A 54,316-nucleotide genomic window follows, 5' to 3' on the forward strand; every position below is an offset into this window, starting at 1 on the left:
TAGGCTTCGGCGATGTTGAAGGCCATGTTGGTGGCAAGCGAGGTCTTGCCCATGCCCGGGCGGCCGGCGATGATGATCAGATCGGACGGCTGCAGGCCGCCCATGCGGCGGTCGAGATCGCGCAGGCCCGTGGCGACGCCCGACAGGTGCCCGTCGCGCATATAGGCGGCGTTGGCCATGTCGACGGCGGTCTTGACCGCGTCGGTGAAGCTCTCGAAACCGCCATCGTAGCGGCCGGTCTCGGCCAGTTCGAACAGGCGCCGCTCGGCGTCCTCGATCTGCTCGGATGGCGACATGTCGACCGGCGCGTCGTAGGCGATGTTGACCATGTCTTCGCCGACGGTGATCAGGGCGCGTCGCGTGGCGAGATCATAGATGGCGCGGCCGTAGTCGGCGGCATTGACGACGGTGACCGCCTCGACGGCCAGCCGTACCACATATTGCGCAACCGTCATGTCGCCGACCCGCTCGTCGGCCGGCAGAAAGGTCTTCAGCGTGATCGGCGTCGCTATCTTGCCCATACGAATGAGCTCGGCGGCGACCTCAAAGATCTTTCTGTGCAGCGGCTCGTAAAAATGGCCGGATTTCAGGAAATCCGACACGCGGTAGAAGGCGTCGTTGTTGACGAGGATGGCGCCGAGCAGCGCCTGCTCGGCTTCGATGTTGTTCGGTGCCTCGCGATAGAGCGGTGTTTCCGCCACGCCGAATTTTCGTGCTGCCTCTGCCATAACGTCCCCGATTTCGATGCCGGTCTCTCGATATCAGAACGGGATAGGTCGGTGATGACTTATCTGCATCAGTCTTCATTCAATCAGCTTCGGTGCCCGCGATTCACAGCCAAGATTTTTCGGTGGAAAGAATCTCGATTGACTCGAATCAAGACGGCGAGCCTAGTCGTTCTCGGGCGAGAACAAAACAGGAAAATAGCTGCCAATCACTCCGGCAGTGCGTCGCCCCAGTCGAGTCGCCGCGCGGCCTTGAACACATCGCCGTCACGTTTGGTGAACAGTTTCTCGTCGGCGCTGCCGTCCTCCTCGCAAAGTTTCAGCAGGACCTTGCCCGAGCCCGATTTCGGCGGTGCGATCACACGCGCCTGCGGCGGGGCAGCAGCGTGGCGGGAGGCAGCGACATAGATGAATTTCTCGTCCTCCCATGGCACGTCGGCGTCCTTGGCCAGCCGGTGCAGGCGCGAACGCGCGACACGGCGCGAAAAATGGCACCAGTCGGGCGGCACGAGCGGGCAGGGAGCCGCATGCGGGCAAGGCGCAAGCACGTGCGCGCCCGCCTCGATCAGCTGCCGGCGCACCGCAAGGATGCGCTGCCATCCGGCCGGCGTGCCCGGCTCGACGACCAGCAGCGTGTCGTCGGTCAGGTGCCAGAGCCGGTCCATCAGTTTTGGCAGCGACACCGGTCCGATCTCGTCCAGCACATAGGCGCAGGTGACCAGCTCGGCCGGCTTGAGATCGGCGAGATCGAGGCTGACATCGCCGGCCAGCCAGGCGACCCTGGCCGTCATCGCCTCGGCGGCAAGCGCCGCGCCGACCCGGCGCACCGCCGCGCTCGCCTCGATCAGCACCGCCTGCTCGAGGTCGGGCCAGAGATCGAGCGCAGCCCAAAGCACGGTGCCGGGGCCGGCGCCGACGTCGAGCAGGGTTTTGGGTGCATGATCGGGCCTTGCCTCGCTGACCGCATCGAGACTGGCACGGACAGCGGCATAGGTCGCCGGCAGCCGCGTCGCCAGATAGGCCTTGACCGCGATCTCCTCGGCCATATGCAGGCGGCCGTCGCGCAGTTCGGCGCGATAGCGGTCCGACAGCGTTTTTGCCGCTTGTTTCAGCGTCGGCAGCGGCACTTTTTCGAGGAGGCGTTCGACGCCCTGTCGAAGCGGGATAGGCAGTTCCATAGCTCAGGCACCCCGAGGTGCGAGCAGGATCACCGAGGCGCCAACGATGCAGAGCGCGGAACCGGCAAGGTCCCAGCGGTCGGGGCGCACGCCTTCCACCAGCCACAGCCATCCGAGCGAGGCGGCGATGTAGATGCCGCCATAGGCGGCATAGGCGCGGCCCGCAGCACTGATGTCTACCAGCGCCAGCAGGAAGCCGAACAAAGCGAGCGAGACCAGGCCTGGCGCCAGCCATAGCGGCGACTTTTCCAGCCGCCACCACGCCCAGATCGAAAAGCAGCCGGCGATCTCGGCAAGGGCAGCAACGATGTAGATGAGATAGGTCATGAAAAAAGTCTCGCGGCGACGGCGAGACCTTTTTCAGCGTGTGGGCCGCCAATGGCAAGCGGCAATGGCGTGATCGCCGGCGGTCTATTCCATATCCGCCACCTTGCGGCGCCGGGCGGGCTTGGCGGCAGGGGCTTTTGGACGATGCCCCATGTCGCGCAGCTGCAACGCCTTCTCGCATTTGGCCATATAGTCACGAGACATCGGCAGCGTGTCGTTCTTCTTGGCGATCTGGATTTGGAAGACCACCAGATCCTGCCAGCGGAAAGCGGCTTCCGAGGCTGCCAGATAGAACTCCCACATGCGGCAAAACCGTTCGTCATAGATCGCCTTGGCCTTGTCGCGGTTGGCGGCAAAGCGCTCGCTCCAATGTCTCAGCGTCTCGGCATAATGTAGCCGCAGGACTTCGATGTCGGTGACGATGAGGCCCGACTTTTCGATCGCCGGCATCACTTCCGAGAGCGAGGGGACGTAGCCGCCCGGGAAAATGTATTTGCGGATGAAGGCGCTGGTTGCCCACGGCGCGCCGGAGCGGCCGATCGTGTGCAGCAGCATGACGCCGTCCGGCTTCAAGAGCGTCGCCGATTTGTCGAAGAAGGTGCGGTAGTGGTTGACGCCGACATGCTCGAACATGCCGACCGAGACGACGCGGTCGAAGCGCTCGTTGAGCTCGCGGTAATCCCTCACTTCGAAATGCACGCGGTTTTCCAGGCCTTGCGCATGGGCGCGGTCGGTGGCGACGCCATGCTGCTCGGTCGACAACGTCACGCCTTGCACGTCGACGTCGAAGGACTTGGCGAGATAGAGACCGAGCCCACCCCAGCCGGAGCCGATGTCGAGCACCGTCTGGCCGGCCTTCAGCCTGAGCTTGGCGGCAATGTGGCGCTTCTTGGCTGCCTGCGCCTCGTCGAGCGTCATGTCCGGCTGCTCGAAGTAGGCGCAGGAATACTGCATGTCCTCGTCGAGGAAGAGTCTGTAGAGGTCGCCTGACAGATCATAATGGCGCTGCACGTTGCGGCGCGCTCGCGCCGCCGTGTTGATCTGCTGCAGGCGGCGGAAGGCGTGACGCAGGCCTTCAATCGCCTTCGACCAGGTGGCATCGATGCCGCCGCTGTCCATGTTCTGGAAGGCGATGCGCATCACCCCCAGCACGCCGCCCTCGAGTATATCGAGCTCACCGTCCATATAGGCTTCCGGCACCGCCAGCATCGGATCGAAGCTGATGGCGCGCTCGGCATGCGTGGTCTTGATGTGCATGTGCACCAGATCGCCGCTGCCGTCACCGAAAGTCACGGAGAGGCCTTTCGGTCCGGTGACCTTGAGATTGCCGGTGCGCACTAGGCGGTCGAGAATGCGTTTCAGCAGAATATTCATGAACAAATGTCCCCTCTCGGTCAGACACGCTGCCTCGGCGCATGACCCGACAATCGAAATCGATTTCGGAAAGGATCATGCGCCGAACCAAAGTCCTGCAGCGTCCTTTGCGCGTCCAAACGACGCGCGGCGCTATAGTCTGCATCAAGATATAGGGGGTCGAAAAGTTCCGTTTGGCACAAAAAAGCCCGGGCGAGGCGCCCGGGCGTTGGTCCAGAAATGACTGGAAGCCGACGGAACGTTTTAAAGCGCCGCTCTGACGCCTTGTGACGTGCAATCAGCCGTTGTCTTCGCCGCCTTCGAACTCGGCATTGGGATCGAAGAAGTTGTCCGGGCGCGCATTGTCGTTGATGTCGTCGCCATAGATGGCTTCGGCTGTGGTCAGCGTCTCGCCCTTGGCCTGGCGCTCGGCTTCGTCGGCCGTGCGGGCGATGTTGAGCGTGATGGTGACCTCGACTTCCGGATGCAGGGCGATCGCCACATTGGTCAGGCCGATGGTCTTGATCGGCTGGTTGAGTAGGATCTGGTTGCGGTTCACCGAGAAACCTTCCGCCGTCAGCAACTCGGCGATGTCGCGGGTCGACACCGAGCCGTAGAGCTGGCCGGTTTCGCCGGCCGAACGCACGGCGATGAAGCTCTTGCCGTCCAGCTTCTCCGAAATCTGCATCGCCTCGGACTTGCGCTCGAGGTTGCGGGCTTCGAGCTGGGCGCGCTGGCCTTCGAATTTCTTCTTGTTGGCTTCGTTGGCGCGCAGCGCCTTGCCCTGCGGCAGCAGGAAGTTGCGGGCGAATCCATCCTTGACCTTGACGGTATCGCCCATCTGGCCGAGGCGGGAAACGCGTTCGAGAAGAATGACTTCCATGGTTTTGTTCCTTCGTTTGGGGCGCCAAGTCACTGGCATCGACGCCGAATTGTCTGGAACAGGTCAGGAAGCTGAGGGCGTCGCCGCCGATGTCGCTGTCCTGCCTGTCGCGGCAGTTAGAGGTCTTCACCTCAACCCGGGATTTGATGGCAACCTGCGGCGCCCGTCGCCGTGGGAAAAGCGGGCGGCGAACCGCCCGCTGGCTAGACCATGATCCCGAAAAGTGGAAACCGGTTTTCGGATAAGATCTTGGTCACCTAATCAGTGTCAGCGAACCACGTAGGGCAGCAGGCCGAGGAAGCGGGCGCGCTTGATCGCCTTGGCGAGTTCGCGCTGCTTCTTCTGGCTGACGGCGGTGATGCGCGACGGCACGATCTTGCCGCGCTCGGAAATATAGCGCTGCAGAAGACGCACGTCCTTGTAGTCGATCTTGGGCGCGTTGGCGCCGGAGAACGGGCAAGTCTTGCGGCGGCGGTGAAACGGGCGCCGGGTCGGGATCTGGTTGATGTCGACCATTATTCTGCTCCCCCTTCAACAGCTTCGCGCGGACGGCGCGGGCCACGGTCTGCACCATCGCCACCGAAGCTGCGCGGCGGGCGATCGCCACGGTCGCCGCGATCGCGGTCGCCGAACGAGCGCGGGCCACGGTCACGGTCGCCGAAGCCGCCGCGTTCCGAGCGCTCTTCGCGCTTCTGCATCATTGCCGACGGGCCTTCCTCATGCGCATCGACCTTGATGGTGAGGAAACGCAGCACATCCTCGGACAGGCCCATCTGGCGCTCCATCTCGTTGAGCGCGGCCGGCGGGCAGGTGATGTCCATCAGCGTATAGTATGCCTTCCGGTTCTTGTTGACCCGGTAGGTGAGGGACTTCAGTCCCCAGTTCTCGACCCGGCCGACGGACCCGCCATTCGCGGAGATGACGCTCTTGTACTGTTCGACAAGCGCATCGACCTGCTGCTGCGAGAGGTCCTGCCGGGCAAGAAACACATGTTCGTAAAGAGCCATATTGTTCTTTGCCTTTCTTCGTTTCTCTCCCGGTCCCGGCGGCAAAAGCCTCTGCAACTTCTCTGACCCGGCGATCCCTGGCGGGGCGGGGAAGAAAGGAGCATGACGAGACGGTCGAGAGCGGAGACACGGGAGGCGGAAGCGCTTCTGGCTCCACACGAAGGTTTCGAAAAACCTCCGGCCCTCCGTTCAGCCCCCAGCAAGGACCGGCAGATTGCGGGCGTCTATACAGGAATTTGGCCGCAAGACAAGGGCGAGCCGAAAAACCACCGCGCTCAGGACGACATGTCGCGCATCTTCAGCTTGTATGCGGGACCCGCTTGTTCACCGTCTCCGGGAAGAAATCGGGCGCTGCACGGCGCTTGCCGAACATCATGTCGTATTGCAGCAGACGGAAATCGCGAATCGCCGGGTCGATTTGCTTCTTGCGCGCCCAGTCGGGCGTGTCCTCGCCCGTCGGCGTCAATAACAAATTGCGGTCGACGACGCTGTAGCGCTCGCGCATCTGGCCGAGGAAGCCGGTGTAATAGGGGTGGCTGATCCCGGCCGTGGTCAGGATATGGTAGGGCAGGAAAGCCGGGCTTACCGCACCCATGTCCGCGGTCGGCCCGGTGCGGTTCGACCATACCACCAGCGGCGTCTTGTGATGCAGCAGCATCTGGTCGGGCGGCTCCTTGCGCGGCGCGACGTTATCCCTAAGGAAGCCGGTCTCGACATAGACCGGACCGAGCGGCGGCAGATGGTCGCCGAAGAAGGCGATGACCGTCGGTCGCCGCCGGTTCTTCGCCCATTCGATGAGGCGCTCGAGGCTCTTGTCGGCGTCGGATGCGCCTTCCGTGAAGCTCAGCAGCGAATCCTTTGCCCACTGGCTGGTCGGAGCCTGCACCTTGTGGGTCGGATTGTAATAGCGATTCGGTTCGTAGGGTCCGTGGTTTTGCAGGCTGACGGCGAAGTAGAAGAACGGATCGTCCGTGGCGTCGGCTTCGCGGATGATCTCGTCGGTCATCGCCGCGTCCGACGTCAGCGGCCCGCGCTTTTCGAGATATGGCATGTTTTCTTCGGACTTGAAGTCATCGAAGCCGAAATCGGCATAGACCGGCGTTCGGTTCCAGAACCAGCTTGTACCCGGATGGATGGCGCGCGTCTCATAGCCCTGGCTCTTCAGGAACGTCGCCATCGACGGCACCGGCGCGCGGACATATTGCTGGTAGGGGATACTGCCGGCCGGCAGGAAGGCGTTGGAAAAGCCGGTCAGCGCCTCGAACTCGACATTGGCGGTCATGCCGCCGAATTCGGGCGAGAACACGTGGCCGGAGCGCAACGCCCGCACATTGGGAATCGGATCGGGCGTGATGGTGACGCCGGGCAGTTCGGTTGGATCCCAGAATGATTCGCTCATGACGATGATGATGTCTGGCTTCTCGGCCGGCACCGATGCCTTCACATCAGATCTTTCGATCGCCGCGATCGCCTTGTCGGAGTAGCCGGCAGGCGCGGGGACATGGGCCATTGGCACGTTGAGGGCGAAGGCCAGTGCGAAGCCGTTGGAGGCGTAATTTTCCTTCTGGTCCCACATGATCGGGATGATTTGCAGCCGGTCGCGGGTCCACGAGAACGTCGCGTAATCCATGATCGACACGAAGAAGGCGAGCAGCGGCACGGTCAGCGTCAGCCGGGCTAGGCGCCCCTTGCGACCGAGCGCCGGTACGCGGCGGCGCCACAGCCGCCAGCCATAAACGAGCAGCGAGAGGCTGCCGACGATGCCGACCGCCAGAGCGATGGCGGTTCCCGGACGTTCGCGCACCAGCAGCGGCATCAGCGCCACGATCTGACGTGAATAGAGGAAATCGGTCGGATAGAGCGGATCGCCGAGATAGAGCGATTTCTGGTGGCCGACAAAGGCCAGCGCAAGCGTCAGCGGCGCGACGATCATCAGGCTCTGGTGGCTGCGGCCGAGCACGGCATCGAGGCCGATGAGGATCAGCGCGAAGATGATGATGGTGGTCCAGCCCGGCTTGAAGGGCTGCAGGAAGAAGCCGACGGTGCCGGCAAAGTCGCCGCGCACGATCAGTTCGATGGCAAAAACCAGGATGGTGGCGGCGAGAAGGCTGACGAGGCCATAGCGGATAACAGGCCATTTCCGGCCCGGCAGATAGCCGGTGGCCGGATCGCCTTCTAGAAACTGTGGCGCGGATTTGCCAACGCCTTTCTTGATCCTTGCCACCTTACAATTCCCCCGACCATACACACAAGTGTCATTGAGCTGTCATCGATATGTCACGAAAAGCTAGCGTCTGTGGCTGAAATAAGAAGAGCCAGCAAACGAATCGTGAGCGATTTTCATCATGAGTGATCGAAAAAAAGCCTTTTGGAACAGGTACTCGGCCAGCGATACCGAGCCGGAGCGGCGCGGGTCGGGGTGCTAGCGGACTTGACTTGTCCGCCCGCCTTGCGTCACAGGCAGGAAAAATCAGCCGCTTGGGAGGCACGCATGGCCGTCGCATTCACCTTTCCGGGACAGGGCAGCCAGGCTGTCGGCATGGGCAAGGACCTCGCCGACGCCTTTCCGGAATCGCGGAAGATCTTCGAAGAGGTCGACGACGCGCTCGGCGAAAACCTGTCGAAGCTGATCTGGGAAGGGCCGGAAGAGAGGCTGACGCTGACCACCAATGCCCAGCCGGCGCTGATGGCTGTGTCGCTCGCCGCGATCCGGGCGCTGGAATCGCGCGGCCTCTCGCTGAAGCACAAGGTCGCCTATGTCGCCGGCCATTCGCTCGGCGAATATTCGGCACTTGCCGCCGCCGGTTTCGTTTCGGTCGCCGATGCCGCCCGGCTCTTGCGTATCCGCGGCAATGCCATGCAGGCGGCTGTGCCGGCCGGCGAGGGCGCCATGGCGGCGATCATCGGGCTGGAACAGGCCGATGTCGAAGCCGCCTGCGCTGAAGCGGCCAAAGATTCGATTTGCCAGATCGCCAACGACAATGGCGGTGGCCAACTGGTGATCTCCGGCGCCAGGGCGGCCGTCGAGCAGGCGGCGAAGCTGTGCACGGAAAAGGGCGCCAAGCGGGTGCTGATGCTGCAGGTCTCGGCGCCCTTCCATTCGGCGCTGATGGCACCGGCGGCCGAGGTCATGCGCGAGGCGCTGGCCGGCGTGACGAAGAACGCGCCGTTCGTACCCGTGGTTTCCAACGTGTCGGTCACGCCGTCCAGCGATCCGGATGCAATCGCCCACCGCCTGGTCGAACAGGTGACGGGGCGCGTGCGCTGGCGCGAAACGGTGGAATGGTTTGGCGCCAACGGCATTGCGACGCTGTACGAGGTGGGTGCCGGCAAGGTGCTGTCGGGACTGGCGCGGCGCATCAACCGCGACATCGCCACCGGCGCGGTCGGCACGCCGGCCGATGTCGAGGCGGCGCTGGCGGCGTTGGGGTGAACCACGCGTTTAGAGGTAGCCGAACTCACCCGGCTTGTACGATTGAGAAGAGGATAAGACATGTTTGAATTGACCGGCCGCAAGGCGCTCGTCACAGGCGCATCGGGAGGCATCGGCGAGGCGATCGCCAGGGTGCTGCATGCGCAGGGCGCTGTCGTCGGCCTGCACGGCACCCGCGTCGAGAAGCTGGAAACGCTGGCGGCCGAACTCGGCGACCGGGTCAAGCTGTTCCCGGCGAACCTTTCCAATCGCGACGAGGTCAAGGCGCTCGGCCAGAAGGCCGAGGCCGATCTCGAAGGCGTCGACATTCTCGTGAACAATGCCGGCATCACCAAGGACGGGCTGTTCGTGCGCATGGCGGACGCCGACTGGGATTCGGTGCTCGAGGTCAATCTGACCGCCGTGTTCCGGCTGACCCGCGAACTCACCCATCCGATGATGCGGCGCCGGCATGGCCGCATCATCAACATCACCTCTGTGGTTGCCGTCACCGGCAATCCCGGCCAAACCAACTACTGCGCCTCCAAGGCCGGCATGATCGGCTTTTCCAAGTCGCTGGCGCAGGAGATCGCCACGCGCAACATCACCGTCAACTGCGTCGCCCCGGGCTTCATCGAATCGGCGATGACCGACAAGCTCAACGACAAGCAGAAAGAGGCGATCATGGCGGCGATTCCGACACGGCGCATGGGCACCATCGCCGAAGTCGCCTCCGCCGTCGCCTACCTCGCTTCCAACGAAGCCGCCTATGTCACCGGCCAGACCATTCACGTCAATGGCGGCATGGCGATGATTTGACAGTTGCGGGAAACACCCCTTTTCGCCTTGGAGCCCGGCCGATTTTCGTGTAATGCGGCCCGCAACCCGGCGGTTCGGGCAAAAACCGGTCCGGTGCCGTTGCGTTTCCGACAGGACCATCTTTCAGCTTGATTAGCGGCATTCTGCCCGCTAACGAAGACAGACAAACAAAAGACGAGGATGCCCAAATGAGTGACACCGCAGAGCGCGTCAAGAAGATCGTTATCGAGCACCTTGGCGTCGATGCCGACAAGGTGACGGAGCAGGCGAGCTTCATCGATGATCTGGGCGCGGACAGTCTCGACACGGTCGAACTCGTCATGGCGTTCGAAGAAGAATTCGGCGTCGAGATCCCGGACGATGCGGCCGAAACCATCCTGACTGTCGGCGATGCGGTGAAGTACATCGACAAGGCTTCGGCCTGACGCTATTTGCAGTCATCACCGAGGAGGACCTGCGATGAGGCGTGTCGTCGTCACGGGCCTTGGGCTGCTTTCGCCGTTCGGCGTAGGCTTTGAGCACGGTTGGAAGGAACTTCTGACCGGCCGCAGCGCAGCCAAGCGGATCACCGAGTTCGAGGTGGAGGATCTTGCCTGCAAGGTCGCCCACGTCATCCCGCGCGGCAATGGTGAGAATGCCACCTTCAATCCCGAGACCGTTCTCGAGCCGAAGGAACTGCGCAAGATCGGCGACTTCATCCTCTACGGGATCGCGGCCGCCGACGAGGCGCTGAAGGATTCGGGGTGGGCGCCGAAGACGCATCAGGAGCAATGCGCCACCGGCGTGCTGATCGGCTCCGGCATCGGCGGCATCGAAGGCATCGCCGAGAACGCGATGATCCTGAAGGAGCGCGGTCCGCGCCGCATCAGCCCGTTCTTCATCCCCGGCCAGATCATCAATCTTGTATCCGGCCAGGTTTCGATCCGGCATGGGCTGAAAGGCCCCAACCACGCCGTCGTCACCGCTTGCTCCACTGGTGCGCATGCCATCGGCGATGCCGCCCGGCTGATCATGTGGGGCGATGCCGACGTGATGGTCGCAGGCGGCACGGAAGCGCCGGTGACGCGGCTGTCGATCGCCGGCTTCGCCGCTTGCCGGGCGCTGTCGACCGACCGCAACGACGCTCCGGAAACGGCCTCGCGTCCCTATGACCGCGACCGCGACGGCTTCGTCATGGGCGAGGGCGCCGGCGTCGTCATTCTGGAGGAACTGGAACACGCCAAGGCGCGCGGCGCCAAGATCTATGCCGAGGTCACCGGTTACGGCTTGACCGGCGATGCCTATCACATCACCGCGCCGGCCGAAGATGGTGACGGCGCCTTCCGTTGTATGGTTGCGGCGCTGAACCGGGCCAAGCTGACGCCCGCAGACGTCGACTACATCAATGCGCACGGCACCTCGACCATGGCTGACACGATCGAACTGGGCGCCGTCGAGCGGCTGGTCGGCAACGCCGCGTCGAAAATATCGATGTCGTCGACCAAGTCGTCGATAGGCCACCTTCTGGGTGCGGCGGGCGCCGCCGAGGCGATTTTTTCGATCCTCGCCATTCGCGACAACATCGCGCCGGCCACCATCAATCTCGACAACCCGGAGCGCGAATCGGCGATCGACCTGGTGCCGCACAAGCCGCGCGCCCGCCAAATCGACGTGGCGCTGTCCAATTCTTTCGGCTTCGGCGGCACCAACGCCTCGCTGGTCTTCCAGCGCTACAATGGCTGACCGGTCCGCCGACCGGCACGGTCTATGCGTGTCGTCAATTTTGCCATATTCGCCCCTACTGTGCCCAAGGGGGTTCGTTGCAAGACCAAACGGTAGGGCGCCATGAGCACAAATTCGGCGGACAACGGGCAATTCGGGCAACGGTCCGCACCGTCGGGTCCGATCGTGCCGAAAACGGCCAGCGAGGCATTGCGGCCTGAAGCCGGCACGCCGCCGCCCAAGCGCTCGCGCGCCTCGCGCAGCCAGTTCGTCGTATTCATGAACTTCGTCATCTCCCTGGTGATGCTGTTGGTTCTCGCGGCTGGCTTTGCATTGTATTTCGGCAAGCAGGAATTCAACGAGCCCGGCCCTTCGGCCAATGCCGACACCTTCCTGGTCAAGCCGAATACCGGCGTCCAGGAGATTGCAGAGCAGCTCGAGCGGCGCGGACTGATCAGCGATGCGCGCATCTTCCGCCTTGGCGTGCGCGCTTTTGGCAATGATTCCGCCCTGAAGGCCGGCGAATACGAGATCAAGCCGCAGGCCTCGATGCGCGACATCATGGAGTTGCTGAAGAGCGGCAAGTCGGTGATGTATTCGCTGACCGTCCCCGAGGGGCTGACGGTCGAGCAGGCGCTGCAGCGCATCGCCGACCAGGCAGCGCTCGACGGCGATATGCCGGGGACCATTCCACCCGAGGGCAGCCTTGCTACCGACACGCTGCGTTTCACCCGCGGCGCGACACGCCAGCAGATGGTCGAAAAGCTTTTGGCGGACCAGAAGAACCTTGTCGAGGAAGTCTGGCAGCGGCGCGCCCCCGATCTGCCTCTGGCCAGTGTCGAAGACTTCGTCACCCTGGCTTCGATCGTGGAGAAAGAGACGGGCAAGGGCGACGAACGCTCGCGGGTCGCGGCGGTCTTCCTCAACCGGTTGGCCAAGGGCATGCGGCTGCAGTCCGATCCGACCATTATCTACGGCCTGTTCGGCGGCAAGGGCAAACCCGCCGACCGCCCGATCTATCAGTCTGACATCAAGAAGCCGACGCCCTACAACACTTATCTGATCAACGGCTTGCCGCCGACGCCGATCGCCAATCCTGGCCGTGCGGCACTGGAAGCCGTCGCCAATCCGTCGAAGACCGACGACCTGTATTTCGTTGCCGACGGCACCGGCGGTCACGTCTTTGCCGCGACGCTGGCCGAGCACAACGAGAACGTCGCCCGCTACCGGGCGCTGCAGAAGGAACTGGCCGATGAAGCCGCCAAGGCCGGTGCTGCCAAGGCCGACGCCGCCAAGGTGGAAGGTCAGACCGACGCGCCGGTTGACGACGGCGATGGCGACGCCGGAGCGGCGGCGCAGTAGCGCCCGGACGGTTGTGAAGTCGTCCCTCCGATTCGTCTGACGGCCGGGACGTGCTGATTTTGTCATCAGGAGCGCCCTGCGTCCGATTCGACGCGAACAGGCGCTCCGGATTTTGAAGCCGCGCACGATCTGGCCCGGAACCGCTTCTGGGATCATGCGCCAGGGGAAGCAAGGGCATCATGAATTTGCAGAGCATGACCGGTTTTGCACGGGCCGTCGCCGAACATGACGGCACGTCGATCGCCTGGGAGGTGAAGTCGGTCAACGGCAAGAGCGTCGAGGTCAGGCTGCGGCTGCCGCAAGGCCTCGAGCGGCTTGAGCCGGCCGTCAGGCAGACGGTGCAGAAGCGCTTTGCGCGCGGCAATTTCCAGGCAACGTTGACCGTCGGCCGCGCACCCGGCCAGCAGGCGCAGCCCGTGGTCAACGAGGCCTTCCTGAGAGATCTGGCGGGGCTGGCCCAGCGGCTGCAGGAGATGTTCGGCGCAGCGCCTGCGACAGCCGACGGGCTGCTTTCGCTGCGCGGCGTGCTCGACATCCCCGAAACCGTCGAAACCGAAGAGGCGCGGGCGGCGCTTGACAGCGCGATACTCTCGGCGCTCGAAGTGGCGCTGGGCGGGCTGGAGCAGGCACGCCAGGGCGAGGGCGCCGCCCTGCGCTCGCTGCTGTCCGGTCATATCGACGCTATCGAGGCGCTGACGCTGCGCGCCGAGGCCGATCCGTCGCGCGAGCCGGCGGTGATCCGCGAACGGATTACCGAGCAGGTGCGGCTGCTGATGGATGCCTCCGCCAATCTCGATGCCAGCCGGTTGCATATGGAAGCGGCGTTCCTGGCCACCAAGGCCGACATCCGCGAGGAGATCGACCGACTGAAGACACATGTTGCATCCGGCCGGGTGCTGCTGGCAGGCGGCGGCGCCATCGGCCGCAAGCTCGATTTTCTGGCGCAGGAATTCAACCGCGAATCGAATACGCTGTGTTCGAAGTCGAACGCCGCTGCGATCACCGCCATAGGGCTGGAGCTGAAAGCGGTCGTCGACCAGTTTCGCGAACAGGTCCAGAATCTGGAGTAACCCTGATGGTCGCCAAGGAGCCTATGGTTGCCAGGGATTTGGGTTCCCGCATTCGCCGGCGGGGTTTGATGCTCGTGCTGTCGTCGCCGTCCGGCGCCGGCAAGTCGACGATCGCGCGCAATCTTCTGGAGAGCGATTCCAGTCTCGAACTGTCGGTCTCCGTCACCACGCGGCCGCGCCGCGGCAGCGAGATCGAAGGCGTCCACTATCATTTCCGCACCATGCGTGAGTTCGAGCGGCTGCGCGATTCGGACGAACTGCTTGAATGGGCCGAAGTGCATGGCAATTGCTATGCCACGCCGCGTGAGCCGGCCGAACTGGCGCTGGCACAGGGCCGCGACATGTTGTTCGACATCGACTGGCAGGGCGCCCAGCAGCTCAAGGAGAAGATGCGCGCCGACATCGTCTCGATCTTCATCTTGCCGCCCTCGATGAAAGAGTTGAAGGCGCGGCTGAAGCGCCGCGCCGAGGACCAGGAATCGGTGATCGAGACGCGTCTGAAGAACGCTCGCAACGAGATTGAGCACTGGAAGGAATATGATTTCGTCATCATCAACGACGATCTCGACCGTGCCTTCGCCGAGGTACGCGGCATAGTCATCGCCGAGCGGCTCAGACGCGACCGCCGGCCCGGGCTGTTCGATTTCGTCTCGGGGCTGCTCGATGAGAAGACGGACTAGGGGCCGCCGCAATCACACCGCGTTGGTCAGTCGCACGAATTCCTCGACGCTCAAGGTTTCCGCCCGCCGCGTCGGATCGATGCCGGCGCGGGTGAGCAGGGCTTCGCCGCCGAGGCTCCTGACGCTCTGCCGCAGCATTTTGCGGCGCTGGCCGAAGGCCGCTTCGGTAACGCGGCCGAGCTTCTTGACTTCGGCGGGCAGCGGATTGGCCCGCGGCACCAGATGCACCACCGACGACACCACCTTGGGCGGCGGCGTGAAGGCTTGCGGCGGCACGTCGAAAGCGATTTTTGCCTCCGTCCGCCAGCCTGCCAGCACGCCCAGCCGGCCATAGGCATCGCTGCCGGGGCGGGCGACGATGCGCTCGGCCACCTCGCGCTGGAACATAAGCGTCATCGATGCGTAAAAGGGCGGCCACTCGGCGACGGTCAGCCAGCGTATCAAAAGTTCGGTGCCGATATTGTAGGGGAGGTTGGCGACGATCCTCACAGATCCATTGCCTCCATGTGCGCCTTCGGCAAGCGCTGCAAAATCCGTCTTCAACGCGTCGCCGGCAATGATTTCCAAACGGCCCGGATAGTGATCTGACACCTCCGCGAGCGCTGCCAGGCAGCGCTCGTCGCGCTCGATGGCGATGACCCGAGCCGCGCCGTGAGAAAGCAGCGCCCGGGTCAGGCCACCTGGACCCGGACCGACCTCGATTACCGTGGCGTCGGTCAGGTCGCCGGCGGCACGCGCGACCTTGCCGGTAAGGTTGAGGTCGAGCAGGAAATTCTGGCCGAGCGCCTTTTTTGCCTGCAACCCATGGCGTTCGATCACCGCGCGTAACGGCGGCAGCCCGTCGATGCTCATGCGACCGCTCTCATGCAAAGCCTCATGCGGCGGCAGCCTTCGCCCCGATGTCCGCAAGCCTGCGGGCGAGCCTGAGCGCCGCGATCAGGCTGTCGGTCCGGGCTATGCCCTTGCCGGCGATATCGAAAGCGGTGCCGTGATCCGGTGAAGTGCGGATGAAGGGTAGGCCGAGCGTAACGTTGACCGCCTCGTCGAACGCCAGCGCCTGAGCCGGGATTAGCGCCTGATCGTGATACATGCACAGCGCCACATCGTAGCCGGCTCGGGCGCGGGCGCGGAACAGCGTGTCGGCCGGCAGCGGCCCGAAAGCGTCGATGCCCTCCGCCCTCAGCCTTTCGATCGCCGGGCGGATGAGGCGCTCGTCCTCGGCGCCCATCGCGCCGCCTTTACCGGCATGCGGATTGAGGCCGGCAACGGCAAGCCGCGGCTTGGCAATGCCGAAGCGATATTCGAGGTCGGCGGCGGTGATGCGGGCGGTCGCGACGATCAATTCCGTCGTCAGCGCTTCCGGCACCTCGCGCAGTGCAATGTGGATGGTGACCGGAACCGTGCGCAACTCGGGACCGGCAAGCATCATCACCGGCATCGCTTGTGCGCCGGTGTGGAGCGTCGCCAGATGCGCCAGATACTCAGTGTGACCGGGAAAACGGAAGCCGGCATCGTAGAGCGGCTTCTTGGCGATCGGGCACGAAACGACCGCCGCCGCGCGACCGCCAAGGCAGTCGTCAACAGCGCGGTCGATGGCCTCGATGATGCCGGCGGCGTTGGCCGGGTCCGGCCGGCCGGGGTCGTCGACGAAGCGGGCGCCAAGCGGCATGACGGGCAGGGCGCGCTCAAAGACGCGCTCCGCTTCGGCTGGCACTGTCTCCGTGATTGGCACATCGGCGCCGAGCAGGCGCGCCCGTGCGGCAATCAGCGCCGGATCGGCTATAAGGTAGAAGGGCGGCACACCTGCGCTGTCGCGCGCCTGCCAGGCGGCAATGGCGATTTCCGGCCCAACACCGGATGGATCACCGGCGCTCAGCGCCAGCGCTGCCTCTGGCGGCTTCAGCGCTCGACGATGCGGGCTTTCTTCCGCAACTCCTCGACATATTTCGTGGAGAGTTCGTCGGCGTCCTTGCCACTCGAGCCTTCGCTCTGGAACACCATCTGGGCGGCCTTGTCGTCGGACACTTCGCGCGACGAGCAGATGCCGATGAACTCGACGCCGCGGTCTGTTTCGCGCGTGGGGGTGGCGCCGCCGACCTTGGTGGCCTTGATCTGGTCGGCCCAGTCCGGCGGCAATTGCGGCGCCAGTATCCGGCCGAGATCGCGAACGGTGACGTCGATCAGGCCCTTGGCGAATTCGCGCGAGGTGTTGCAGCCGTTGAAGCGGGCGCGCATGGCGTCGGCCTCGCGCTTGCGCTTGGACAGCGTCGCGCTGCGCTCGGCCGCCGGCACGACGAAAATGACCTGCTGCAGCATGTACTCCATGGCGGTCGGCTTGTTGCCGCCCTTGTCGAGCATGCGCCTGACTGCGTCCTGCTCGCTCACGGAGCCGCCGCTCTCTGAGCGATGGCGCGCGGTCAGCGCCTGGTTCCAGGCCATCTGGGAGCGGATGAACTCCTTGAAATGCTCCTTGCCGACGCCGGACTGCGCCATGACGCCATCGAGTTGCTTGAGCTGCATCTTGTTGGTCGTGGCAAAGCGCTGATAGGCGGCCTCGACCTGGGCGTCGCTGATGCGGATGCCGAGACGCTTGGCTTCGGCGACGCGCAGCGTCTGCTCGATCATTTCCTCGGCGGCATTGCCCTTCTTGCGCTGCAGGCGCAGGAAGGCAGCCCGATGCTGGATGTCGCCAGTGGTGATCGGTACGTTGTTGACGACGTATTTGATCTGGCTGGCGAAAGCCGGCGGCGTCATCATGGTGATCGAGGCTGAGGTCGCCGCCACCAGCAGCGCGAACCCTGCCGAAAAGAGGTATTTCCTCATCGAAAGCATCCCAATCCTATCTCGGTTGCGGCCCAATTTTATCGCATTTTGAGGGAACTGGAACCCGTGCCTGCCCTATGCGGCGAAACGATGTCGTTAGCTGCGAAGTGCGTCCACTTTGACGCACGACGTATGCTCAAGACACTTTGAATTTTTCGGGCTGGTGTGTTGGCCGGCCGCCCGTTCCGCCTGTCCGTTATTGGCCAGTGGTCTGCTACTGGACAGTGTTGAAGGAGCTTTGCGTCGAGCCGAAATCGCCGAGCGTGCGAAACGACAGGTTGAAACCGATATTCTGCGACACTTCCTTGGTGCTCAGGTCGCGGGATTCCGAGAACGTCATCAAGTAGGTGAAGCAATCATCACTATAGGCAAAGCCGACCCCGTCCTTGACCAGGACGCTTTGCTCGAGATCGTAGGTGCCGGTACCGAAGACACGCCAGTTCTCAGCAAGTTGCGCCGAGGCGCCGAGCGTGACCTCGTGACGATCGGTCGTGAAACCATAGAGCGGCTGAGCCTGGATGAAGGCGTATTTGGCGCTGAACGAAATCGGCAGGCCGGAATAGGCTGCCTTCACCTCGGCGCGGCGAATCTCGAAGCTCTGCTCGTCGAAGCGGCCGCTGACCGAGCCGGAAAGCCCGCCGGGGCTGTTGAAGCCGACAAGGCCGACATAATCGGAGCTCGCGGTCTCCAGGCCCGAATCTTCGCCGACGTTGACCAGGTCCGGCGCGTCGAAGGAGTTCTGGCCGTCAAGCTGGTAGGATTGGCCGAATAGCGCGTTGGTGCTCCAGCCATTGTCATAGGCGCCGGAATAGCGCAGCCCGACATTGGCGCGCGTGCCGCCTTCCAAGCGGTCGTAGCCGGAGAACTTGTCGCGCTCGAACAATGTAGTGGCATCAAAGACGAAGCTCTGCGCGTCCTCGTTGGGAACAGCGAGGCCGCCGACATATTGCTCGTTCGGACGCACGAACACCTGCGCCATCGGCTCGAAGATGTGACTGGAACTGGTCGACGAGAACAGCACCGGCCAGCGCATTTCCAGTCCGGCGGTTGCCATGAAGCGGGCGAGCGACGATCGCGTATCGTCGTCGACGCCGAGGTTAGACGCCATCTGATTGATGGCATTGAGCGATCCCGAAGAGGCGTTGACATAGCCGGCATCGCCGCGCAGCGCCAGCAGGGGCGTCAGCAGCAGCCCGCCATCGGTGGTGAAGGTGCGCTTCCATTCCGCTTCGGCAGTGAGACGGCCCGATTGGCCCTCGATGCCGCGTACACTGGTGACGGACGCAGCGTTGTTCGGATCGGCAAGGGCCCTATCCAGCCTGTCGCGGCTGATAGCCTGCGCGTTGATATTGAGCGACAGCTGCCCGCCGCCCACCGCCATGTCGGGGATGTAGGCGTAGTCGAGCGAGGGCAGCACCCAGGGCTGTTTGCCGGCGCGCGCGGTCGGATCGTCAGGGAGTGCCTCTTCCTGGACCACAAAGCGCATGGCGCGCACGTCGAAATAGTTGCGGCCGTTGAGGCCGGTCAGGTAGATCGAGGAGCGATGCACGCTGTCGCCGAAGTCTTCGATGGCGTAGGTGCGCGAGAAGTTCTTGTCGGTCTGCAGCAGGACGTCCCAGCCGAAGTCCCAGCGCGGATTGATAGCGAACTGGCCCTTGGTGCCCATCATGCCGCGGAACTCGTTCGGGTCGCCGGCCGCACCCGAATCGACATTGCGCCCGTCGTCGTCGATAAACTCGTCGGGATCCTCTTGCCGGATGCCGGCGATCTTCAGACTGTACTGGCCGTTGTTGAAGCGCTGGCGCCACTCGGCTTCGCCGAGAAAGCCCTGCCTGGTATAGCCGCTGCCGGTGACGGTGAGGTCGTAGGTTGGTGAGAGCGCGAAATAATAGGGGACTTTGACGCCGAGGCCGAGGTCGCTCTTGTAAGCGATGCTGGGGATCAGGAAGCCGCTCTTGCGCTTGACGGTCGGGTCGGCAATCTCGAAGGCCGGCAGATAGGCGAGCGGAAAGCCGAAGAACTCGAAATTCGAATTCTCGAAGCGAACCGTCTTCTTTTCGCCGTTCCAGATGATCTTTCTGGCCTTGATGCGCCAGGTCGGCGCTTTGTCCGGCTTGTCCTCGCACGGCTCGCAGGCCGTGTAGACGCCGTTGTGGAACGTCGTCAGCACGCCGCCCATGCGTTCCGCGCTTTCGGCGGCGAAATAGGTCTTGTCGACGGTTTCGACACGCAGCGCGTTGACGAAGCCGTCGGCAAAATCGTCGGTGATGTCGACATGCTGCGAATAGATCTTGGTGCCGTCGCTGTTGATGACCTCGACATTGCCGCTGGCGACGAGCCGCTTGGTGTTGCGATTGTATTCCACCCGCTGGGCGACGAGGCGGTTGCCGCCATAATCGATCTGCACGCCGCCGACGGCCGTTACGGTCTGGTTGTCATTGTCATAGACCAGCGTATCTGCCGCCAGCAGCATTTGCGAACCGGTGGGAACGTCGGCTGCCATGCCGCTGATATCCTGGGCAAAAGCCGGGATACTCGGAACGACGCAAGCGAGCAGGCACGCCAAGGCGCTCGCCCCATAGAGGCGCGCCGAATCGGCATGCCTATGGATGCGCAAAACCGCCCCCCTCACTAGCCGTCTTCCTTGTACAGCAAGAAAGTCACCCCGAAGAACATAGCCACGACAACCGGAACCCATGCAGCGACGACTGTGGGTACGAATCCCGCCACGCCGAATGCCTTGACCAGCACTGTCACGACATAAAGCAGAAACCCGGCCAGGACGCCACCCAGAATCATCGTCGCGGATTGTCCCATCCTCGCAAATCGCATCGACACCGTTGCGGCGATCAAAGTCATGGCGACGAGAAGGAACGGCAGCGCTACCAGTGAATCAAATTGCATGGCAAAGGCATTTGCCTTGAGGCCGAAGGAGCGGGCAACCTCGATCTTGCCGGGCAGATCGTAGAAAGGGATGGTTTCCGGGCGCGCCAGCCGCTCTTGCACGAACTCGGGCTTGAGATCGGTCGGTATGCGGTCGGTTGCCACCGATTGGATGTTGCCGTCCCGGAACACCTTGACGTCCTGCAGTTCCCAGTAGCCATCCCGCAAATAGGCGTGCGCTGCGTCCTTGCGTTCGACGATGTCGCCTTGCGGGTTGAGGACGAAGAAGGCGGCGTCGGCCATCTCCAGGCCTTGATTGAGGATGGCGCGCGCGCCGATGATAGTATCGCCGGAACTGGTTTTCTGCCGGATCCAGGGCTCGGCGTCAGCCGAGACGGTGTTCGACTTGCCGGAGCGGAGCTGGGTTTCGATTTTTTCGGACCAGGAAAACGCATACGCGGCGATCGGATTGATGACACCGACCGACAACACCCCGAACAGCAGCGCCCCGATGCAGCACGGCAGCAGGAATTGCCATGCGGATACGCCGGCGGAACGCGCGATGACCAGTTCATACCTGCGATTAAGCGAGACCAGCGTCGCCATCGCCGAGAACAGGCCGACGAACGGCACCGTCTGCAGCATGATCATCGGCATTCGCAATCCTGAGATGGCAAACGCCGTGCCGTAGGTAAAACCCGGCAAGCCGGTCGTGCGGCCGGAAAGCTCGGTGAAGTCGATCAGGAACACAAGCGCCAGGAGGCCGATGAAGAACCAAATGGTGATCGTCACGTAGCGGAAGAAGAAGTATCTGCCCAGAGTCCAGCCCATTAGCGTGTCCAGCCCATCAGCTGGCCTCTTGGCCAGAAGCGCCGCGCCTGGCGAAGCGGAGCTTCAGGGCGCTCCAGCCGTCACCGAAGCGGCCGGCGAAATTCGTCATCCAGTCGGCCCAGGCGACCGGCAGTTCCATGGTCCGGTTGGAGACGATGAACCATGTCGCGACTGCGGAGGCCACAATAGGAACGCCGTAGACCACATAGGCGTATTGCGGAATGTTGTCGGCCTTCCCAGCGGCAAAGAAACCGAGCCAGCGCACAAAAAGGGCAATCGCGATAGACGTGATCAGCGGATGAATGCGCGCCTCGCGATGGGAGCGCGCGTCTCCCGCGACTGCAAGCGCGATCAGCGCGAAAACGAGTGAATAGGACCATTCGGAGAAACGCTGGTGGACCTCGGCCAGGTACTTGTTCGGCCTTTTCTGGAACATCTTGTCGTTCGGACTGGGATTGAGCAGGTACTGTGTCGTCCGGTCCTTCGGCAAGAGCAATACCTCCGATGAGGCCGACATGAAGGCCGACAGGTCGAAGGCATAGGAGGTGAACCGGATGACCGAAAGATCGCCGGCCAGCGTTTTGCGATGGATGACGCCGTCGTTCATCATCAGCACCCGCTCGTCGCCACTTTCGATGATGGCGCCGCTCTTGGCGTAGTAGATGAGGTTGACGCCTTCTTCGCGTGAATCGGCGACAAAAATGCCGCCAAGGCGGTTGTCCGGAAGCCGCTGGCCGATCTGCAGGAACAGGCCGTCGTCGATCTTGTGGAAGGTGCCTTCCTGGATGATGAGCGACAGAAGATCGGCGCGCGACGACGCCACCAGCTCGCGGTTTTTCTGTCGTGCATAGGGGTCGACGCCGTTGTCGACGGCGAACGAAAAAACACTGGCCGCCAGTGCCAGGAGCATGATCGGCCTGACGATGGTCCAGCGCGAAGCGCCTGCGGCGTTCAAGACGGCAAGCTCAGAATCGGAATTCATCGCGCTCAGTGTCTGCGCGACCGCGACCACCAGGGCGAAGGGCACGACGATCGGGACGATCGACGGAATGATCAGCGCAGCGACCTCGAAGAAGGTCAGCGCCGACTGCCCGCTGTCGGTCACGAGATCGATGCGGGCGAGCACCTGCGTCGTCCACACGATCGCCAGCGTCCAGATGAGCGCTGCGAGGAAGACCGCCAACGCACGACGCATGATGTAGCGTTCAACGACCTTCATGAAGGCTTTTCTCGATTTTGCCGAACGGCATCATGCCTCCAGACAAGGTAGTCGCCCGGCGACGCCTGCACAACCGGTCCGTTGGCGGTTCGATCTGGTTCCCGTCCCACATCGTTGTTTCCGGTGGCCGGAGTGTCGGCGGCATTGGATAAGAAAGGGCGAACATCAATGGTTAACAACAGGTTGCGGCAGTAAAGCGGGGCCGTGCCGCGACGAATCGCCATCGATTCCATCTGCCATATGGGATCGGATTCCGGCAAAGTCTTGCCAAATGCCGGAAAACGACCAAATGTCGCGCCGGTCACCGACATGGCCGCCGCGGCTGCGACAGGTACAAGCATGAAAGCAGAAGTAACAGAATTGCGCAGCAAAACCGGCCAGGAATCGATTTTTCACGGTGCGGTCGTGATCGGCGCCAACACAATCTCGCAGCAGATCGCCAGGCAGGGGCGATGATTGAAAATGGGGGTGGTGCTTCCGGTCGGAAACAGCCAAATATCTGGCTCGTCAAGGCACTCCCCCGAAAACCCAACGCCTTTCCCGAAAGCAGGACATGATGACTTCGAGACCTTCGATCGCCTTTGCCAGGTTCGCAGTGCCCAAAAAAGGCAGCGTCTTCATGCTGGCGGCCAACGATGGCGGTCTCGGCGACGCGGCAAAGGCTTGCGATCCGGCAAAGACCCTGGAGCGGGCGTTTCCGGTGGCCGACTTTTCCGGCAAGTTCGCCGGCCTGGTCGAAGTGCTGGCGCCGGAGGGCACATCGCTCGACCGGCTGGTGGCGGTCGGCGCCGGCAAGGTCTCGGCGCTCGACGACTATGCCTGGCTCAAGCTTGGCGGCACCATCGCTGCATCGTTGCGCAAGGCGACGGAGGTGGCGGTCATGCTCGATCTGCCGGGTGCTGACGTCGGCGGCAGGCAAGCGGCACAGCTTGCCGCGGGCATTCTTCTGCGCAGCTATGCTTTCGACAAGTACAAGACGAAAAAGGACAATGGCGACGGCCAGCGCGACGGCAACAAGGCCGAGCCCAAAAAGCCGGTTAAGGTGACCATCCACACCGCCGACCCGGCGTCGGCGAAAAAGGCCTTCGCCGACGAGGTGGCGGTGATCGACGGCGTGCTCCTGGCGCGCGATCTGGTCAACGAACCGGCCAATATACTGGGGCCGGTGGAATTCGCCGCCCGCGTCAACGAACTGGAGGCGCTCGGCGTCGCGGTCGAGATCCTGGTCGAGAAGGAGATGAAGAAGCTCGGCATGGGCGCGCTGCTCGGCGTCGCACAAGGCTCGCCGCGTGGCGCGCGCCTGGCCGTCATGCGATGGAACGGCGGCAAGGCCAAGGACAGCCCGATTGCTTTCGTCGGCAAAGGCGTCACTTTCGACACCGGCGGCAATTCGATAAAGACGGCCTCCGGCATGGAGGACATGAAGGGCGACATGGGCGGTGCGGCCGCGGTGACCGGGCTGATGCACGCGCTGGCCGCGCGCAAGGCCAAGGCCAATGTCGTCGGCATCATCGGGCTGGTGGAAAATGCCGTCGACGGCCACGCGCAGCGCCCCGGCGACATCGTCACTTCGATGTCGGGCCAGACCATCGAGGTGCTCAACACCGACGCCGAAGGCCGCCTCGTTCTGGCCGATGCGCTGTGGTACTGCAGCGATCGCTTCCAGCCGAAATTCATGGTCAATCTGGCGACGCTGACCGGCGCCACCATGGTCGCGCTCGGCCAGCACTATGCCGGGCTGTTCTCCAACAATGACGAATTGGCGAACAGGCTGACGAGCGCCGGGCAGGCGACGCAGGAACGAGTGTGGCGGATGCCGCTCGGCACCGAATACGACAAGCTGATCGATTCGAAAAATGCCGACATGAAGAACATCGGCGGCCGCTATGGCGGTGCCATCATCGCGGCGCAGTTCCTGCAGCGATTCGTCAGGGATACACCCTGGGCGCATCTCGACATCGCCGGCACCGCGATGGGCGCGCCGTCCAGCGAGATCAACCAGTCATGGGCCTCCGGCTTCGGCGTCAGGCTGCTCGACCGGCTGGTTCGCGACAACTACGAGGAGTGAGGCCCTTCAAGGCGCGATCATGGCCGACGTCCTGTTCTACCACCTGACCGAATCGACTCTGGAGGATGCGTTGCCCGGCCTGCTCGAGCGCAGTGTCGATCGCGGTTGGCGCGCCGTGGTACAGACCGGCTCCGAAGAACGGCGCGACGCGCTGGACCAGCATCTTTGGACCTTCAGGGACGATTCCTTCCTGGGGCATGCGACGGACCGCGAATCCTATCTGGCCGAGCAGCCGATCCTTTTGACAACCGGCCATGACAATCCGAACGAGGCGCAGATACGCTTCCTGGTTGACGGCGCGGTGCCGCCGAAGCTTGCCGGTTATGAGCGCGCCGTGTTCCTGTTCGACGGCCACGATGCGGCCCAGCTCGAGGCGGCGCGCACGCACTGGAAGACGATGAAGGAAGCCGGCCACGCAGTCACCTACTGGCAGCAGACCTCAGACCGGCGCTGGGAACGCAAGGCGTAGTAAAGCCTGCCGCCTGGGCGATCCGCACCCTGGGGTTGCTACAACTGAAGTCGTTCAGCCAAGTCAATGAAGTCGCTGGCCACCAGGTCCCAGGCTTGATCAGGGTGCATGTCCGTGGTCTGCGCTACCCCGTGCTCGGTCGGACGCGGGACAAAGGCTGTTCGCAATCCGCATGCCCGAGCCGCTGCAAGGTCGCCATTGTGGGCGGCCACAAGACAGATCTCATCCGGCTTCATTGACAGCACGTCAGCGGTGCGAAGATAGGCTTCCGGCGCAGGCTTGTAGGCTTGCACGACTTCGGCGCCGAGGATCGCATCCCAGGGGATGCGACTGCGCTTCGCCATATTGAGCATGAGGGCGATGTTGCCGTTCGAGAGCGGCGCGATGATATAGCGGGCCTTGAGCCGTGTAAGGCCGGCCACCACGTCCGGCCATGGCTCCAATCGGTGCCATGCCAGGTTCAGTTCGTCCAACTCGGACGCTGGCACCGAAGCCGGGTCGATCCCGAATTCTGGCAATATGGGTTCCAGATTCTCCCGATGCAGCACGTCGAGCCGTGCAAAGGGCCGCCGGCCGCTGCGCACCTCCTCCATCGCTGGGGAGTAACAGCGGCGCCACGCATCCGCGAAAGCGGTAGGAATAGCGGATCCTGCTCCATGCCGCTTCAGGAACGGTTCAACTTCGCGCGCCACGCCGCTGCGCCAATCGACGACAGTGCCGAACACGTCGAATACCAACGCACGTACGCCATCCAATGCCATCAACATTCGGCTCCTCGATCCGCACACTGTTTTTCCTTCGTCGCCTGCCTCGTTTTCCCCTTTTTCACGGCCTTGCCGATTTGCTCGGCGATGCGGTCGGGCTTACGCGCTATGACGGCTGTGCAAATTAGATTGCGATATTCCAGTGGCCTGGGCGCCGGCAACAACCCGGTACCGGCATGAGCGGAAGGGTGGCGGGCGCCACCATCGCGCCCACCCTCCTTCATTCGTTTGCCTTGAGCCAGATCTTTTGCGGACCGTGACCCTTGAAGGGGTATTGTGGATCACTCGGATCGTAAACGAGTGATGGCCCGCCGGCGTCGAGGGGCGGGCACCAACGAAAACTGAACCCGTCGCTTCTCAACGAGAGTTCAAGATCGCAGCCTCCAAATGCGAGGCCGACCCGGCGTCCCATTACCTTTTGATCCCGCTGAAAGTACTCCCAGATCATCTTCTGGGCTCGGTCGCTGGGCATCGCCGCGTCCGTGAACTCCAAGTACATCGTCCAGGTCTTCGGTCTGATAAGGAGGCTCCTAATCGCATCCCCTCCAGGAGAATTATCGGCTCCGAAAGCGGAAACGGAGAGTAGGACGATTGCCAAGGTGGATCGGATTGCCCGCATCATGCAGATCCCGTTAAGCACCATCTGTGCCTTGTTGTAGCGCGGTCAGGGAGGCAAATCAGCAAAATGTCCGGTTATGGCATGATCTCGGAAATGCCGGCTGTCCGGTTTTGATGTTGATGGCGTCTAATTACTGATCGCGGTGGGGACGCCCATTGCTGAGCGTCCCTACCGCAATCCTTAATTCGTAATTCCGCGAAGCTCATGACAATTGCGAAAGGCGAGCGGCACCACTATTCCAGAATGACGACGGCCTCCACCTCGAAGAGCATGGGGTCAATTGCAAGCTTGGGAACGGGAATCAGGGTCTGCGCCGGCAGCGCTTCACCGAACATTTTTTTGACGTTCTTGGTCAACACCTCGAGCTTGGACATATCGTGATCGACCACGAAGACGGTGAGCTTGGCGACCTGATCCGGCCTCGCACCGAGCGCATCGAGGGCGGTGCGCAAATTTGTGTAGGCCTGCTCAACCTGGACAGCGAAGTCGGGCGACAAGGCTCCCGTGCTGTCTTGGCCGCCCTGTCCGGAGATGTAGGCCACCCGGGCTCCGCGCGGCGTGATCACCGCCGTGCTGTAGCCATTTGGCGACGGATCGTAGAGGTTTTGTGGATTGACGATGGTCAGCTTGAGATCCTTCTCATTGGCTGTCGTGGCAGTGGGAACTCCCATGGTCATGATGATTAGCCCTTCGATAAGCAGATGCTTGATTGCGCGTGACATGATTTTCTCTTGACTATGCGAGCAACGTGCCTCGCGGCCGGCATTATTGAACTTTAACCGTATCGCCCATACGATGACTCGTGCGACGTACGAGTCATCGTATGGTACGCCGTACGAGTCAATCGTTCAGATCGACATTCGTTCGCGTTGCCGGTCAAAATCGACGTTCTGAACAGCGAGGAAGACGGATGGCGACCAAACGCAGCGGCCGGAGCAAACGAGGGATAAATGAGCGGCTCCAGCCCTTGCAGGAGCCGCGCAGTGAACCGCCGCTCTCTCGGGAACGTATCGTGGCGACCGCGGTGGAACTGCTTGACGCTCAAGGAGTCGACGGATTGACGATGCGTCGGCTGGCCGATCGCCTCGGCTCGGGCGTGATGAGCATATATTGGCACGTCGACAACAAAGAGGATGTCTTTGATCTGGCGCTCGACTCGGTGCTTGAATATCGCGGACCGCCGCAAATAGCTCAAGACTGGCGCGGAGAAGTCGTTCATGTGCTCGAAGACTGGCGCGCCAGCATGCTGCGCCACCCTTGGTCGGCATCGCTGTTGCCGCGCCGGGCGCTCGGCCCGAACATCCTCGGTCGCTTGGAACTGCTGAGCAAGACCTTGTCCAGGGCCGGTGTTGCGGACGCAGATGTGAACGTTGCGATATGGTCGCTCTGGAACTATGTGATGGGCGCCACCATCACCCGGGCGAGCTTCGACCTCTCGGACGACGACAGGGCCGCTGCGCAGCAGCGCCTTACGCGTCTCAGCGAACGTTATCCGACAATCGAACGCTCTCGTCTGCTGTTGGACAATGATTGGGACGGCGCTTTCAGGAATGGCCTCGGCTTCCTGCTCGATGGCCTCTCTCCAAAATGAGGCTGAACGGTAGCTTTGGCTGAAAGCGACTGTCGCAAAATCGCTGATTAAAATCACAGTTTTGCAGCTGATTTTTGCAAGGTCGCAGAAGACGCGGCAACGTCCAGGGTTCCGCAATGGGTGTGAGCCGAAATGCAACCTCTGCACTGCCGAAGCCACTTGACGAAAGGCCGGTGGCGCGCAAAGCTGCTAAGATGTCAGACCAATTTTGGGCGTAGGTACCCATGCGTATGCGCGGCGAACTGCCCGGGGCACCTGCCACGCGTGTGGCAATCGCCACGCTCCCGCCGTTGGACCGCGGCAAACAAGTCATGGAAGCGCTGGCAGACTATGTCGAGCGCGCTGCGCTGAAGAGCGGTGACCGGCTTCCGACCGAACGCGAATTGATGGCCGCGCTTTCAGTGGGGCGTTCGACGATTCGCGAGGCGATGGGGCGTTTCGAAGCGCTCGGCGTCACCGAGACCCGCAAAGGCAGTGGCACCTATCTGCTCAAGCCGATATCCGCCGGCACGATCCATTTGCCGCTGTCGCTCAATACGGCTGAGCTGCGCGATGGTCTCTTGCACACCCTCGAGGTGCGCCGCGGCATCGAGGCCGAGGCAAGCATGGTTGCGGCGCGGCGGCGGACAGTCGACGATCTGCGGACGATCGAGGAAAAACTTATCGAGATGGAGCGCGTCCATCTCGCCACCGGCACGTCGGGGCCGGAAGACCTGGCCTTTCACCTGGCGGTCTACGATGCCACGCACAATCCGCTTTTCCGGCAGCTCCTGGGGCAGATGCGCGAAGCGTTCGAGCGCTTCTGGGACCATCCTTTCGACCGGCAGGATTTCGCGCGGCGATCGTTCCCGTATCACCGTGAGCTGTTCGATGCCATCGTCGCCGGGGACGCGGAGCTGGCGCGCGGAAAAACGCTGAAGATCCTCGAGATCGTGGAACAGGATATCGAGGAAATGTCGAAATGAATGGCCCGGATTTTTTCGACCAGGCCTCGCTGATCGCCGCCCATGACGAGGGCAACGCCTTCGATGCCGTCGTCCCGCCGATCGTGCAGACCTCGCTCTTCACCTTCTCGAATTATGACGAGATGCTCGAAACATACCGCGGCGAAAAAGTGCGGCCGACCTACACGCGCGGGCTGAACCCGACCGTGCGCATGTTTGAGGAAATGCTGGCGAAGCTGGAGGGCGCCGAGGACGCGATCGGTTTTGCAAGCGGCATGTCCGCCATCTCATCGGCAGTGCTGAGCTTCGTCGAACCGGGCGACCGCATTGTCGCGGTCAGGCATATCTACCCGGACGCGTTCAGACTGTTCGGGACGTTGCTCGCGCGCATGCGCATCGAGGTGACCTATGTCGACGGGCGCGACGAGGCGGCTGTCGCGAGCGCCCTGCCTGGCGCCAGGCTGTTCTATATGGAAAGCCCGACCAGCTGGGTCATGGAAACCCATGACATCGGCGCGCTCGCTGCGCTGGCAAAGTCCCGCGGCATCCCGACCATCATCGATAACAGCTGGGCCAGCCCGGTCTTTCAGCGGCCACTGTCGCTCGGCGTCGACGTTGTGGTCCACTCCGCATCCAAGTACCTGGGCGGCCACAGCGACGTGGTGGCCGGCGTGGTCGCGGGCTCGAAGGAATTGATCGGCCGCATCCGCGGCGAAGCCTATCCATATCTCGGCGGCAAGCTGTCGCCATTCGATGCCTGGCTCTTGATTCGCGGCTTGCGCACACTGCCGATTCGGATGCGCGCTCATCAGGCCTCCGGCCTCGAAATCGCACGGCGCCTGCGGGATCATCCAATCGTTGAGAGGGTCTGCCATCCAGGGTTGGCCAACCTGCTTCCCGCAGGGCTCACCGGCACGTCGGGCCTGTTCTCATTTGTCTTCCGCGACGGCATCGACATCCGCACCTTTGCGGACCGCCTCAAGCTGTTCAAGCTGGGCGTGTCGTGGGGCGGCCACGAAAGCCTCATCGTGCCCGGCGAGGTCGTGCTGCAGCAGAAGGCCCAACCCAATTCCGCGATGGCGTTCGGCGTCCATCCGCGGTCCGTGCGTCTCCATGTCGGCCTCGAGGGAACCGAGGCGCTGTGGAGTGACCTGGAAACGGCGATCGACGCCGCTTCCGAAGAAAAGACCTGAAGCAACCAGACAAGAAGGGAACGGAAAATGAAGAAGCTTCTTATCGCCGCATTCGCCACCGTACTGATGTCGGGTGCTGCACTCGCCGACACGACGCTGAAGCTCGTGGAGGTGATCACCAGCCCCGAGCGTACCGAAACCCTGAAGTCGATCGTCGCCAAGTTCGAGGCGGCCAACCCGGGCACCAAGGTCGAGGTGATCTCGCTGCCTTGGGGCGAGGCGTTCCAGAAATTCGCGACCATGGTGTCTGCCGGCGAAATCCCCGACGTCATGGAGATGCCGGACACCTGGCTGTCGCTCTATGCCAACAACGGCCTTCTCGAAAGCCTCGAACCCTATCTTGCCAAATGGGAGCACACCTCGGGCCTCACCGATCGCGCGCTCGAACTCGGCCGCGACGTGAACAACACCGCCTACATGCTGCCCTACGGCTTCTATCTGCGGGCGATGTTCTACAACAAGAAGCTGTTCAAGGAGGCTGGTGTCACCGAGCCGCCCAAGACAATGGACGAGTTCGTGGCGGCATCGGAGAAAGTATCCAAGCTTCCAGGCAAATATGGCTACTGCCTGCGCGGCGGGCCGGGTGGCCTCAACGGCTGGATCATGTTCGGCGCAACCATGGCCGGCTCCAACGAGTTCTTCAATGAGGACGGCACCTCGACCATGAACAGCGAGGGCTGGGTCAAGGGACTGACCTGGGTCGTCGATCTGTACAAGAAGGGATTGGCGCCGAAGGACAGCGTCAACTGGGGTTTTAACGAAATCGTCGCGGGATTCTACACCGGCACCTGCGCAATGCTTGATCAGGATCCAGACGCGCTGATCGCGATAGCCGAGCGGATGAAGCCGGAAGACTACGGCGTCACGACCATGCCGAAGGGGCCGAGCGGCAAGACGTTCCCGACCATCGGCTATGCCGGTTGGTCGATGATGGCGGCCAGCCAGAACAAGGACCTCTCCTGGAAGCTGATCGAAACGCTCGAAGAGCCCGAGGGCAATGTCGAATGGAACAAACGCACCGGAGCACTGCCGGTCCACAAGTCGGCCGAAAAGGATCCCTTCTACGCAAGCGAGCAGTTCAAGGGCTGGTTCGCTGAACTCGAGGACAAGGATGCGGTGCCAACGGTTATGCCGACCTATCTCGAGGAGTTCGCCTTCTTCAAGGACTCGATGGTCATCAAGACCAGTCAACAGGCACTGCTTGGCGATATCACGCCAGAGGAAATGGCCAACCAGTGGGCCGACTATCTGACCAAGGCGCAGCAGAAATACCTGGCCAAGAAATAAACGGCGGACGCCAGGCATCGGAGCCGCCCATCGCGGACGGCTCCGATGGCTCTCGTCCAAGGTCGGTTGGAAGGATGGTCGATTGGACGGATGGCCAATTGGAGCGAATGCGTTAGCTGATGGTTTTTGACGCCACCGCCGGGTTCCCCGAATCGCGCCGCCGGTCGCTGGTCGACCGGATCACGCGCCACGCCGAGCCATATCTTTACACCGCCCCGGCGCTGATTCTGATCGTCACCATCATGCTGGCGCCGCTAGTGCTAGGCCTGTCCTACGCCTTCCGCGACGTGCACTTGCTCAATCCCTTCTCCGGCGGGTATGTCGGGCTTGATCATTTTCGCACCCTTTATGACGACGACAATTTCTATCGAGCGCTGCGCAACACGCTGTGGTGGACCGGCGCGTCCGTCTTGCTGCAATTCGTGTTCGGCCTGATCCTGGCGCTGTTGCTCGACCGGCCGTTCGCCGGCCGCGCCATAGCGCAGGCGCTGGTGTTCCTGCCCTGGGCGGTACCGACTTTCCTCACCGGGCTCAACTGGGCGTGGCTGTTCAACCCCGTCATCGGACCGCTGCCGCATTGGCTTTATGCGCTCGGCCTCATGAATGAACCGGCCAACATCCTTTCCAATCCGCAGCTTGCCATGTGGGGACCGATCGTCGCCAACGTCTGGTGGGGCATTCCCTTCTTCGCCATCACGCTGCTGGCCGCGCTCCAGGCCATCCCGCGCGACCTCTACGAGGCGGCGGCGATCGACGGCGCCGGGGCATTCAGGCGGTTCACGTCGATCACCTTGCCGTTCCTTGCGCCGACCATTGCGATCACCGTGCTGTTGCGCACCGTCTGGATCTCGAACTTCGCCGACCTGATCATCGTCATGACCAGCGGCGGGCCTGCCGACCGCACCCAGATCGTCGCGAGCTACATCTTCACGCAAGCCTTCAGGGCCCTGGATTTCGGCTATGCCTCGGCCATTGCGCTGGTGCTGCTCGTCCTGTTGCTCGCCTATTCGATGCTGATCGTCATGCTGCGGCAAGTCCTGATGGATCGGGCCTGATCGGGATGACCAGATGAACAGCTATTCGACCTTCGGCACCGCGCTGCACCGCCTGGCGATCCTCTGCTACGTCCTCTTTGCACTGTTCCCGCTGTTCTGGCTGTTGAAAGTATCGGTCACGCCGAACGACCTGCTCTATTCCGAGGGCGTGCGCATGTGGCCGTCACGGATGAGCTTTGAACATTTCCGCTTCGTGCTGGCCCACAGCGCATTCCCGGTCTTCTTCAGGAACAGCATGATCGTTGCCGGCGCGACGGCCGTGATCGTGACGCTGCTTGCGTCTCTCTCCGGCTATGCGCTGTCGCGCTTCACCTTCCGCGGCAAATACTGGCTGGTCGCGCTGATGCTGCTCACCCAAATGTTTCCATTGGTGATGCTGGTCGCGCCGATCTTCAAGATGCTCTCGCCACTCGGGCTGACCAACAGCCTGACCGGGCTGGTGGTCGTCTACACCGCCTTCAACATCCCCTTCGCGACGTTCCTGATGCAGTCGTTTTTCGACGGCATTCCCAAGGAGTTGGAGGAGGCGGCCAAGATCGATGGCGCCACGCAGTTCATGGCGTTTCGCCAGATCGTCCTGCCGCTGACGCTGCCCGGCATTGCGGCGACGCTGGGTTTTGTATTCACCGCCGCATGGAGCGAACTGCTGTTCGCGCTGATGCTGATTTCGGGCAACAGCGCCGCCACGTTTCCGGTCGGTCTGCTCACCTTCGTGTCGAAGTTTTCGGTCGATTTCGGGCAGATGATGGCGGCCGGCGTGCTGGCGCTGGTCCCGGCCTGCCTCTTCTTCCTGTTCATCCAGCGCTATCTGGTCCAGGGCCTGACGGCCGGCGCGGTCAAGGGCTGAGTGAGGTTCAATGGCATCGATCGACATCCGCAACGTCCGCAAGAATTTCGGCGTCGTCTCCGTGCTGCATGGCGTCGACCTGTCGATAGAGAACGGCGAGTTCGTGGTGCTGGTGGGACCGTCGGGCTGCGGCAAGAGCACGCTGCTGCGCATGATCGCCGGGCTCGAGGAGGTGACCGAAGGTGAGATCCGGATCGACGGCATGCGCGTCAATGAGCGGGCGCCCAAGGACCGCGACATCGCCATGGTGTTCCAGTCCTACGCGCTCTATCCGCACATGAATGTCGCCGAGAACATGAGCTACGGCCTGCGCATCCGGAAGGCTGCCCGCGAGAAGATCACGGCCGCCGTCAGCAATGCAGCCAGGAAGCTCGAACTGCAGCCGCTGCTTGCGCGGCGGCCGAAGGCATTGTCGGGCGGTCAGCGCCAGCGCGTGGCGATGGGCCGCGCGATCGTGCGACAGCCCAAGGCATTCCTGTTCGACGAGCCGCTGTCCAATCTCGATGCGCGCTTGCGTGAGCAGATGCGGGCAGAGATCAAGAAGCTGCACCGCGATCTCGGCGCGACCTCGATCTATGTCACTCACGACCAGATCGAGGCGATGACACTGGCCGACCGGATCGTCGCCATGCATGAGGGCGTGGTGCAGCAGGTCGGTAGTCCGCTGGAGCTTTACGACCGCCCTGCCAACCTCTTCGTCGCCGGCTTCATCGGATCGCCGGCGATGAATTTTCTGTCGGCGCGCTATGAGGTCGGCGCAGGCACGGCCGGCGCACGATTGCCTGACGGAACGCTGATTGGGCTTTCGTCAGCCTATCAACTCGAGGAGGGCGCGGCGGTGACGCTCGGCATCCGGCCGGAGCATGTCGAGATGTCGCCGGCATCGGAGAGCAGCCTGAGGGCGACGGTCGACCTGATCGAGCCGACCGGCTTCGGCATCATCCTGCATCTCGGCCTGCATGGCCTGCCATTCAACGTCTTCACGCTGGACAGGGCGGCGCTGACGGCTGGCCCGACGGTGACGGTGGCTTTCCCGCCGCAACATCTGCATTTGTTCGACGAGACTGGAATGCGCGCATTGGAATCGAGCCTCCAGAAGGGGAAGGGCTGATCCTCCTTATCGGGCGCTCAGATCATTCGGATTCTGTTCCCACCTTTGGGTCCGATGCTATTGTCTATCTTGGCACCGCCGAATTCGATACGACATTTGATCTCGGCCTCGACATGGCTCCTGGGACGAGATGGAACGCGCCCGCGCGGCGCTAATGCTAATATCCGGCAAGGTAGTCGAGCGCATGCGCTTTCTGTTTCTTCTGATCCTGCTCGCCGGCATCAGCATCGGCGTCGTCTATCCCTGGGCGATGACCAATTTCTCCGGCCGTGAGATCGGCACCTGGCGGGTTTACGAACAGGGCCGGTTCATGCCGGTGACGGTGCCGCTGGCCGCTCGCGACGCGCCGGTGCGGGTGCTGGTCGACCTCACCGCGAGAACCGAACGCATCGTCGTCTCGCAACAGCGCACCGTGCTGACGCTGACCGCCGCCACCGGCGGCAGGACCGTGCTCGCCTCGGCGCTGCAATTCAACCATTCGGAAAATCCGCGCCAGGTCAGCCCGCAACTGCCGGACAAGATCTTTCGCGACGAAGCCGGCCTGATCGCGAAGGTCAGCCCCGGCCCGTACCTCTTCACCATCGGCCCGGGCGACGCCGAAGGCATCGAGATGCGGGCGGTGGACCTCGTGCTGCGTTCCGGCGTCGGCGAGATCGATCGCCGGGCGCGGCCGGTCGGCTTCTCGCTGATAGCGGCCGGCCTGATCGGGCTGCTGTTGGCGTTGTGTTTCGGCGGCCGCCGGCCGCAAAATCCGAACTCGCAGCCGCCACCGCCACGCTGGGGCAGGGGCTCGAACTAGATCGTGAATTACCGCCACGCCTATCACGCCGGAAACTTCGCCGATGTCGTCAAGCATGTCGTGCTGAGCCGGCTCGTCGAATATCTGAAGCAGAAGGACAAGGCCTTTCGCGTCATCGACACCCATGCCGGCATCGGCCGCTACGACCTATCGTCGACTGAAGCGCAAAAGACCGGCGAATGGCAAGGCGGCATCGGCCGACTGGTCGATGCCGCGCTTGACGCGCCGGCGGCAGCACTGCTGGCGCCTTATCTGGAAGCCGTTCGTTCGCTCAATCCTGAAGGCGGCGTGAAAAAGTATCCGGGCTCGCCGCTGATCGCGCGTCATCTCATGCGCAAGCAGGATCGGCTGTCGGCGGTCGAATTGCATCGCCAGGACGCCGCGAAGCTGAGGGCGCTATTCGCTGGCGATTTCCAGACCCGGGTGATCGAGCTCGACGGCTGGCTGGCACTCGGCGCGCATCTGCCGCCGAAGGAAAAGCGCGGCCTTGTACTCGTCGATCCGCCCTTCGAGGAGGAGGGCGAGTTCGACCGCCTCGTCGACGGGCTGCGCAAAGCCCACAAGCGCTGGCCCGGCGGCGTCTATGCGTTGTGGTATCCGGTCAAGGACCGCAAGGCGGTCGCCGCCTTCCGCAAGGCGCTGGCGCAGTCAGGTGTCCCGAAGCTGCTCGACATCGGCTTCGAGATCAGGCCGCCAACGGCCGAGCCCAGCCTTGACGGCAGCGGCATGGTGGTGGTCAACCCGCCGTTCACGCTGGAAGGCGAATTGCGCACGCTGCTGCCGGCTTTGCACAATTTGCTTGTCGTTGAAAAACCGGCGCACTGGACGCTGGAATGGCTGGCGGCGTAGGCGGCAGAGCTATCCGCGCGCCTGTCCTGGTTGAAGGCGATTTCGAACTAGGAAACCATTGTCGCTACAACCGCTTGACCGCGCGCAAGCGAATCCGCACAGTGCGCGCAGTCGACCATAAGAGGCTGCCATGACTCGCTTCGCCCAATCCGCCCTTGCCGCACTGATAGCGCTTTGCACGCCGCTCGGCACGTCCCTCGCTGTCATCCAGCCAGCAAAGGCGGCCGACCTTGCCGTCGTCTATACCGAAGAAGACAGCGGCGTTTGCGGTGAGGCCTGGGTGCTGAACAAGATCACCAACCGCTTCTCCTACCAGGTGCACCACGTGCCGAATCTGCCCGACGTCGAGATTGTCGATTTCCAGGGCATCCACCAGCATCGCTATCTGCCAGCCAACGAAACCTGGCCGATCGGCCGCCGCTATTGCGGCGCCACCGTCAGCCTGTCCGACGGCCACGCCCGCACCATCTGGTATCTGATCGAGGAAGGGCAGGGCTTTGCCTCGATCGGCGACAATGTCGAATTCTGCGTCGCGGGCTTCGACCGCTGGATGGTCTACAACGGCCGCTGCCGCGTCCTGCGCTGATTGCGTTTGCCGGGCTGCTCCGCCTCATCGAGGATGGCGCGAAGGAAGGCGGCGTGACCGCGAAAGGCGCGTCGTCCGACTGACGTCGCCCTGACCCGCGTCTGCGGTCGACGTCCGACAAACAGCTTTTCGACATCGACATAGCCCGCCGTGGCAAGCGTATCGATATGCGCGCCGAGATTGCCGTCGGTCGCATTGACGATGAGCTTCAATCGGGTGAATTCCAGCGCTTCGCGCCGTTCCAGAGAATTCAGCGCCGCCATGATCCTGAGCCGCACGCTCTGGTGGATGATTTCGTCGGCAGCCATTATCGGGCCTGCTGTGGTGTCCGGCGTTCAGTCTCACTGATCTGGGTCAGCGCCGCCCGATATTGCGCGAATGACATGCGCTCTTCCAGATGATTCAGAATACTCTGCCAAATAGAGTAATCTGTCAACCGCGGACAAATCATGGCAGCGGAATTGCCGCGCTTTGCTTTTGCAGCTTGTGTAGATCGCCTGCTAGAACAAGAAGATGAGATCGATGAAGCAGCCGTCATGGTGGTGTCGGTCGACGATCAACGAACAAAAAAGGCTTGCTAAGCTTCAGCGCCTTGAAGTGGGATTGGCTCCGGCAATGCGCGCAGAATGTCTGTCGCAAACGGTCGGCAAAGCTCGAAGAGCAGCGCCGGCATTTTGCGAAATCAGCACGAGCGTAGTGTCGCGTGTAACCGAAACTTAAACTTCGAAAATCATGCTGATGCTTCGCTGGCTAGACAAGCGCGAGTCAGATATGCATTACGCGCCGGGTCATTAACGGCCGTCGGCATAACTAAGGGGCATGATATGGCTAAACAGTCATCCAAAGCGCCGGCATCCAAGTCACCGGCAAAGCAGGCACCGGCAAAGAAAGCACCAGTAAAGGCAGTGGCGGCAAAGGCCGCAGCCGCTGTGAAGAAAGCAGCACCTGCTGCCAAGCCGAAGGCCGCCGCGGCCAAGGCAAAAGCAGGGCCCGCCAAGAAGCCGGCTGCGAAGGCTGCGGCAAAACCGGCAGTGAAGAAAGCAGCACCGGCCAAGGCTGCGCCCGCCAAGGCAAAAGCAGCGCCGGCCAAGAAGCCGGCTGCAAAGGCCGCGGCCAAGCCGGCAGCGAAGAAAGCTGCGCCTGCCAAGACTGCGCCTGCCAAGACTGCACCGGCCAAGAAGGCTGCGCCGGCAAAGAAAGCGGCTGCAGCGAAGTCTTCGGTAGCGGTGAAGAAAGCAGCGCCTGCGGCCAAACCAAAGGCGAAGGCCGCGACCGCGAAGGCCAAGAAGTAATCGCGCTTCTTCGCTCGCGGAGGACAGTGCTGGGGACGGTTGAGGGCGGGTGCCGGATAGGCGCCTCGCTCGCAGGGTCAGTGCTCGGGCAGCATCAGAGGCGGAGGGAAGACAGCTTTTCGCAGCTCCCAGGACTTCGCCATATGGCGAAGTCCGGTGGGGCATTTCTCTGTGCCCGGAGAGAAATTCTTGGTGCAAGACGAGTTGGCTCGGTTTCGAACCCGTCTGACCTGTTCAGATGCTCTCAGGCTGGAACTGTACCGCTCATCTGCCTGCGGATCATGGAAGAGGACGGTCGTTCGCTGTGGCGCCCGGTTTTTCCGCCTGTGGGCTGTTGATCATGTCGGGATGTCCGGCCAACAGTGTCGCGGAAATGGATCACACGCAAATTCAAAGTGCTACAGCGTCCTTTGCGCGTCCATGCTCTGTACTCGGCAAACAGGAACCCGATCATGCCCAGACTGCTCTACGCGTCCACGTCACCCTATAGTTCCAAAGTGCGCATGGCCGCGCTTTATGCCGGCATCGCCGTCGAGCTCGTGCCGATAAAAACCGAAGACAAACCGGCTGATCTGATCGACGCCAATCCACTCGGCAAGATCCCGGTGCTGGTGCTCGACGACGGCCGCTCGATCCACGATAGCCGCGCCATTACCCAGCATCTCAACCGCATGTCGAAGAACGCGCTGTTTCCGCGCAATCCCGACAAGCGCCTCGAGGCGGAAGTGCTTGAGGCACTGGCCGACGGCATCTGCGACTGCGCGCTGTCGATGGTCTATGAGCGGCGCACGCGCCCCGAAGACATGGTCTACCAACCGTGGCTCGACCGCCAGTGGGCGAAGATCACCAGCGCGCTCGACCTGCTCAACGCCAATCCGCCAAAGCTGCCAAAGAAGATCACCGCCGGCCAGCTGGCGCTGCGCGCCTGCCTTGGCTATCTCTCACTGCGCTTTGCCGGAAAATGGGAAAAGGGCCGCAGCAGGCTGGTCCGCTGGGCGGCGCGATTTGACGAGAAGTTTGCCGATCTGAAACCCTGCGTCCCAGCGTGAGCGGCAGCCAGAAGGGGTCATAAAAAAAGCCGGGCACGAGGCCCGGCTTTTTCGTGTCGTGGCTTGGACGATTTTAGAACTTCATACCGACGCCGAAGGTGACGCGGTTGTCGGTCGACTTGACCTTGCCGATACCGTCAAAGTCCTTGTCGCCGAAGTCGGTGTAGCGATACTCGACACGGCCAAACACATTGTCGGTGATCTTGATGTCGGTACCGACGCCGGCCGTCCAGCCGAGCATGGTGTTTTCGTCGCTGGCGCCGGCCGCTTCGATCTCCTGGTTCTTGAGCGCGCCACCGGCGGTGCCGTAGAGCAGGATTTCCGGGGTGACGGCGTAGCCGAGGCGGGCGCGCAGCGAGCCTTCGAAGCCGCCCTTGGCCTCGACGCCGCCATCGTCGCCCTCGATGCCGCTATAGCCGATATCGGCTTCAGCACCGTAGACGAAGTTCTCTTGCTGCCACTGATAGCCGCCGAAGACGCCGCCGACAAAACCATCGGTGTCGACGTCGGTGCCGATATCCTCGGCATCGGCGTGACCGCTGAAGCCGTAGCCGACGCTCACACCGGCATAGGGACCGGCCCAGGAAGCGACCGGAAGTTCGGCGATCGGGGCGGGGGCCGGCGGCTCTTCCGCGATGACGTCAGCAGCATAGGCGGTTCCGCCGAGGGCGAAGAGCCCGAACGCCACCGCCAGCGGTCGCGCAAATTTAAGATTGGCTTGCATTGTTCTTTACTCCTTAAGCCACAGGCACAGGCTTGCTTTTCACAAGCGCCCTCAACCCGCCGGGGGGAAAAACGGGTCTGGCGCTCAACGGTTCCGAATGTCGTGTCAAAATACGGCTGAAGCGAACCTGAACTTGGGTCATTACCTGGCACGAATAAGGCTGAACTTTGACGTTGCATCTGCGCAACAGATGGTGTCAGGAGGCTTAGCCGTGCCGCGCTGAACGACGCTTGGAGCAAGGGGTCCGTAGTCCTATATTGCGGCTGGCAGGCCGAGTCCCGGCCACAGTCGAAAGACCGATCCGGCCGCTTTGCCACAATGCTGCCCAAGGTCCGAACGGCATTTAACGCTTCGCCGGCCATATTTTGCCGGCAGGCTCAAAATCGAGCCCCATTGAGGATTGACAGGATGAGCAAGGCCGCTGGAACGGCGCTGGTGACGGGCGGGGGCCAGCGGATCGGCAAGGCGATCGTCGAGGATCTCGCCGCGAACGGTTTTGCCGTCGCCATCCATTGCAACCGCTCACGGGCCGAGGCGGAAGCATTAGCCGCGCGGATCAACGGCGGTCATTTTGGCCAGGGTGGCCGCGCTGCTGTGGTCGCCGCCGACCTGACCGACATTGCCGCGGTCGAGGACCTCGTTGGCCGCGCCGAAGCCGCGCTCGGGCCTGTTACACTGCTGGTCAACAATGCGTCGCTGTTCGTGGACGATACGGTTCAGGACGTCGACTGGCGTGCCTGGGACCGTCACTTCGCCATCCACGTGAAGGCGCCGGCATTTTTGGCGCAACAATTCGCCCGCGCGCTGCCGGAAGGCGAGGAAGGGCTGATCGTCAATATGATCGACCAGCGCGTCTGGCGCCCGACGCCCCGCTATTTCTCCTATGCGCTGTCGAAATCGACATTGTGGACGCAGACGCAGATGATGGCGCAGGCGCTAGCACCCCGCATTCGCGTCAATGCCATCGGTCCCGGCCCGACGCTGAAGAGCGCGCGTCAGCAAGACAGCGACTTTGCCGCGCAGGTCGACGGCCTGATCCTGAAGCGCGGCCCGGAATTGCCTGAATTCGGCGCCACCATCCGCTATCTCTGGGGCGCAAGCTCGGTCACCGGCCAGATGATCGCGCTCGACGGCGGCCAGCACCTTGCATGGCAGACGCCGGATGTGACAGGCATTGTCGAATGAGTCCCATGGACCAGAAACACAAACGCGGCGGCGCCGCCGACGACCTGCCCCCTGATGTCGACCTCGAGGACGAGGTGGCGGAGGAGATCGTCGAACCGTCAACGCCCGGTTCCGGTGGCCCTGACGTCGCCTTCACCGCCATCGATTGGACGCCGCATGCCGGCGATGCCGACGGCATGGTCGGCGCCGAAGTCATCCAGACGCTGGTCAAACGGCTGCCCAACGCGCCCGGCGTCTACCGCATGATGAATGCCGCAGGCGACGTGCTCTATGTCGGCAAGGCGCGCAGCCTGAAGAAGCGGGTGACCAATTACGCACAAGGCCGCTTCCACACCAGCCGCATCGGCCGCATGGTGCGCGAGACGGCGACGATGGAGTTCGTCGTTACCCGCACCGAGATCGAAGCGCTGCTGCTGGAAGCAAATCTTATCAAGCGCTTGCGGCCGCGTTTCAATGTGCTGATGCGGGACGACAAGTCGTTTCCCTACATCCTTTTGACCGGCGACCATGTCTCGCCCGGCATCTACAAGCATCGCGGCGCGCGCTCGCGCAAGGGCGACTATTTCGGCCCCTTCGCCTCGGCCGGCGCCGTCGGCCGCACCATCAACTCGCTGCAGCGCGCCTTCCTGCTCAGGAGTTGCACCAACTCCTTCTACGAGAACCGCACCCGGCCGTGCCTGCTGTTCCAGATCAAGCGATGCGCCGGCCCGTGCACCGGCGAAATCTCGCATAGTGACTATGCCAGGCTGGTCGCCGAGGCGAAGGACTTCCTGTCCGGCCGCAGCCAGAAGGTGAAAACCGACATCTCCGCCGCCATGCAGCAGGCCGCGGAGAATCTCGATTTCGAGCGCGCCGCAATCTATCGCGACCGGCTGGCGGCGTTGTCGCATGTGCAGAGCCATCAGGGCATCAATCCGCAGACCGTCGACGAGGCCGATGTCTTCGCCATCCATCAGGAAGGCGGCCAGGTCTGCATCCAGGTCTTCTTCTTCCGCACCGGCCAGAACTGGGGCAACCGCGCCTATTTCCCCAAGGCCGATCCGGCGATGGAGGCGGCCGAGGTGCTGGGCTCGTTCCTGGCGCAATTCTATGACGACAAGCCGACGCCGCGCGCCATACTGTTGTCGCATGGCGTCGAGGACCAGGAATTGCTGGCTGAGGCGCTCTCCACCCGCGCGGGTCGCAAGGTGGCGATCTCGGTGCCGCAGCGCGGCGAGAAGAAGGATTTGACCGACAACGCCCTGCAGAATGCCCGTGAGGCGCTCGGCCGCCGGCTGGCCGAGACCTCGACGCAAGGGCGGTTGCTCACCGGTTTCGCCGAGACTTTCGGCCTGAAGAAACCGCCGGTGCGCATCGAGGTCTACGACAACTCCCACATTATGGGCACCAACGCCGTCGGCGCCATGGTAGTCGCCGGGCCGGAAGGCTTCGTGAAGAACCAGTACCGGAAATTCAACATCCGCTCGACCGAGATCACGCCGGGAGACGATTTCGGCATGATGCGCGAGGTGATGGAGCGGCGTTTCTCCCGCCTGCTGAAGGAACATGGCGATGTGCCGCGGAGCGAACTGGCGGCGGACGACATCCTGGCCGAACAGGGCGACGATATCGAGGATGCAGGCGGCTTCCCGGCCTGGCCAGACGTCATCCTCATCGATGGCGGCCAGGGCCAGATGACGGCGGTGCGACAAATCCTCGCCGACCTCGGCATCGAGGACCGTGTCCAGGCCATCGGCATCGCCAAGGGCCAGGACCGTGACGCCGGCCGCGAACGCTTCTTCGTCAGGGGCAAGCCACCGTTTTCGCTCCCCGTACGCGACCCCGTGCTCTATTTCGTTCAGCGGCTGCGCGACGAGGTCCACCGTTTCGCCATCGGCTCCCACCGCGCCCGCCGCAAGAAGGAGATGGTCAAGAGCCCGCTTGACGAGATCAGCGGCATCGGTCCCGGTCGCAAGCGCGCGCTGCTCATGCATTTCGGCACCGCCAAGGCGGTCAGCCGCGCCGCGATCGAGGATCTGGTCAAGGTCGATGGCATTTCCGAACAGGTCGCCAAGCTGGTGTACAACCATTTTCACGAGAGCTGATGATTCGGCTATTTTCGGCTGGTCCATCGACTATCATCTGTTGACCCCCCACATTCGCTTCTGATTTGAGTAGGCAGGTAGAAAGAGTTCCAAAGAAATGGCCCAGCGCGCATTCAACCTGCCCAACATGCTCACTTACGTCCGCATCCTAGCGGTGCCGCTGGTTGTGCTGTGTTTTTTTCTCGAAGGCCATCTGAAGTCGAGCGACTTCGCCCGCTGGTCAGCGTTGGTCATTTTCCTGCTCGCCTCGATCACCGATTATTTCGACGGCTATCTGGCGCGCGCCTGGCAGCAGACCTCGAATATCGGCAAGATGCTCGATCCGATCGCCGACAAGTTGCTGGTCGCCACATGCCTGCTGCTGCTGGCGGCCGATACCGATAGACATGCCGGCATCGCCGGCTGGTCGCTGTGGGCGGCAATCATCATCCTGTGCCGCGAGATCCTGGTCTCGGGCCTGCGCGAATATCTGGCGGCGCTGAAGGTCTCGGTACCGGTGACGCAGCTGGCGAAGTGGAAGACCACCATCCAGATGATCGCCATCGCCTTCCTGCTCGCCGGACCTGCCGGCGACAAGATCTTCCCGCTGACCACGCAGGTCGGGCTGGTGCTGTTGTGGATCGCCGCGCTGGTGACGCTTTACACCGGCTACGACTATTTCCGCGCCGGCCTCAAGCACATCATGGACGAGTAGCATGTCGACGAGGCTCATCTATTTCGCCTGGGTGCGCGAGCGGATCGGCAAGCCGCAAGAGGACGTCGAATTGCCCGCCGGCATCGAGACGGTGGCCGACCTGCTGCGCTGGCTGAAATCGCGCGGCGAGGAGTACGAGCACGCGCTGCAATATCCTGACGTGATCCGCGTCGCCATCAACCAGGAACATGTCGAGCACCGCGAGAAGATATCAGGCGCGCGCGAGATCGCGCTGTTCCCGCCGATGACGGGTGGCTGAAATGCCCGGCGCGGTGGTGCCGACGGTGCGCATCCAGGCGGAGGATTTCGATGTCGCCGCCGAGATCGCCAAGATGACGCAAGGCCGCGCCGACATCGGCGCCGTGGTTACTTTCTCGGGTCTCTGCCGCGACGAGGGAGGCAGGCTCGCGGCACTCGAGCTCGAACATTATCCCGGCATGGCCGAGGCCGAGATCGGCCGCATCGCCACCGAGGCGGTTCACCGCTGGCCGCTGCAGGGGCTCACCGCCATCCATCGCCACGGCAGGATCGCGCCCGGTGAGAACATCGTGCTGGTGGTCGCTGCCTCCGCGCACCGGCAGGCGGCGTTCGAGGCGGCGAACTTCCTGATGGATTATCTCAAATCGCGCGCGCCGTTCTGGAAGAAGGAACACCACACCGACGGCTCGGAAGGCGGCTGGGTCGACGCCAAGGAGGCCGACGACGAGGCCGCCAGCCGCTGGAAGCAGGCCATGCCGAAACGAAATTGATGCTTCGCGTCACCGCCGGAGGGCGAGATTCACATCAACCCCGATCAGCCCTCGGCCTACCATCAGCCCTTGTCAGTGCCGATCCAGTGATCGAGCGCAATCCGGCCGGGTCCCCACGCCACGATGCCGAGCGCCATCGCCGCCCAGGTGACGTGCAGCGGCCAGCCGTCCGGCACGGTGAGTTGTATGACCAGCGTCATCACGAGCAGGCCGAATGCCGCCAGGCGTGTCGCCAGGCCGAGAACGAGGAGAATTGGCAGCAAGATTTCCGCCGATCCTGAGACGAAGGCCACCAGCCCAGGCGCGGGAAAATCGTAGGGGCCGCCGGGCAGATGCAGCTTGAGCTCCGAACTGAAAAGCAGCACGGCCACATCGTTCAGCTGCAAAAAACCGTCCCATTTGTTGACGCCGGACCGCCAGAACGGGACAGCGAGGGCGCAGCGCAGGACGAGTTGCGTCAGCGAAGGTGTGGCACTCGTGCGCAGCGCGGCATTCACCCTCTCGACGAGGGTGGCAGCCCCTCGCGGCTCGGTGCTGGCGTTCCATCCATGGTTCGTCATGCTCACCCTCCCTGGTCTGCCGCTGTGAAGGCGCCTGCTTGCAGCAGGCCGGCAATGTTGGCGGCAAGGTCGAATTCGGCAGTTTCCGCAAATGCTGCCGCGGCCGCCGCGCCGAGCGGCTCGCCCGCCATCAGACGATCCAGAAAAGCTGCGCCGCCGGGCGGCAGGTGGCGAACAAAGACTTCGAGCCCGGGCCGCGTGACCAGCGCATCTTCAGGGCCGTCCGCCTCGATCCGCCCGACAGGGCGGTCGCGCCGGTTCGCCGCAAAGATCGTCACGACCGGATAGCGCGAGCGCATCGCACGCGTTGCCGGGTGTGGCACGAACACGGTATCGGCCAGCCGTTCGGGCGGGATCGAGCCCAGTGCTACGCAAGCCAGCGGTTCCGCGTCGGCGGCATGATAGGCGTCGAGCCAGGCCCGCTCCAGGCGCGCCACGTCAGCCAACCATGGCATCGGCCGCGCATAGTCGTAGCGCTCGATGAAGTCGGGAAAGTCGTGGCCGTATTCGAACAGAAGCGGCGAAGTGGGTGGCGTTTCGCGGACATGGAAGCGCGCCATCGCCCGAAAGAAGTCCGGGCCGGTGATGCGCAGCGTCGCTGGAAAGCTGGCGGCCAGCGCATCGATCAGGCTGACCGTGACGTTGTTGCGGTAGACGGCGTATCGTTTAACCGCTGCCTTGCCGTTCGGCCCCGAGACAGCGTCGGGCGGGACACGGTCAGGATCGAGCAAACCGGCGGTGAATGCCGCGGCATAGTCGAACCGGTGGCCAAGATCGCCCGACTGGAGTTCATCCTGCGGCATGGGCTTTTCCGAACACTTGGTGGCTGTCGGCGTGATGGTCGAGAATCGCTTGGGCGGCGGCGGCCTCCGCCTTGAGCACCGGCCAGTCGGGAATGTTGCTGTCCCACTCGATCAGCGTCGGCAGCGGTCCGCATCGGCCGATGACGATATCGAAGAGCTTCCAGACCGCGTCGGCGACCGGCCCGTCATGGCTGTCGATGAGCAGCAGGTCGCCCTCGTCATCCTCCTGCTCGGCGTGCCCGGCCAGATGGATTTCGCCGACATGATCGAGCGGGAAATCCGCGAGGTAGGAAACGGCTGAATAGCCGTGATTGGTGGCCGAAACGAAGACATTGTTGACGTCGAGCAGCAGGCCGCAACCGGTGCGCTGCACCAGCGCGCCGATGAAATCCGTCTCGCTCATCGTCGATTCCGCGAAAAGGACGTAGGTCGAGGGGTTCTCGAGCAGGATCGGGTGGCCGATCGTCTCCTGCATTTCATCGATGTGATCCGCCACGCGCGAAACCGTTGCCGGCGTATAGGGCAGGGGAAGCAGGTCGTTGTAATAGGTGGTGTCGTGGGTCGACCAGGCGAGATGCTCGGAAACGAGCGCCGGCTCATAGCGGTCGACGAGCGCCTTGAAGCGGCCGAGATGCACTTTGTCGAGCGGCCGCGGTCCGCCGATCGACATGCACACCCCGTGCAGCGAAACGGGATAGTCGCGGCGAATCCTGGTCAGCGCATCGTGCGGCGGACCGCCGGTGCCCATGTAGTTTTCGGCGTGGACCTCGAAGAAGCCGTCCTTTGGGCCGTCGCCAAGGATCGCGTGCAGATGCCCGTGCTTGAAACTGGTGCCGGCAAGGCCGGCGATCGGGTGCGCCGGAAAGCGCGAGGTTTTCGATATGCGGGATGCCGGGGCCAGTCCGTTCATCTTCATCTCCGCTTTCCGGGCAGCTTGCATTGCTTAGGACGGGACGTCGCGGGTCAGCGCCGTGGGCGAGCCCTTGCGGTCGCCGGGCAGGTCCATCGTCGTACAGGTGCCGCCGTCGACGAACTTCCAGGCGTTGCCCTGGTAATCGACCGTCGAGGTGCCTTGGCAGGTGGTGCCTGGTCCTGCCGCGCAGTCGTTCTGCCCCTTCAGGGCGACGCCAAAGCACTTCTCCTTGCCGGCATCCATCGCTGCCTTGGCCTCTGCCTCGGACAGCGGCGCGGCCGTCGCAAAAGAAGCAAGGGCCGTGGCAACGGCGCCGGCCAGAAAGGCCGTGCTCACGGTTGATCTTGTTGACATGATTTCACCTCCGCTTGGGTTGTTGCGCGCGCCGTTCCTCAAGCGCGCATGGTTAGTTCGGTTCGGAGGTTCCCTGCGTTACATCTTTTTGGAACACGACTTCGTGATCGCATGGGGACCTGGCGTGAGCAATATTTCGCCTGTCACGCCAAGGAGGCCGACCACAGGGCAACGAGCCGCCGGAAGGCACCGCCGTGTGAACAGCCCGTGTGGGGCGCCACGGAACCACCGCAATCCTGCGAGACCTTCCGACCAGTTTGGCGCATTATGGGGAGCAGGATCATGCTGGGCAGGATCACCGAGTTCTTCATCTTCGGTGTCGTGCCGCTGGTCGGTATACTGGTGGTGCCTGAGCTGTCAGTCGCTGCCGAGAAGACCCTGAAGGGCGAGGTGATGTATCGCGAGCGCATCGCTCTGCCGCCGAAAGCCGTGCTTTCCGTGCAGCTTGCCGATGTCTCGCTGGCCGACGCGACGGCCGCTGTCATCGGCGAGCGCAAGGTGGCGCCGGCCGGCCAGGTGCCGATCAAGTTCGAGATCAGCTTTGATCCCCAGGTGATCCGGCCTCATATGACCTATGCGCTGCAGGCGCGCATCACCGTCGACGACAGGCTGTTGTTCATCTCCGATATGCGCCACCAGGTCGATCCACTGAGCGACGCGCCGCAGACCATCATGCTGAAGATGGTGACGTCGAGCGAGCAGCCGGCGTCGGCCCCGGTGGTCGGGCAGAGCTGGCTGATCGAGTATATCGACGGCATTGGTGTGATCGCCGAGCCGCAGGCGACGTTCAGGATCGACGAGGCCGGCAAGGCCGGAGGCAGCGGGCCTTGCAACGTCTACTTCGCCACCGCCAAAGTCGATGGTTCGACGATTGCCATCAGTGACATCGGTTCGACGTTCAAGGCCTGCGCGCCCGAGACTATGGCCGAGGAAAAGGCGCTGTTCGAGGCGCTGGCCAAGGCGGCATCGTATCACGTCGACGCCGGCAAGCTCATCATCGTCGACAAAGACGACCGCGTCATCCTGCGCTTCAACGCCGCGAGCTGATAACCGGTTTCGGTTTTTGAGCATCACGCGCAGTTGGCGGGTGTCGGCGCCCGGCGTCCGGTGCCGGATCGCCGCAACGAAAAAGGCCGGCATTGCGCCGGCCTTTTTGCATATGACGTGGTGACTTATCGGCTCAGCCGACGATCTCGGTGTCCGAGAACCAGTATTTGATCTCCTGCGCGGCGGTCTCCGGCGCGTCGGAGCCGTGCACGGAATTCTCGCCGATCGACAGCGCGTGCACTTTGCGGATGGTGCCTTCGGCGGCGTTGGCCGGGTTGGTGGCGCCCATCACGTCGCGGTTTTTGGCAATGGCGTTCTCGCCTTCCAGCACCTGCACGACCGTTGGGCCCGACGACATCGACTCGACCAGTTCGCCGAAGAACGGACGATCCTTGTGCACAGCATAAAAACCTTCCGCCTCGCGGCGGCTCATCCACACCCGGCGCGAGGCGACGACGCGCAGGCCGGCTTCTTCGAGGATCTGGGTAATGGCGCCGGTGAGATTGCGCCGGGTTGCGTCCGGCTTGATCATGGAAAAGGTGCGTTCGAGCGCCATGGGGTCGTCCTTGTGATGGAGGGTGGAATTCACGGTGGCGGGCTCTATACAAGCCGCCTGCCGGCTTGCCAAGGGGCTGGCGCTAATGCATGTCGCGCAAAAGTGCGCAGCGATTTTGCGATAACGACATGCATAAAAACAAGAACTTAAGCGCGTCTCCAACGTGCTTTAGCCGCGGCATAGCGTGTCGCCGTCAGCCAAAACCAATGTTGTCATAACTTCATCTCGATCGTCAGATTGGCCGTGTCGCCAGCCCGAAGGCCTTCGCGGACCCGCACCGCCGTCTTGATCGGCAACAGCAGGCTGCCGGATTTCTTGTCGGGAAACAGCGATGTTCGCCATCTGGTCTGGCCGATGACGGCTTCCACGCCAAGCGAGCCCCAGGGCCGTGCCATCCCCGCCATTGCCGACTTGATCCGTGCCCCAAGCTCCGGCGGCAGCGTCACGAAATGCCAGCCGCCCTTGCCTGGATAGACCCAGATCTCGGCCTGCACGTCGTAGCGAAACATTTTTGCCCTTCCTCAGATCAAGGCCGTCACGGCTGGCTTGCCATGGTGTCTTGTCGGCAACGCCGGCGATCGGCGAAATCATCCTGATATCCATTCTTCCCTGCACATGAGGATGGCAGCGTTGCCGTTGCCCTACCGCCTTATCACCATCGAAGCGCGCCGGACTTCCCAGCCTTCCCGTTCCAGTTCCGGCACGCTGTGGTTCTCGCAGGGGTAGCCGACGCAGAAGTAACCGATCAGCGTCCACTCCGGCGGCGCGTCCAGGATCGTCGCCATTTCGGCCGGGTCGAGGATCGAGACCCAGCCCATGCCTATTCCTTCGGCGCGCGCCGCCAGCCAAAAAGTATGGATCGCCATCACCGCCGAATATTCGATGGTCGCCGGCATGGTCAGGCGGCCGAGCCCATGTCCCTGTTGCGTCCCGCGGTCGGCGAAGACCGCGAATTGACAAGGCGCCTCGTTCAGGCCGGCAAGCTTCAGGCGCGCATAGAGCGCAGCGCGTTCGCCGCCGAACGATGCGAGCGCCTCCGCATTGCAGCGCTCGAAGCATGCCCTCACGGCGCCGCGGCACGCCGCACCCTCGACCATGACGAAACGCCAAGGCTGGCTCAGCCCGACCGAGGGCGCAAGGCTGGCGACGTCAAGCAGCCGCTCCAGCGCGCCTTCGGGGAGCGGCGTCGGCCTGAATCGCCTGACATCCCGCCGCCACAGGAAGAGATTGGCCAGATCGGCGCGAAAATCGTCCGGGAATTCCGGGTCTGACGTCATGGTGTTCGTACTGTCTTTGCCAAGGGAGTAGGGCAGTAAGGAAGTAGGGCAGTAGGGCAGTAGGGCAGTAGGGCAGTAGGGCAGTAGGGCAGTAGGGCAGTAGGGCAGTAGGGGAGTAGGGGAGTAGGAATGCGCGCCCCGCTACTTCCTTAGTCCCTACTGCCCTACTGCCCTATGCCGCGGCGGCGGCCGCCGGCACCTTGCGGCCGAGGCCATCATGCAGGCCGAGGCAGCGCTCGAACCACTGCGCCACCACATCGCTGTCGTCGAGCAACCGGTAGGGCGAGGCGATGCGCGCCCATTGCAGCGCGCCGAAGACGATGTAGTCGGCAAACAGCGGTGATTGGCCGCCGATGAACGGCTGATAGGCAAGCATCGAGCGCAACGGCTCCAGCGAGGCACGGAAGGCACCAAGGCCGGCGTCCCGCGCCGCCACCACCTCTTCCAGTCTCTGGCCGAAGCGCTGCTCGCGGTTTTGGCGAAAATAGGCGGCGTTGGCCTCGTCCTGCATGGCGTGCAGGTCCATGATCGCTGCAGTGGTGACATAGGGGTGGATGGTCAGTTGCGACCAGCGTTCGACGAAGCGCGCCATCGCCTTGCCGCCGTCCCCGCAAAACAATGTCGGTCGCTCTGGATAGGCCTCGTCGAGATAGAGCGCGATGGCGAAAGAATCGGCGACCACCTTCTCGCCGTCGCGGATCACCGGAACGAGTTTTGAAACGCCGCCTTCAACTGTGGGCACTTCGAGAAAGCGTGTCGGCACGGTTGAGATATCGAGGCCCTTGTGGGCAAGCGCCATCGTCGCCTTCCAGCAATGCGGGCTGAACGGACGGGCGCCATCGCGTCCGACGAGATCATAGAGCAGAATGGTCATTGGCGGCAGCTTCCCTGCGGTCTACTAGAGCGACGTTGCGGGCCTTGCGGTAAGCACCCGGAACGGGGTCTCGCGGGCCGGAGAAAAAACGATGAAACAGCACTTCATGATGTTTGCGGCCTACAATCAATGGGCCAATAGCCGCATCTACGATGCCGCCGCCGATCTCGACGAGGAAGATTTTCACCGCAACGTCGGGGTCTTCTTCGGCTCGATGATGGGGACGCTCAACCATGTCCTGACTGCCGATCGCATCTGGATGAGGCGCTTTACCGGCGAGGGCGACGCGCCGGCCAGGCTCGACACGGTCCTGCACCGCGCCCTGCCGGGCTTGCGGCTGGCGCGCGAGGCCGAAGACAAAAGGATCGTCGACTGGGTTGGGGCGTTAAGCGACAAGGCTTTGTCCGGCCGCTTCTCCTACATGACCGTCTCCGACATGCGCACCGTCTCGCAGCGATTGGCGCCGGCGCTTGATCATTTCTTCAATCACCAGACCCATCACCGCGGCCAGGCGCACGCGATCCTGACCATTCTCGGCCGGCCTTCGTTGCCGCTCGACCTGACGCTGTTCCAGCGCAGCGAAGACGGCCGCGCCTACGCATGATTTGGGATCATCCGGATCGAATTGACAGGAAAGCCCGTCGAAGACGAACAGCAACTTCGACGGACTATAGTCGCAAAACAGGCCTGGCCAGTCAGGCGGCGTATCCGCCCTGGCCGCGGGAGATCGGCTTGACCGAGACTGCCGGCTGCGCCGAGGGCCAGAGAATGCCTGCCGAAACTGCGAAGGTGGTCAGGGCGTCGCGCGCGGCCTCGGGCGAGATCTCGCCAGCGCGTGCCGCCTCGCAGGCCTTCACCGCCGCGCCATAGCTCAGGCGTCGCCGCGATGGCGGGAACTCGGTCAGGAACTCATGCATGTCGAACAGCGAAGCGATCATGCGCTTATGGCCGGCGCCGACGGTTACGGCGACCGGGGTGAAAAATGTCTTATCGTGCATTCTGGCCTCTCGAATTGGGCGGAGGTGACGGGCGGACGCCGCTCTCCGCCGGGGGTAGGACGCCCAGAAACGCGGATTGCGGCATCAGGTTCCATGTTGCCGAAATTTGATTTTCGCCACCAAGCTCCGTGGCATGAGCGTCGTGCCGAAGAGCGGCCTATTTCCACATGTCGCGCATGCGGGCGCCAAGGTCGACGCGCACTTGCGGCTGGCGGCGCGGATCATCCGTGGCCTGGACGCTCGCCCACGATGTCTGTTCGAAGGCGCCGAGGATCGAGGCCGGGATGAAGCGGGTGCGCGAGGCGTAAACATGGCGATCGCCGCGCGCCGCCTGGCCGTGGACGAAAAAGCGCTGCGGCATGACCAGGTGCAGGCCGTCCTTGGCCCGCGTCATCGCCACGTAGAGCAGGCGGCGCTCCTCGTCGATATCCTCCTTCGAGCCGACGGCGAGATCGATCGGGATGCAGCCGTCGACGGTGTTGAGCACGAAGACGTTCTTCCATTCCTGGCCCTTGGCCGAATGGATGGTCGACAGGATCAGATAGTCCTCGTCGCGATGCGGCGGCCCGGCCTCGTCGCTGGTTGCATCCGGCGGATCGAGGGTCAGCTCGGTGAGGAAACGCTCGCGCGAGGCATAGCCCGAGGCGATCTGCTCGAGCTGCAGAATATCGGCCCGGCGTGTCGTTGCGTCCTCGTGGATGCGGTCGAGATGCGGCTCATACCAGAGCCTGACCTGTTCGAGGTCAACAGGCCATTTTCCCGACCCGGCGCGAAGCTGCGAGAACAGCGCGACGAAACCCGGCCAGTCGTCGGCGGCGCGTTGCGGCGGCCGGTAGCGCGCCAGCCCCATCGCTTCGTCGAGCGACGTCGCCATGGTGTCGACGATCTGCGAAGCCGCCGAAGGGCCGATGCCGGGCAAAAGCTGCAGCACGCGAAAACCGGCGACGCGGTCGCGCGGGTTCTCGGCGAAGCGCAGCACCGCCAGCACGTCCTTGACATGGGCGGCGTCGAGGAACTTCAGCCCGCCGAACTTGACGAACGGGATGTTGCGGCGCGTCAGTTCGATCTCCAGCGGCCCGCTGTGGTGCGAGGCGCGAAACAGCACGGCCTGCGCCTTCAGCGCCGTGCCCGCCTCGCGCTCGGTCAGGATCGCCTGACAGACGTAACTCGCCTGCTCGGCCTCGTCGCGGACGCTGACCAGCTTCGGCTTTTCGGTCGATTTGCGCTCCGACCAGAGGTTCTTGGTAAAGCGCTCCGAGGCCTCGCCGATTACCGCATTGGCGGCGGTCAGGATGGTCTCGGTCGAGCGGTAGTTGCGCTCCAGCATGACGATCTCGGCCGGCCGGGCGAACTGTTTTGGAAAGTCGAGGATGTTGCGCACTTCCGCGGCGCGAAACGAATAGATCGACTGCGCATCGTCGCCGACCACCGTCAGCCCGGATCCGTCCGGCTTGAGCGCCGCGAGGATCGAGGCCTGCAGCCGGTTGGTGTCCTGGTATTCGTCGACCAGCACATGGTCGAAACGCCCACCCAGATGCGCCGATATCTCCGGCTCGCCGGCCATCTGCGCCCAGTAGAGCAGCAGGTCGTCGTAATCGAGCACGTTCTGCGCCTGCTTGGCCTCGACATATCGGGCGAACAGCGCCTTAAGCTGTTCTGCCCATCCCGCGCACCAGGGAAACACCGAACCCAAAACTTCGCCGAGCGGCGCCTGCGCGTTGACGGCACGCGAATAGATCGCCAGGCACGTGCCCTTGGTCGGAAAACGGCCTTCCGTCTTCGAGAAGCCTAGTTCGTGCCGGGCGAGGTTCATCAGGTCGGCCGAATCCTCGCGGTCGTGGATGGTGAAGGCCGGATCGAGGCCGATCTCCAGCGCGTAGTCGCGCAGCAGCCTGGCGCCGATGCCGTGAAACGTGCCGGCCCAGGTAAGCGCATCGGTGATGATGGAAGCGTCGCGGCCGAGCACCTCGCCGGCGATGCGCTCGACCCGCTTGGCCAATTCCGATGCGGCGCGACGCGAAAACGTCATCAAAAGGATGCGCCTGGGGTCGGCGCCCCTGACGATCAGATGCGCGACGCGATGCGCCAGCGTGCTGGTCTTGCCGGAGCCGGCCCCGGCGATCACCAGCAGTGGCCCGGCGACCTTGCCGTCACCATGCTCGACGGCAACGCACTGCTCGGCATTCAGCTTTGCGAGATAGGCAGGCCGGAAGGTCGAATCACGGGCAGCGAGGTTCATTGCCCATCAAGCATCGTTTCTGCTTTGTTCGCAACGCTTTCGTACGTGCGTCCGAGGCTTCCGATCCTGCTGGCGCCCCACCGACGAACCGAAACTAGCGCTGCGGCTCGACGCCCATCGCCGCTGACTGCCGCGGCAGCGACTTGTCGTCATCGGGAGGCGGCAGCAACAGCGGATCGAAGTCGTCGGGCACTTCGTCGACGATTTCCCTGACGATGCGGTAAGCCACATAGACGGCGGCCCCGGCTATGAGCAGACGGATCATGATTTTCTCCATTGGTGTGGACCAACCGAGGAGCCCGCGTTTTGTTCCCCTCTCTGGTTTTGTTCCCCGGGTTCCAAAACGTCCCAAGCTCTTGCCCGACCGTGCAACCAAATCGGCACCGTCTCGTTTGCCCGGTGACAGGAGGTTGCGATGAACAAGCTCTCAACTTTGCTGGCCCCGACCTGGCTCGTCTTGGCC

At 63.0% G+C, this 54,316-nt stretch carries 61 protein-coding genes (2 of these 61 only partly in view); 31 read left to right on the plus strand and 30 right to left on the minus strand.

Translation table 11 applies throughout. The features are described 5' to 3' along the window. The 8 genes from AC0L28_RS11210 to AC0L28_RS11245 all read right to left on the minus strand — a co-directional run. Positions 1–728: the start of a replicative DNA helicase gene (locus AC0L28_RS11210; protein WP_023800713.1), read on the minus strand. 763 nt of this gene lie to the left of the window's left edge; 728 of the gene's 1,491 nt are visible here — the first part of the coding sequence; it begins with the start codon at positions 726–728; the stop codon falls past the left edge of the window. 206 nt (positions 729–934) lie between these two features. Then, a complete protein-coding gene (locus AC0L28_RS11215) occupies positions 935–1,903 on the minus strand; it encodes a small ribosomal subunit Rsm22 family protein (RefSeq protein ID WP_473477406.1) in 969 nt (322 codons plus the stop codon). A 3-nt stretch (positions 1,904–1,906) separates the two neighbouring features. After that, positions 1,907–2,230: a YnfA family protein gene (locus AC0L28_RS11220; protein WP_091590534.1), complete on the minus strand. Its 324-nt coding sequence runs from the start codon at positions 2,228–2,230 to the stop codon at positions 1,907–1,909. A gap of 84 nt (positions 2,231–2,314) precedes the next feature. Continuing rightward, positions 2,315–3,604 (minus strand): SAM-dependent methyltransferase, encoded by a 1,290-nt coding sequence (locus AC0L28_RS11225; protein ID WP_128169261.1) that lies wholly within the window; start codon positions 3,602–3,604, stop codon positions 2,315–2,317. 277 nt (positions 3,605–3,881) lie between these two features. Beyond that, positions 3,882–4,466 (minus strand): 50S ribosomal protein L9, encoded by a 585-nt coding sequence (gene rplI, locus AC0L28_RS11230; protein WP_027152677.1) that lies wholly within the window; start codon positions 4,464–4,466, stop codon positions 3,882–3,884. A 267-nt stretch (positions 4,467–4,733) separates the two neighbouring features. Continuing rightward, entirely contained in the window at positions 4,734–4,982 is a 249-nt protein-coding gene (gene rpsR, locus AC0L28_RS11235) for a 30S ribosomal protein S18 (RefSeq protein ID WP_006203718.1), read from the minus strand. Then, entirely contained in the window at positions 4,982–5,473 is a 492-nt protein-coding gene (gene rpsF, locus AC0L28_RS11240; RefSeq protein ID WP_023800709.1) for a 30S ribosomal protein S6, read from the minus strand. The genes rpsR and rpsF overlap by 1 nt, the downstream gene beginning before the upstream one ends. A 298-nt stretch (positions 5,474–5,771) precedes the next feature. Then, on the minus strand, positions 5,772–7,697 hold the full coding sequence (locus AC0L28_RS11245; RefSeq protein ID WP_473477409.1) for an LTA synthase family protein: 1,926 nt from the start codon (positions 7,695–7,697) through the stop codon (positions 5,772–5,774). A gap of 267 nt (positions 7,698–7,964) precedes the next feature. Here AC0L28_RS11245 and fabD point away from each other — a divergent pair, with 267 nt between their 5' ends. From fabD to gmk, 7 genes are all read left to right on the plus strand, one after another. After that, the gene (gene fabD / locus AC0L28_RS11250; protein ID WP_287214301.1) at positions 7,965–8,906 is read left to right on the plus strand and encodes an ACP S-malonyltransferase; all 942 of its coding nucleotides are present in this window, start codon (positions 7,965–7,967) and stop codon (positions 8,904–8,906) included. 60 nt (positions 8,907–8,966) lie between these two features. Then, on the plus strand, positions 8,967–9,704 hold the full coding sequence (gene fabG, locus AC0L28_RS11255; RefSeq protein WP_473477411.1) for a 3-oxoacyl-[acyl-carrier-protein] reductase: 738 nt from the start codon (positions 8,967–8,969) through the stop codon (positions 9,702–9,704). Between the two features lie 188 nt (positions 9,705–9,892). Continuing rightward, on the plus strand, positions 9,893–10,129 hold the full coding sequence (locus tag AC0L28_RS11260) for an acyl carrier protein (protein ID WP_006203723.1): 237 nt from the start codon (positions 9,893–9,895) through the stop codon (positions 10,127–10,129). 34 nt (positions 10,130–10,163) lie between these two features. Continuing rightward, positions 10,164–11,426 (plus strand): beta-ketoacyl-ACP synthase II, encoded by a 1,263-nt coding sequence (gene fabF, locus AC0L28_RS11265; protein WP_419696608.1) that lies wholly within the window; start codon positions 10,164–10,166, stop codon positions 11,424–11,426. Positions 11,427–11,528: 102 nt separating this feature from the next. Then, entirely contained in the window at positions 11,529–12,767 is a 1,239-nt protein-coding gene (gene mltG / locus AC0L28_RS11270) for an endolytic transglycosylase MltG (protein WP_128172740.1), read from the plus strand. A 179-nt stretch (positions 12,768–12,946) separates the two neighbouring features. Next, positions 12,947–13,837, plus strand: a complete 891-nt coding sequence (locus AC0L28_RS11275) for a YicC/YloC family endoribonuclease (protein WP_287174194.1) — start codon at positions 12,947–12,949, stop codon at positions 13,835–13,837. A 5-nt stretch (positions 13,838–13,842) separates the two neighbouring features. Next, on the plus strand, positions 13,843–14,517 hold the full coding sequence (gene gmk / locus AC0L28_RS11280) for a guanylate kinase (RefSeq protein WP_027152668.1): 675 nt from the start codon (positions 13,843–13,845) through the stop codon (positions 14,515–14,517). 12 nt (positions 14,518–14,529) lie between these two features. On the opposite strand, the gene rsmA is transcribed toward gmk, so the two are convergent. The 7 genes from rsmA to AC0L28_RS11315 all read right to left on the minus strand — a co-directional run bounded on the left by rsmA (position 14,530) and on the right by AC0L28_RS11315 (position 22,584). Further along, positions 14,530–15,369 (minus strand): 16S rRNA (adenine(1518)-N(6)/adenine(1519)-N(6))-dimethyltransferase RsmA, encoded by an 840-nt coding sequence (rsmA, locus tag AC0L28_RS11285; protein WP_287174196.1) that lies wholly within the window; start codon positions 15,367–15,369, stop codon positions 14,530–14,532. 22 nt (positions 15,370–15,391) lie between these two features. Continuing rightward, positions 15,392–16,420, minus strand: coding sequence for a 4-hydroxythreonine-4-phosphate dehydrogenase PdxA (gene pdxA / locus AC0L28_RS11290; RefSeq protein WP_473477509.1), 1,029 nt, complete (start codon positions 16,418–16,420; stop codon positions 15,392–15,394). Continuing rightward, entirely contained in the window at positions 16,417–17,349 is a 933-nt protein-coding gene (locus tag AC0L28_RS11295; RefSeq protein ID WP_023800699.1) for a peptidylprolyl isomerase, read from the minus strand. Before AC0L28_RS11295 ends, pdxA begins: the two co-directional genes overlap by 4 nt. Before the next feature lie 205 nt (positions 17,350–17,554). Then, on the minus strand, positions 17,555–19,843 hold the full coding sequence (locus tag AC0L28_RS11300) for an LPS-assembly protein LptD (RefSeq protein WP_473477415.1): 2,289 nt from the start codon (positions 19,841–19,843) through the stop codon (positions 17,555–17,557). Between the two features lie 128 nt (positions 19,844–19,971). Next, positions 19,972–21,054, minus strand: coding sequence for an LPS export ABC transporter permease LptG (gene lptG, locus AC0L28_RS11305; protein WP_023800697.1), 1,083 nt, complete (start codon positions 21,052–21,054; stop codon positions 19,972–19,974). Between the two features lie 16 nt (positions 21,055–21,070). Beyond that, positions 21,071–22,273, minus strand: a complete 1,203-nt coding sequence (gene lptF / locus AC0L28_RS11310; RefSeq protein ID WP_023800696.1) for an LPS export ABC transporter permease LptF — start codon at positions 22,271–22,273, stop codon at positions 21,071–21,073. After that, the gene (locus AC0L28_RS11315) at positions 22,270–22,584 is read right to left on the minus strand and encodes a hypothetical protein (RefSeq protein ID WP_287073990.1); all 315 of its coding nucleotides are present in this window, start codon (positions 22,582–22,584) and stop codon (positions 22,270–22,272) included. Before AC0L28_RS11315 ends, lptF begins: the two co-directional genes overlap by 4 nt. Here AC0L28_RS11315 and AC0L28_RS11320 point away from each other — a divergent pair. The 3 genes from AC0L28_RS11320 to AC0L28_RS11330 all read left to right on the plus strand — a co-directional run bounded on the left by AC0L28_RS11320 (position 22,583) and on the right by AC0L28_RS11330 (position 24,810). After that, on the plus strand, positions 22,583–22,729 hold the full coding sequence (locus tag AC0L28_RS11320) for a hypothetical protein (protein WP_473477418.1): 147 nt from the start codon (positions 22,583–22,585) through the stop codon (positions 22,727–22,729). The two genes, AC0L28_RS11315 and AC0L28_RS11320, sit on opposite strands and share 2 nt — an antisense overlap. A 100-nt stretch (positions 22,730–22,829) precedes the next feature. Continuing rightward, positions 22,830–24,341, plus strand: a complete 1,512-nt coding sequence (locus AC0L28_RS11325; protein ID WP_287260713.1) for a leucyl aminopeptidase — start codon at positions 22,830–22,832, stop codon at positions 24,339–24,341. Positions 24,342–24,360: 19 nt separating this feature from the next. Beyond that, positions 24,361–24,810, plus strand: a complete 450-nt coding sequence (locus AC0L28_RS11330; RefSeq protein ID WP_473477420.1) for a DNA polymerase III subunit chi — start codon at positions 24,361–24,363, stop codon at positions 24,808–24,810. A gap of 38 nt (positions 24,811–24,848) precedes the next feature. Here AC0L28_RS11330 and AC0L28_RS11335 read toward each other — a convergent pair whose 3' ends face one another. Both AC0L28_RS11335 and AC0L28_RS11340 read right to left on the minus strand, forming a co-directional pair. Then, the gene (locus tag AC0L28_RS11335; protein ID WP_473477421.1) at positions 24,849–25,571 is read right to left on the minus strand and encodes a haloacid dehalogenase type II; all 723 of its coding nucleotides are present in this window, start codon (positions 25,569–25,571) and stop codon (positions 24,849–24,851) included. An 855-nt stretch (positions 25,572–26,426) separates the two neighbouring features. Continuing rightward, the gene (locus tag AC0L28_RS11340; protein WP_254023828.1) at positions 26,427–26,915 is read right to left on the minus strand and encodes a RidA family protein; all 489 of its coding nucleotides are present in this window, start codon (positions 26,913–26,915) and stop codon (positions 26,427–26,429) included. 188 nt (positions 26,916–27,103) lie between these two features. Between AC0L28_RS11340 and AC0L28_RS11345 the strand changes: the two genes are divergently transcribed. The 10 genes from AC0L28_RS11345 to AC0L28_RS11390 all read left to right on the plus strand — a co-directional run bounded on the left by AC0L28_RS11345 (position 27,104) and on the right by AC0L28_RS11390 (position 36,455). Next, on the plus strand, positions 27,104–27,784 hold the full coding sequence (locus tag AC0L28_RS11345) for a TetR/AcrR family transcriptional regulator (RefSeq protein WP_473477423.1): 681 nt from the start codon (positions 27,104–27,106) through the stop codon (positions 27,782–27,784). Between the two features lie 230 nt (positions 27,785–28,014). Next, the gene (locus AC0L28_RS11350) at positions 28,015–28,749 is read left to right on the plus strand and encodes a FadR/GntR family transcriptional regulator (RefSeq protein ID WP_051505587.1); all 735 of its coding nucleotides are present in this window, start codon (positions 28,015–28,017) and stop codon (positions 28,747–28,749) included. Next, positions 28,746–29,921, plus strand: a complete 1,176-nt coding sequence (locus tag AC0L28_RS11355; protein ID WP_287341789.1) for a PLP-dependent transferase — start codon at positions 28,746–28,748, stop codon at positions 29,919–29,921. Before AC0L28_RS11350 ends, AC0L28_RS11355 begins: the two co-directional genes overlap by 4 nt. 27 nt (positions 29,922–29,948) lie before the next feature. Continuing rightward, the gene (locus AC0L28_RS11360) at positions 29,949–31,208 is read left to right on the plus strand and encodes an ABC transporter substrate-binding protein (protein ID WP_473477424.1); all 1,260 of its coding nucleotides are present in this window, start codon (positions 29,949–29,951) and stop codon (positions 31,206–31,208) included. A 119-nt stretch (positions 31,209–31,327) separates the two neighbouring features. Continuing rightward, positions 31,328–32,263 carry a carbohydrate ABC transporter permease gene (locus tag AC0L28_RS11365; protein WP_287260719.1) on the plus strand — a complete coding sequence of 312 codons (936 nt, stop codon included), beginning with the start codon at positions 31,328–31,330 and terminating at the stop codon, positions 32,261–32,263. Between the two features lie 13 nt (positions 32,264–32,276). Then, positions 32,277–33,110 (plus strand): carbohydrate ABC transporter permease, encoded by an 834-nt coding sequence (locus AC0L28_RS11370; protein WP_023800682.1) that lies wholly within the window; start codon positions 32,277–32,279, stop codon positions 33,108–33,110. 10 nt (positions 33,111–33,120) lie between these two features. Then, entirely contained in the window at positions 33,121–34,221 is a 1,101-nt protein-coding gene (locus AC0L28_RS11375) for an ABC transporter ATP-binding protein (protein ID WP_128169242.1), read from the plus strand. Between the two features lie 184 nt (positions 34,222–34,405). After that, positions 34,406–35,020 (plus strand): hypothetical protein, encoded by a 615-nt coding sequence (locus AC0L28_RS11380; RefSeq protein WP_023800680.1) that lies wholly within the window; start codon positions 34,406–34,408, stop codon positions 35,018–35,020. A gap of 3 nt (positions 35,021–35,023) precedes the next feature. Beyond that, positions 35,024–35,869, plus strand: coding sequence for a 23S rRNA (adenine(2030)-N(6))-methyltransferase RlmJ (locus AC0L28_RS11385; protein ID WP_023800679.1), 846 nt, complete (start codon positions 35,024–35,026; stop codon positions 35,867–35,869). 130 nt (positions 35,870–35,999) lie between these two features. After that, entirely contained in the window at positions 36,000–36,455 is a 456-nt protein-coding gene (locus AC0L28_RS11390; protein WP_023800678.1) for a hypothetical protein, read from the plus strand. Here AC0L28_RS11390 and AC0L28_RS11395 read toward each other — a convergent pair. Beyond that, the gene (locus AC0L28_RS11395; protein ID WP_023800677.1) at positions 36,425–36,763 is read right to left on the minus strand and encodes a transcriptional regulator; all 339 of its coding nucleotides are present in this window, start codon (positions 36,761–36,763) and stop codon (positions 36,425–36,427) included. The genes AC0L28_RS11390 and AC0L28_RS11395 overlap by 31 nt on opposite strands. Before the next feature lie 141 nt (positions 36,764–36,904). Here AC0L28_RS11395 and AC0L28_RS11400 point away from each other — a divergent pair, with 141 nt between their 5' ends. The 3 genes from AC0L28_RS11400 (at position 36,905) to AC0L28_RS11410 (ending at position 38,796) form a co-directional block, all read left to right on the plus strand. Continuing rightward, positions 36,905–37,036 carry a hypothetical protein gene (locus AC0L28_RS11400; RefSeq protein WP_268931698.1) on the plus strand — a complete coding sequence of 44 codons (132 nt, stop codon included), beginning with the start codon at positions 36,905–36,907 and terminating at the stop codon, positions 37,034–37,036. Between the two features lie 45 nt (positions 37,037–37,081). Next, the gene (locus AC0L28_RS11405) at positions 37,082–37,747 is read left to right on the plus strand and encodes a hypothetical protein (RefSeq protein WP_473477427.1); all 666 of its coding nucleotides are present in this window, start codon (positions 37,082–37,084) and stop codon (positions 37,745–37,747) included. A 452-nt stretch (positions 37,748–38,199) separates the two neighbouring features. Beyond that, entirely contained in the window at positions 38,200–38,796 is a 597-nt protein-coding gene (locus AC0L28_RS11410) for a glutathione S-transferase family protein (protein WP_473477429.1), read from the plus strand. Positions 38,797–38,869: 73 nt separating this feature from the next. Here the strand turns inward: AC0L28_RS11410 and AC0L28_RS11415 are convergent, their stop codons facing one another. Then, the gene (locus AC0L28_RS11415) at positions 38,870–39,520 is read right to left on the minus strand and encodes an outer membrane protein (protein WP_027152642.1); all 651 of its coding nucleotides are present in this window, start codon (positions 39,518–39,520) and stop codon (positions 38,870–38,872) included. A gap of 408 nt (positions 39,521–39,928) precedes the next feature. Here AC0L28_RS11415 and AC0L28_RS11420 point away from each other — a divergent pair, with 408 nt between their 5' ends. The 5 genes from AC0L28_RS11420 to AC0L28_RS11440 all read left to right on the plus strand — a co-directional run bounded on the left by AC0L28_RS11420 (position 39,929) and on the right by AC0L28_RS11440 (position 44,232). Next, positions 39,929–40,705, plus strand: a complete 777-nt coding sequence (locus AC0L28_RS11420) for an SDR family oxidoreductase (RefSeq protein ID WP_027152641.1) — start codon at positions 39,929–39,931, stop codon at positions 40,703–40,705. Continuing rightward, positions 40,702–42,789, plus strand: a complete 2,088-nt coding sequence (uvrC, locus tag AC0L28_RS11425; RefSeq protein ID WP_473477433.1) for an excinuclease ABC subunit UvrC — start codon at positions 40,702–40,704, stop codon at positions 42,787–42,789. The genes AC0L28_RS11420 and uvrC overlap by 4 nt, the downstream gene beginning before the upstream one ends. A gap of 97 nt (positions 42,790–42,886) precedes the next feature. Beyond that, positions 42,887–43,483, plus strand: coding sequence for a CDP-diacylglycerol--glycerol-3-phosphate 3-phosphatidyltransferase (pgsA, locus tag AC0L28_RS11430; RefSeq protein ID WP_027152639.1), 597 nt, complete (start codon positions 42,887–42,889; stop codon positions 43,481–43,483). A gap of 1 nt (position 43,484) precedes the next feature. Beyond that, positions 43,485–43,742, plus strand: coding sequence for a molybdopterin converting factor subunit 1 (gene moaD / locus AC0L28_RS11435; RefSeq protein ID WP_023800670.1), 258 nt, complete (start codon positions 43,485–43,487; stop codon positions 43,740–43,742). 1 nt (position 43,743) lies between these two features. Beyond that, the gene (locus AC0L28_RS11440) at positions 43,744–44,232 is read left to right on the plus strand and encodes a molybdenum cofactor biosynthesis protein MoaE (protein ID WP_128169235.1); all 489 of its coding nucleotides are present in this window, start codon (positions 43,744–43,746) and stop codon (positions 44,230–44,232) included. A 62-nt stretch (positions 44,233–44,294) separates the two neighbouring features. Here AC0L28_RS11440 and AC0L28_RS11445 read toward each other — a convergent pair whose 3' ends face one another. From AC0L28_RS11445 to AC0L28_RS11460, 4 genes are read right to left on the minus strand one after another with little or no spacing between them, the layout of a single operon-like run. Further along, positions 44,295–44,792 (minus strand): DoxX family protein, encoded by a 498-nt coding sequence (locus AC0L28_RS11445; RefSeq protein WP_473477436.1) that lies wholly within the window; start codon positions 44,790–44,792, stop codon positions 44,295–44,297. 2 nt (positions 44,793–44,794) lie between these two features. Beyond that, positions 44,795–45,595 carry an HvfC/BufC N-terminal domain-containing protein gene (locus AC0L28_RS11450; RefSeq protein ID WP_287241106.1) on the minus strand — a complete coding sequence of 267 codons (801 nt, stop codon included), beginning with the start codon at positions 45,593–45,595 and terminating at the stop codon, positions 44,795–44,797. Then, entirely contained in the window at positions 45,582–46,511 is a 930-nt protein-coding gene (gene bufB, locus AC0L28_RS11455) for an MNIO family bufferin maturase (RefSeq protein WP_473477439.1), read from the minus strand. The genes AC0L28_RS11450 and bufB overlap by 14 nt, the downstream gene beginning before the upstream one ends. A gap of 27 nt (positions 46,512–46,538) precedes the next feature. Further along, on the minus strand, positions 46,539–46,862 hold the full coding sequence (locus AC0L28_RS11460; protein WP_128172761.1) for a BufA1 family periplasmic bufferin-type metallophore: 324 nt from the start codon (positions 46,860–46,862) through the stop codon (positions 46,539–46,541). A gap of 282 nt (positions 46,863–47,144) precedes the next feature. Between AC0L28_RS11460 and AC0L28_RS11465 the strand changes: the two genes are divergently transcribed. Beyond that, positions 47,145–47,909, plus strand: coding sequence for a YbaY family lipoprotein (locus tag AC0L28_RS11465; protein ID WP_287229930.1), 765 nt, complete (start codon positions 47,145–47,147; stop codon positions 47,907–47,909). Positions 47,910–48,042: 133 nt separating this feature from the next. On the opposite strand, the gene ndk is transcribed toward AC0L28_RS11465, so the two are convergent. The 4 genes from ndk to AC0L28_RS11485 all read right to left on the minus strand — a co-directional run bounded on the left by ndk (position 48,043) and on the right by AC0L28_RS11485 (position 50,616). Continuing rightward, positions 48,043–48,465, minus strand: a complete 423-nt coding sequence (gene ndk / locus AC0L28_RS11470; RefSeq protein ID WP_287244040.1) for a nucleoside-diphosphate kinase — start codon at positions 48,463–48,465, stop codon at positions 48,043–48,045. Positions 48,466–48,677: 212 nt separating this feature from the next. Beyond that, positions 48,678–48,974, minus strand: coding sequence for a DUF1905 domain-containing protein (locus AC0L28_RS11475; RefSeq protein ID WP_128169229.1), 297 nt, complete (start codon positions 48,972–48,974; stop codon positions 48,678–48,680). 132 nt (positions 48,975–49,106) lie between these two features. Then, positions 49,107–49,742 (minus strand): 5,6-dimethylbenzimidazole synthase, encoded by a 636-nt coding sequence (bluB, locus tag AC0L28_RS11480; protein ID WP_473477442.1) that lies wholly within the window; start codon positions 49,740–49,742, stop codon positions 49,107–49,109. A 172-nt stretch (positions 49,743–49,914) separates the two neighbouring features. Then, entirely contained in the window at positions 49,915–50,616 is a 702-nt protein-coding gene (locus tag AC0L28_RS11485) for a glutathione S-transferase family protein (RefSeq protein ID WP_023800660.1), read from the minus strand. A gap of 91 nt (positions 50,617–50,707) precedes the next feature. Here AC0L28_RS11485 and AC0L28_RS11490 point away from each other — a divergent pair, with 91 nt between their 5' ends. Further along, a complete protein-coding gene (locus AC0L28_RS11490) occupies positions 50,708–51,220 on the plus strand; it encodes a DinB family protein (protein ID WP_128169226.1) in 513 nt (170 codons plus the stop codon). A gap of 91 nt (positions 51,221–51,311) precedes the next feature. On the opposite strand, the gene AC0L28_RS11495 is transcribed toward AC0L28_RS11490, so the two are convergent. The 3 genes from AC0L28_RS11495 to AC0L28_RS11505 all read right to left on the minus strand — a co-directional run bounded on the left by AC0L28_RS11495 (position 51,312) and on the right by AC0L28_RS11505 (position 54,118). After that, entirely contained in the window at positions 51,312–51,614 is a 303-nt protein-coding gene (locus AC0L28_RS11495; RefSeq protein ID WP_023800658.1) for a DUF982 domain-containing protein, read from the minus strand. A gap of 157 nt (positions 51,615–51,771) precedes the next feature. Further along, positions 51,772–53,853: an ATP-dependent helicase gene (locus tag AC0L28_RS11500; protein ID WP_473477445.1), complete on the minus strand. Its 2,082-nt coding sequence runs from the start codon at positions 53,851–53,853 to the stop codon at positions 51,772–51,774. Positions 53,854–53,947: 94 nt separating this feature from the next. After that, positions 53,948–54,118: a hypothetical protein gene (locus AC0L28_RS11505; RefSeq protein WP_077375704.1), complete on the minus strand. Its 171-nt coding sequence runs from the start codon at positions 54,116–54,118 to the stop codon at positions 53,948–53,950. Between the two features lie 150 nt (positions 54,119–54,268). On the opposite strand from AC0L28_RS11505, the gene AC0L28_RS11510 reads away from it, so the two are divergent. Beyond that, positions 54,269–54,316, plus strand: partial view of a hypothetical protein gene (locus AC0L28_RS11510; RefSeq protein WP_473477448.1) — the 5' end (the start) only. It continues 138 nt past the right edge of the window; only the first 48 of its 186 coding nucleotides appear in the window; its start codon is at positions 54,269–54,271; its stop codon lies beyond the right edge, outside the window.

The sequence above is a fragment of the Mesorhizobium sp. WSM4847 genome (genome assembly GCF_055811335.1).

Bases quoted from the DNA above. Each gene is read 5' to 3' on its own strand.
- AC0L28_RS11215 (WP_473477406.1), bottom strand. From the start codon at position 1,903: ATGGAACTGCCTATCCCGCTTCGACAGGGCGTCGAACGCCTCCTCGAA.
- AC0L28_RS11220 (WP_091590534.1), bottom strand. From the start codon at position 2,230: ATGACCTATCTCATCTACATCGTTGCTGCCCTTGCCGAGATCGCCGGC.
- AC0L28_RS11225 (WP_128169261.1), bottom strand. From the start codon at position 3,604: ATGAATATTCTGCTGAAACGCATTCTCGACCGCCTAGTGCGCACCGGC.
- rplI (WP_027152677.1), bottom strand. From the start codon at position 4,466: ATGGAAGTCATTCTTCTCGAACGCGTTTCCCGCCTCGGCCAGATGGGC.
- rpsR (WP_006203718.1), bottom strand. From the start codon at position 4,982: ATGGTCGACATCAACCAGATCCCGACCCGGCGCCCGTTTCACCGCCGC.
- rpsF (WP_023800709.1), bottom strand. From the start codon at position 5,473: ATGGCTCTTTACGAACATGTGTTTCTTGCCCGGCAGGACCTCTCGCAG.
- fabD (WP_287214301.1), top strand. From the start codon at position 7,965: ATGGCCGTCGCATTCACCTTTCCGGGACAGGGCAGCCAGGCTGTCGGC.
- fabG (WP_473477411.1), top strand. From the start codon at position 8,967: ATGTTTGAATTGACCGGCCGCAAGGCGCTCGTCACAGGCGCATCGGGA.
- AC0L28_RS11260 (WP_006203723.1), top strand. From the start codon at position 9,893: ATGAGTGACACCGCAGAGCGCGTCAAGAAGATCGTTATCGAGCACCTT.
- fabF (WP_419696608.1), top strand. From the start codon at position 10,164: ATGAGGCGTGTCGTCGTCACGGGCCTTGGGCTGCTTTCGCCGTTCGGC.
- mltG (WP_128172740.1), top strand. From the start codon at position 11,529: ATGAGCACAAATTCGGCGGACAACGGGCAATTCGGGCAACGGTCCGCA.
- AC0L28_RS11275 (WP_287174194.1), top strand. From the start codon at position 12,947: ATGAATTTGCAGAGCATGACCGGTTTTGCACGGGCCGTCGCCGAACAT.
- gmk (WP_027152668.1), top strand. From the start codon at position 13,843: ATGGTCGCCAAGGAGCCTATGGTTGCCAGGGATTTGGGTTCCCGCATT.
- rsmA (WP_287174196.1), bottom strand. From the start codon at position 15,369: ATGAGCATCGACGGGCTGCCGCCGTTACGCGCGGTGATCGAACGCCAT.
- AC0L28_RS11295 (WP_023800699.1), bottom strand. From the start codon at position 17,349: ATGCTTTCGATGAGGAAATACCTCTTTTCGGCAGGGTTCGCGCTGCTG.
- AC0L28_RS11300 (WP_473477415.1), bottom strand. From the start codon at position 19,843: ATGGCAGCCGACGTTCCCACCGGTTCGCAAATGCTGCTGGCGGCAGAT.
- lptG (WP_023800697.1), bottom strand. From the start codon at position 21,054: ATGGGCTGGACTCTGGGCAGATACTTCTTCTTCCGCTACGTGACGATC.
- lptF (WP_023800696.1), bottom strand. From the start codon at position 22,273: ATGAAGGTCGTTGAACGCTACATCATGCGTCGTGCGTTGGCGGTCTTC.
- AC0L28_RS11320 (WP_473477418.1), top strand. From the start codon at position 22,583: ATGGCCGCCGCGGCTGCGACAGGTACAAGCATGAAAGCAGAAGTAACA.
- AC0L28_RS11315 (WP_287073990.1), bottom strand. From the start codon at position 22,584: ATGTCGGTGACCGGCGCGACATTTGGTCGTTTTCCGGCATTTGGCAAG.
- AC0L28_RS11325 (WP_287260713.1), top strand. From the start codon at position 22,830: ATGACTTCGAGACCTTCGATCGCCTTTGCCAGGTTCGCAGTGCCCAAA.
- AC0L28_RS11330 (WP_473477420.1), top strand. From the start codon at position 24,361: ATGGCCGACGTCCTGTTCTACCACCTGACCGAATCGACTCTGGAGGAT.
- AC0L28_RS11335 (WP_473477421.1), bottom strand. From the start codon at position 25,571: ATGGCATTGGATGGCGTACGTGCGTTGGTATTCGACGTGTTCGGCACT.
- AC0L28_RS11340 (WP_254023828.1), bottom strand. From the start codon at position 26,915: ATGTCACGCGCAATCAAGCATCTGCTTATCGAAGGGCTAATCATCATG.
- AC0L28_RS11345 (WP_473477423.1), top strand. From the start codon at position 27,104: ATGGCGACCAAACGCAGCGGCCGGAGCAAACGAGGGATAAATGAGCGG.
- AC0L28_RS11350 (WP_051505587.1), top strand. From the start codon at position 28,015: ATGCGCGGCGAACTGCCCGGGGCACCTGCCACGCGTGTGGCAATCGCC.
- AC0L28_RS11355 (WP_287341789.1), top strand. From the start codon at position 28,746: ATGAATGGCCCGGATTTTTTCGACCAGGCCTCGCTGATCGCCGCCCAT.
- AC0L28_RS11360 (WP_473477424.1), top strand. From the start codon at position 29,949: ATGAAGAAGCTTCTTATCGCCGCATTCGCCACCGTACTGATGTCGGGT.
- AC0L28_RS11365 (WP_287260719.1), top strand. From the start codon at position 31,328: ATGGTTTTTGACGCCACCGCCGGGTTCCCCGAATCGCGCCGCCGGTCG.
- AC0L28_RS11370 (WP_023800682.1), top strand. From the start codon at position 32,277: ATGAACAGCTATTCGACCTTCGGCACCGCGCTGCACCGCCTGGCGATC.
- AC0L28_RS11375 (WP_128169242.1), top strand. From the start codon at position 33,121: ATGGCATCGATCGACATCCGCAACGTCCGCAAGAATTTCGGCGTCGTC.
- AC0L28_RS11380 (WP_023800680.1), top strand. From the start codon at position 34,406: ATGCGCTTTCTGTTTCTTCTGATCCTGCTCGCCGGCATCAGCATCGGC.
- AC0L28_RS11390 (WP_023800678.1), top strand. From the start codon at position 36,000: ATGACTCGCTTCGCCCAATCCGCCCTTGCCGCACTGATAGCGCTTTGC.
- AC0L28_RS11395 (WP_023800677.1), bottom strand. From the start codon at position 36,763: ATGGCTGCCGACGAAATCATCCACCAGAGCGTGCGGCTCAGGATCATG.
- AC0L28_RS11400 (WP_268931698.1), top strand. From the start codon at position 36,905: ATGGCAGCGGAATTGCCGCGCTTTGCTTTTGCAGCTTGTGTAGATCGC.
- AC0L28_RS11405 (WP_473477427.1), top strand. From the start codon at position 37,082: ATGTCTGTCGCAAACGGTCGGCAAAGCTCGAAGAGCAGCGCCGGCATT.
- AC0L28_RS11410 (WP_473477429.1), top strand. From the start codon at position 38,200: ATGCCCAGACTGCTCTACGCGTCCACGTCACCCTATAGTTCCAAAGTG.
- AC0L28_RS11415 (WP_027152642.1), bottom strand. From the start codon at position 39,520: ATGCAAGCCAATCTTAAATTTGCGCGACCGCTGGCGGTGGCGTTCGGG.
- AC0L28_RS11420 (WP_027152641.1), top strand. From the start codon at position 39,929: ATGAGCAAGGCCGCTGGAACGGCGCTGGTGACGGGCGGGGGCCAGCGG.
- uvrC (WP_473477433.1), top strand. From the start codon at position 40,702: ATGAGTCCCATGGACCAGAAACACAAACGCGGCGGCGCCGCCGACGAC.
- pgsA (WP_027152639.1), top strand. From the start codon at position 42,887: ATGGCCCAGCGCGCATTCAACCTGCCCAACATGCTCACTTACGTCCGC.
- moaD (WP_023800670.1), top strand. From the start codon at position 43,485: ATGTCGACGAGGCTCATCTATTTCGCCTGGGTGCGCGAGCGGATCGGC.
- AC0L28_RS11440 (WP_128169235.1), top strand. From the start codon at position 43,744: ATGCCCGGCGCGGTGGTGCCGACGGTGCGCATCCAGGCGGAGGATTTC.
- AC0L28_RS11445 (WP_473477436.1), bottom strand. From the start codon at position 44,792: ATGACGAACCATGGATGGAACGCCAGCACCGAGCCGCGAGGGGCTGCC.
- AC0L28_RS11450 (WP_287241106.1), bottom strand. From the start codon at position 45,595: ATGCCGCAGGATGAACTCCAGTCGGGCGATCTTGGCCACCGGTTCGAC.
- bufB (WP_473477439.1), bottom strand. From the start codon at position 46,511: ATGAAGATGAACGGACTGGCCCCGGCATCCCGCATATCGAAAACCTCG.
- AC0L28_RS11460 (WP_128172761.1), bottom strand. From the start codon at position 46,862: ATGTCAACAAGATCAACCGTGAGCACGGCCTTTCTGGCCGGCGCCGTT.
- AC0L28_RS11465 (WP_287229930.1), top strand. From the start codon at position 47,145: ATGCTGGGCAGGATCACCGAGTTCTTCATCTTCGGTGTCGTGCCGCTG.
- ndk (WP_287244040.1), bottom strand. From the start codon at position 48,465: ATGGCGCTCGAACGCACCTTTTCCATGATCAAGCCGGACGCAACCCGG.
- AC0L28_RS11475 (WP_128169229.1), bottom strand. From the start codon at position 48,974: ATGTTTCGCTACGACGTGCAGGCCGAGATCTGGGTCTATCCAGGCAAG.
- bluB (WP_473477442.1), bottom strand. From the start codon at position 49,742: ATGACGTCAGACCCGGAATTCCCGGACGATTTTCGCGCCGATCTGGCC.
- AC0L28_RS11485 (WP_023800660.1), bottom strand. From the start codon at position 50,616: ATGACCATTCTGCTCTATGATCTCGTCGGACGCGATGGCGCCCGTCCG.
- AC0L28_RS11490 (WP_128169226.1), top strand. From the start codon at position 50,708: ATGAAACAGCACTTCATGATGTTTGCGGCCTACAATCAATGGGCCAAT.
- AC0L28_RS11495 (WP_023800658.1), bottom strand. From the start codon at position 51,614: ATGCACGATAAGACATTTTTCACCCCGGTCGCCGTAACCGTCGGCGCC.
- AC0L28_RS11500 (WP_473477445.1), bottom strand. From the start codon at position 53,853: ATGAACCTCGCTGCCCGTGATTCGACCTTCCGGCCTGCCTATCTCGCA.
- AC0L28_RS11505 (WP_077375704.1), bottom strand. From the start codon at position 54,118: ATGATCCGTCTGCTCATAGCCGGGGCCGCCGTCTATGTGGCTTACCGC.